This is a genomic window from Leptospira wolffii serovar Khorat str. Khorat-H2 (assembly GCF_000306115.2).
Lineage (GTDB): Bacteria > Spirochaetota > Leptospiria > Leptospirales > Leptospiraceae > Leptospira_B > Leptospira_B wolffii.
Genome location: NZ_AKWX02000012.1, coordinates 115,344 through 173,014, shown reverse-complemented (window position 1 = coordinate 173,014; position 57,671 = coordinate 115,344). Strand labels below are relative to the sequence as shown.

Annotated in this window: 49 protein-coding genes and 4 tRNA genes (2 of these 53 cut by a window edge); 19 read left to right on the top strand and 34 right to left on the bottom strand. The window is 46.1% G+C overall.

Annotated elements, in window-relative coordinates; genetic code table 11:
- The 4 genes in view from LEP1GSC061_RS09875 to LEP1GSC061_RS09860 are tightly spaced (at most 46 nt apart) and all read right to left on the bottom strand, a layout consistent with a single transcriptional unit that may run on beyond the window.
- A protein-coding gene (locus tag LEP1GSC061_RS09875) for a PP2C family protein-serine/threonine phosphatase (RefSeq protein WP_016545426.1) crosses the window boundary here: on the bottom strand, window positions 1-1,078 show its 5' portion. Its footprint begins 74 nt before the window's first position; the window shows 1,078 of its 1,152 coding nt (coding positions 1-1,078); it begins with the start codon at window positions 1,076-1,078; its stop codon lies off the left edge, out of view.
- Window positions 1,079-1,121: 43 nt separating this feature from the next.
- Complete coding sequence (ccsA, locus tag LEP1GSC061_RS09870; RefSeq protein WP_016545333.1) at window positions 1,122-1,805, bottom strand: cytochrome c biogenesis protein CcsA; 684 nt, start codon at window positions 1,803-1,805, stop codon at window positions 1,122-1,124.
- Window positions 1,806-1,851: 46 nt separating this feature from the next.
- Window positions 1,852-2,520 (bottom strand): heme exporter protein CcmB, encoded by a 669-nt coding sequence (locus tag LEP1GSC061_RS09865; RefSeq protein WP_016545257.1) that lies wholly within the window; start codon window positions 2,518-2,520, stop codon window positions 1,852-1,854.
- Window positions 2,517-3,140, bottom strand: coding sequence for an ABC transporter ATP-binding protein (locus tag LEP1GSC061_RS09860; protein ID WP_052006524.1), 624 nt, complete (start codon window positions 3,138-3,140; stop codon window positions 2,517-2,519). Before LEP1GSC061_RS09860 ends, LEP1GSC061_RS09865 begins: the two co-directional genes overlap by 4 nt.
- Between LEP1GSC061_RS09860 and LEP1GSC061_RS09855 the strand changes: the two genes are divergently transcribed.
- Together LEP1GSC061_RS09855 and LEP1GSC061_RS09850 are read left to right on the top strand one after the other, a co-directional pair.
- On the top strand, window positions 3,140-4,180 hold the full coding sequence (locus LEP1GSC061_RS09855) for a tetratricopeptide repeat protein (RefSeq protein ID WP_016545431.1): 1,041 nt from the start codon (window positions 3,140-3,142) through the stop codon (window positions 4,178-4,180). The two genes, LEP1GSC061_RS09860 and LEP1GSC061_RS09855, sit on opposite strands and share 1 nt — an antisense overlap.
- Window positions 4,181-4,246: 66 nt before the next feature.
- A complete protein-coding gene (locus tag LEP1GSC061_RS09850; RefSeq protein ID WP_016545337.1) occupies window positions 4,247-4,870 on the top strand; it encodes a hypothetical protein in 624 nt (207 codons plus the stop codon).
- Window positions 4,871-4,945: 75 nt separating this feature from the next.
- On the opposite strand, the gene LEP1GSC061_RS09845 is transcribed toward LEP1GSC061_RS09850, so the two are convergent.
- Window positions 4,946-7,270: a M48 family metallopeptidase gene (locus LEP1GSC061_RS09845; RefSeq protein ID WP_016545210.1), complete on the bottom strand. Its 2,325-nt coding sequence runs from the start codon at window positions 7,268-7,270 to the stop codon at window positions 4,946-4,948.
- Window positions 7,271-7,373: 103 nt separating this feature from the next.
- On the bottom strand, window positions 7,374-8,060 hold the full coding sequence (locus LEP1GSC061_RS09840) for an ATP-binding cassette domain-containing protein (RefSeq protein WP_016545203.1): 687 nt from the start codon (window positions 8,058-8,060) through the stop codon (window positions 7,374-7,376).
- A 52-nt stretch (window positions 8,061-8,112) separates the two neighbouring features.
- Between LEP1GSC061_RS09840 and LEP1GSC061_RS09835 the strand changes: the two genes are divergently transcribed.
- From LEP1GSC061_RS09835 to LEP1GSC061_RS09825, 3 genes are all read left to right on the top strand, one after another.
- Window positions 8,113-9,009, top strand: coding sequence for a hydroxymethylglutaryl-CoA lyase (locus LEP1GSC061_RS09835; RefSeq protein ID WP_040508403.1), 897 nt, complete (start codon window positions 8,113-8,115; stop codon window positions 9,007-9,009).
- A 19-nt stretch (window positions 9,010-9,028) separates the two neighbouring features.
- Window positions 9,029-9,946: a TIGR02757 family protein gene (locus LEP1GSC061_RS09830; protein ID WP_016545196.1), complete on the top strand. Its 918-nt coding sequence runs from the start codon at window positions 9,029-9,031 to the stop codon at window positions 9,944-9,946.
- A 120-nt stretch (window positions 9,947-10,066) separates the two neighbouring features.
- Window positions 10,067-10,846 (top strand): enoyl-CoA hydratase/isomerase family protein, encoded by a 780-nt coding sequence (locus LEP1GSC061_RS09825; protein WP_016545244.1) that lies wholly within the window; start codon window positions 10,067-10,069, stop codon window positions 10,844-10,846.
- 18 nt (window positions 10,847-10,864) lie between these two features.
- Here LEP1GSC061_RS09825 and LEP1GSC061_RS09820 read toward each other — a convergent pair.
- The 4 genes from LEP1GSC061_RS09820 to LEP1GSC061_RS09805 form a co-directional block, all read right to left on the bottom strand.
- A tRNA-Glu gene (locus LEP1GSC061_RS09820) sits at window positions 10,865-10,939 on the bottom strand.
- 22 nt (window positions 10,940-10,961) lie between these two features.
- Window positions 10,962-11,034 (bottom strand) — tRNA-Lys (locus tag LEP1GSC061_RS09815).
- 119 nt (window positions 11,035-11,153) lie between these two features.
- Window positions 11,154-12,428 carry an adenylosuccinate synthase gene (locus LEP1GSC061_RS09810; RefSeq protein WP_016545301.1) on the bottom strand — a complete coding sequence of 425 codons (1,275 nt, stop codon included), beginning with the start codon at window positions 12,426-12,428 and terminating at the stop codon, window positions 11,154-11,156.
- Window positions 12,429-12,531: 103 nt separating this feature from the next.
- Entirely contained in the window at window positions 12,532-13,545 is a 1,014-nt protein-coding gene (locus LEP1GSC061_RS09805) for an ATP phosphoribosyltransferase regulatory subunit (protein ID WP_016545178.1), read from the bottom strand.
- Between the two features lie 196 nt (window positions 13,546-13,741).
- Between LEP1GSC061_RS09805 and LEP1GSC061_RS09800 the strand changes: the two genes are divergently transcribed.
- On the top strand, window positions 13,742-15,754 hold the full coding sequence (locus LEP1GSC061_RS09800) for a 1-acyl-sn-glycerol-3-phosphate acyltransferase (RefSeq protein ID WP_016545427.1): 2,013 nt from the start codon (window positions 13,742-13,744) through the stop codon (window positions 15,752-15,754).
- Window positions 15,755-15,805: 51 nt separating this feature from the next.
- Complete coding sequence (locus tag LEP1GSC061_RS09795) at window positions 15,806-16,384, top strand: hypothetical protein (RefSeq protein ID WP_016545186.1); 579 nt, start codon at window positions 15,806-15,808, stop codon at window positions 16,382-16,384.
- A gap of 49 nt (window positions 16,385-16,433) precedes the next feature.
- Here LEP1GSC061_RS09795 and LEP1GSC061_RS09790 read toward each other — a convergent pair whose 3' ends face one another.
- Both LEP1GSC061_RS09790 and LEP1GSC061_RS09785 read right to left on the bottom strand, forming a co-directional pair.
- Complete coding sequence (locus tag LEP1GSC061_RS09790) at window positions 16,434-17,111, bottom strand: TetR/AcrR family transcriptional regulator (protein ID WP_040508400.1); 678 nt, start codon at window positions 17,109-17,111, stop codon at window positions 16,434-16,436.
- 150 nt (window positions 17,112-17,261) lie between these two features.
- Window positions 17,262-18,866 carry a xylulokinase gene (locus LEP1GSC061_RS09785; RefSeq protein WP_016545304.1) on the bottom strand — a complete coding sequence of 535 codons (1,605 nt, stop codon included), beginning with the start codon at window positions 18,864-18,866 and terminating at the stop codon, window positions 17,262-17,264.
- A gap of 283 nt (window positions 18,867-19,149) precedes the next feature.
- Here LEP1GSC061_RS09785 and LEP1GSC061_RS09780 point away from each other — a divergent pair, with 283 nt between their 5' ends.
- On the top strand, window positions 19,150-20,442 hold the full coding sequence (locus tag LEP1GSC061_RS09780) for a WG repeat-containing protein (RefSeq protein WP_156844534.1): 1,293 nt from the start codon (window positions 19,150-19,152) through the stop codon (window positions 20,440-20,442).
- Window positions 20,443-20,495: 53 nt separating this feature from the next.
- Here LEP1GSC061_RS09780 and LEP1GSC061_RS09775 read toward each other — a convergent pair whose 3' ends face one another.
- The 3 genes from LEP1GSC061_RS09775 to LEP1GSC061_RS09755 form a co-directional block, all read right to left on the bottom strand.
- On the bottom strand, window positions 20,496-20,840 hold the full coding sequence (locus LEP1GSC061_RS09775) for a hypothetical protein (RefSeq protein ID WP_040508398.1): 345 nt from the start codon (window positions 20,838-20,840) through the stop codon (window positions 20,496-20,498).
- 694 nt (window positions 20,841-21,534) lie between these two features.
- On the bottom strand, window positions 21,535-22,737 hold the full coding sequence (locus LEP1GSC061_RS09760; protein WP_269571855.1) for a SpvB/TcaC N-terminal domain-containing protein: 1,203 nt from the start codon (window positions 22,735-22,737) through the stop codon (window positions 21,535-21,537).
- Between the two features lie 615 nt (window positions 22,738-23,352).
- Complete coding sequence (locus LEP1GSC061_RS09755; protein WP_016545294.1) at window positions 23,353-24,453, bottom strand: L-dopachrome tautomerase-related protein; 1,101 nt, start codon at window positions 24,451-24,453, stop codon at window positions 23,353-23,355.
- 455 nt (window positions 24,454-24,908) lie between these two features.
- Here LEP1GSC061_RS09755 and LEP1GSC061_RS09750 point away from each other — a divergent pair, with 455 nt between their 5' ends.
- Complete coding sequence (locus LEP1GSC061_RS09750) at window positions 24,909-26,165, top strand: MFS transporter (RefSeq protein ID WP_016545206.1); 1,257 nt, start codon at window positions 24,909-24,911, stop codon at window positions 26,163-26,165.
- 33 nt (window positions 26,166-26,198) lie between these two features.
- On the opposite strand, the gene LEP1GSC061_RS22010 is transcribed toward LEP1GSC061_RS09750, so the two are convergent.
- The 3 genes from LEP1GSC061_RS22010 to LEP1GSC061_RS09740 all read right to left on the bottom strand — a co-directional run bounded on the left by LEP1GSC061_RS22010 (window position 26,199) and on the right by LEP1GSC061_RS09740 (window position 28,397).
- Window positions 26,199-26,324 (bottom strand): hypothetical protein, encoded by a 126-nt coding sequence (locus LEP1GSC061_RS22010; RefSeq protein WP_016545162.1) that lies wholly within the window; start codon window positions 26,322-26,324, stop codon window positions 26,199-26,201.
- Window positions 26,325-26,593: 269 nt separating this feature from the next.
- Window positions 26,594-27,856: a beta propeller repeat protein gene (locus tag LEP1GSC061_RS09745; protein ID WP_016545351.1), complete on the bottom strand. Its 1,263-nt coding sequence runs from the start codon at window positions 27,854-27,856 to the stop codon at window positions 26,594-26,596.
- Between the two features lie 100 nt (window positions 27,857-27,956).
- A complete protein-coding gene (locus LEP1GSC061_RS09740) occupies window positions 27,957-28,397 on the bottom strand; it encodes a hypothetical protein (protein WP_016545420.1) in 441 nt (146 codons plus the stop codon).
- Window positions 28,398-28,550: 153 nt separating this feature from the next.
- On the opposite strand from LEP1GSC061_RS09740, the gene LEP1GSC061_RS09735 reads away from it, so the two are divergent.
- Window positions 28,551-29,165, top strand: coding sequence for a flagellar assembly protein FlaA (locus LEP1GSC061_RS09735; protein ID WP_375517518.1), 615 nt, complete (start codon window positions 28,551-28,553; stop codon window positions 29,163-29,165).
- 5 nt (window positions 29,166-29,170) lie between these two features.
- On the opposite strand, the gene LEP1GSC061_RS09730 is transcribed toward LEP1GSC061_RS09735, so the two are convergent.
- Window positions 29,171-30,256 carry an NAD(P)-dependent oxidoreductase gene (locus LEP1GSC061_RS09730; RefSeq protein ID WP_016545375.1) on the bottom strand — a complete coding sequence of 362 codons (1,086 nt, stop codon included), beginning with the start codon at window positions 30,254-30,256 and terminating at the stop codon, window positions 29,171-29,173.
- Between the two features lie 57 nt (window positions 30,257-30,313).
- On the opposite strand from LEP1GSC061_RS09730, the gene LEP1GSC061_RS09725 reads away from it, so the two are divergent.
- Genes LEP1GSC061_RS09725 through LEP1GSC061_RS09715 form a run of 3 tightly spaced genes read left to right on the top strand, consistent with a single transcriptional unit; the run spans window position 30,314 to window position 33,930 of the window.
- Window positions 30,314-31,375, top strand: a complete 1,062-nt coding sequence (locus LEP1GSC061_RS09725) for a lipase secretion chaperone (protein WP_016545248.1) — start codon at window positions 30,314-30,316, stop codon at window positions 31,373-31,375.
- Window positions 31,372-33,144: an apolipoprotein N-acyltransferase gene (locus LEP1GSC061_RS09720; RefSeq protein ID WP_016545345.1), complete on the top strand. Its 1,773-nt coding sequence runs from the start codon at window positions 31,372-31,374 to the stop codon at window positions 33,142-33,144. The genes LEP1GSC061_RS09725 and LEP1GSC061_RS09720 overlap by 4 nt, the downstream gene beginning before the upstream one ends.
- Window positions 33,145-33,159: 15 nt before the next feature.
- The gene (locus LEP1GSC061_RS09715; RefSeq protein WP_016545415.1) at window positions 33,160-33,930 is read left to right on the top strand and encodes a ribonuclease H-like domain-containing protein; all 771 of its coding nucleotides are present in this window, start codon (window positions 33,160-33,162) and stop codon (window positions 33,928-33,930) included.
- Here LEP1GSC061_RS09715 and LEP1GSC061_RS09710 read toward each other — a convergent pair whose 3' ends face one another.
- Both LEP1GSC061_RS09710 and LEP1GSC061_RS09705 read right to left on the bottom strand, forming a co-directional pair.
- Window positions 33,931-34,962 (bottom strand): MBL fold metallo-hydrolase, encoded by a 1,032-nt coding sequence (locus LEP1GSC061_RS09710; RefSeq protein ID WP_016545155.1) that lies wholly within the window; start codon window positions 34,960-34,962, stop codon window positions 33,931-33,933.
- 64 nt (window positions 34,963-35,026) lie between these two features.
- Window positions 35,027-36,169, bottom strand: coding sequence for an LBF_2804 family protein (locus LEP1GSC061_RS09705; RefSeq protein ID WP_016545371.1), 1,143 nt, complete (start codon window positions 36,167-36,169; stop codon window positions 35,027-35,029).
- A 151-nt stretch (window positions 36,170-36,320) separates the two neighbouring features.
- On the opposite strand from LEP1GSC061_RS09705, the gene LEP1GSC061_RS09700 reads away from it, so the two are divergent.
- Window positions 36,321-37,064, top strand: a complete 744-nt coding sequence (locus tag LEP1GSC061_RS09700) for an LIC10920 family plasminogen-binding lipoprotein (protein WP_016545187.1) — start codon at window positions 36,321-36,323, stop codon at window positions 37,062-37,064.
- An 86-nt stretch (window positions 37,065-37,150) separates the two neighbouring features.
- Here LEP1GSC061_RS09700 and LEP1GSC061_RS09695 read toward each other — a convergent pair whose 3' ends face one another.
- The 4 genes from LEP1GSC061_RS09695 to LEP1GSC061_RS09680 all read right to left on the bottom strand — a co-directional run bounded on the left by LEP1GSC061_RS09695 (window position 37,151) and on the right by LEP1GSC061_RS09680 (window position 40,490).
- Window positions 37,151-38,110, bottom strand: coding sequence for a polyprenyl synthetase family protein (locus LEP1GSC061_RS09695; RefSeq protein ID WP_016545391.1), 960 nt, complete (start codon window positions 38,108-38,110; stop codon window positions 37,151-37,153).
- A gap of 93 nt (window positions 38,111-38,203) precedes the next feature.
- Window positions 38,204-39,103, bottom strand: coding sequence for a transglutaminase family protein (locus tag LEP1GSC061_RS09690; RefSeq protein ID WP_016545166.1), 900 nt, complete (start codon window positions 39,101-39,103; stop codon window positions 38,204-38,206).
- 154 nt (window positions 39,104-39,257) lie between these two features.
- On the bottom strand, window positions 39,258-40,082 hold the full coding sequence (locus LEP1GSC061_RS09685) for a transketolase (RefSeq protein ID WP_016545185.1): 825 nt from the start codon (window positions 40,080-40,082) through the stop codon (window positions 39,258-39,260).
- 21 nt (window positions 40,083-40,103) lie between these two features.
- Window positions 40,104-40,490: a hypothetical protein gene (locus LEP1GSC061_RS09680; protein WP_016545274.1), complete on the bottom strand. Its 387-nt coding sequence runs from the start codon at window positions 40,488-40,490 to the stop codon at window positions 40,104-40,106.
- Window positions 40,491-40,579: 89 nt separating this feature from the next.
- On the opposite strand from LEP1GSC061_RS09680, the gene LEP1GSC061_RS09675 reads away from it, so the two are divergent.
- The 3 genes from LEP1GSC061_RS09675 (at window position 40,580) to LEP1GSC061_RS09665 (ending at window position 42,075) form a co-directional block, all read left to right on the top strand.
- Window positions 40,580-40,652: transfer RNA gene (locus tag LEP1GSC061_RS09675), tRNA-Thr, on the top strand.
- A gap of 61 nt (window positions 40,653-40,713) precedes the next feature.
- Window positions 40,714-40,795, top strand: a tRNA-Tyr gene (locus LEP1GSC061_RS09670).
- Between the two features lie 863 nt (window positions 40,796-41,658).
- Window positions 41,659-42,075, top strand: a complete 417-nt coding sequence (locus tag LEP1GSC061_RS09665; protein ID WP_016545309.1) for an SRPBCC family protein — start codon at window positions 41,659-41,661, stop codon at window positions 42,073-42,075.
- Between the two features lie 381 nt (window positions 42,076-42,456).
- Here LEP1GSC061_RS09665 and LEP1GSC061_RS09660 read toward each other — a convergent pair whose 3' ends face one another.
- From LEP1GSC061_RS09660 to LEP1GSC061_RS09645, 4 genes are read right to left on the bottom strand one after another with little or no spacing between them, the layout of a single operon-like run.
- The gene (locus tag LEP1GSC061_RS09660; RefSeq protein ID WP_016545204.1) at window positions 42,457-43,593 is read right to left on the bottom strand and encodes an SH3 domain-containing protein; all 1,137 of its coding nucleotides are present in this window, start codon (window positions 43,591-43,593) and stop codon (window positions 42,457-42,459) included.
- 10 nt (window positions 43,594-43,603) lie between these two features.
- Window positions 43,604-45,193: a hypothetical protein gene (locus LEP1GSC061_RS09655; RefSeq protein WP_016545247.1), complete on the bottom strand. Its 1,590-nt coding sequence runs from the start codon at window positions 45,191-45,193 to the stop codon at window positions 43,604-43,606.
- A complete protein-coding gene (locus LEP1GSC061_RS09650) occupies window positions 45,183-47,846 on the bottom strand; it encodes a transglycosylase domain-containing protein (RefSeq protein ID WP_016545259.1) in 2,664 nt (887 codons plus the stop codon). Before LEP1GSC061_RS09650 ends, LEP1GSC061_RS09655 begins: the two co-directional genes overlap by 11 nt.
- A gap of 48 nt (window positions 47,847-47,894) precedes the next feature.
- Window positions 47,895-48,758 (bottom strand): ChaN family lipoprotein, encoded by an 864-nt coding sequence (locus LEP1GSC061_RS09645; protein WP_016545163.1) that lies wholly within the window; start codon window positions 48,756-48,758, stop codon window positions 47,895-47,897.
- A gap of 132 nt (window positions 48,759-48,890) precedes the next feature.
- Between LEP1GSC061_RS09645 and LEP1GSC061_RS09640 the strand changes: the two genes are divergently transcribed.
- A complete protein-coding gene (locus LEP1GSC061_RS09640) occupies window positions 48,891-49,595 on the top strand; it encodes a dienelactone hydrolase family protein (protein WP_016545147.1) in 705 nt (234 codons plus the stop codon).
- A gap of 69 nt (window positions 49,596-49,664) precedes the next feature.
- Here LEP1GSC061_RS09640 and LEP1GSC061_RS09635 read toward each other — a convergent pair whose 3' ends face one another.
- From LEP1GSC061_RS09635 to LEP1GSC061_RS09625, 3 genes are all read right to left on the bottom strand, one after another.
- Window positions 49,665-50,207 carry a glutathione peroxidase gene (locus LEP1GSC061_RS09635; protein ID WP_040508393.1) on the bottom strand — a complete coding sequence of 181 codons (543 nt, stop codon included), beginning with the start codon at window positions 50,205-50,207 and terminating at the stop codon, window positions 49,665-49,667.
- Between the two features lie 111 nt (window positions 50,208-50,318).
- A complete protein-coding gene (locus LEP1GSC061_RS09630; RefSeq protein ID WP_232218404.1) occupies window positions 50,319-52,511 on the bottom strand; it encodes a neutral/alkaline non-lysosomal ceramidase N-terminal domain-containing protein in 2,193 nt (730 codons plus the stop codon).
- A 337-nt stretch (window positions 52,512-52,848) separates the two neighbouring features.
- Window positions 52,849-53,280 (bottom strand): YiiD C-terminal domain-containing protein, encoded by a 432-nt coding sequence (locus LEP1GSC061_RS09625; protein ID WP_040508392.1) that lies wholly within the window; start codon window positions 53,278-53,280, stop codon window positions 52,849-52,851.
- Between the two features lie 246 nt (window positions 53,281-53,526).
- Between LEP1GSC061_RS09625 and LEP1GSC061_RS09620 the strand changes: the two genes are divergently transcribed.
- Window positions 53,527-54,858, top strand: a complete 1,332-nt coding sequence (locus tag LEP1GSC061_RS09620) for a hypothetical protein (protein WP_016545161.1) — start codon at window positions 53,527-53,529, stop codon at window positions 54,856-54,858.
- Between the two features lie 4 nt (window positions 54,859-54,862).
- Here LEP1GSC061_RS09620 and LEP1GSC061_RS09615 read toward each other — a convergent pair whose 3' ends face one another.
- Window positions 54,863-57,184, bottom strand: a complete 2,322-nt coding sequence (locus LEP1GSC061_RS09615) for a sigma-54-dependent Fis family transcriptional regulator (protein ID WP_040508388.1) — start codon at window positions 57,182-57,184, stop codon at window positions 54,863-54,865.
- Window positions 57,185-57,285: 101 nt separating this feature from the next.
- A protein-coding gene (locus LEP1GSC061_RS09610) for a DUF3089 domain-containing protein (protein ID WP_040508473.1) crosses the window boundary here: on the bottom strand, window positions 57,286-57,671 show its end. Its footprint extends 664 nt past the window's final position; only the last 386 of its 1,050 coding nucleotides appear in the window; the start codon falls outside the window, past its right edge — the gene reads right to left on this strand; its stop codon occupies window positions 57,286-57,288.

The following is a 57,671-nucleotide window of genomic DNA, read 5'->3' as shown; positions in this document are numbered from 1 at the left end:
AGGAAAAATTCAGTATATCGTCCGCATGGAACTCCACCGCTTCTTTCAGGATCTTTTTCAGACTTTCTTCGCCCAAAATATTATAGCTCTCGTCCGTTATTTCAGTCGCGCCGTCCGTGTAAAGCAATAGGGAAGCACCCGGATTAAACTCTACGCTCCTGAATTCGTCCTCGGTTCCGAGTTCTATCGGAATGATAAGAGGTCCCATGCCGGGCAACTCCTCCACGATCCCGTCCTTGTAAATCAAGGGAGGAGGATGGCCTCCGTTTGCGTATTCGAATTTACGATTCTTATCCAAGATTCCGTAGAAGAATGTGATGGAAAAATCCTCGGGAAGAATCTTCTCCAATTGTTGACGGAGAGTCCTGACCTTTTCCGCAAGAGTATTACTTCTTCCTAAATTGGAAACCTGCATCTTCACCATCGCAGAGAGAAGCGCCGCGGAAGGTCCGTGACCGGAACAGTCGGCGATAAAAACGTGGAGTTTGTCCTCCTCCACCCAGGCATCTATGAAATCCCCTCCGATCTGCATCAAAGGATGGAAAATGGAGCCGACCTTGATACCGTTCCAGTCCAAATGTTTTTCGGGAACGAGTTCCTGCTGTACCCTTCTCGCCATGACGAGTTCTTTCTCGTATTTCTTCTTTTGTTGGAAGATTTCGTCCTGAAGATTTTTGATGCGGATAAAGGCTCGTATCTTTGCCACCAATTCTTTGGGCTGAAAAGGCTTATGAAGAAAATCGTCGCCTCCGTTGGAAATGGCCTCGTCAAAACCTAATTCCCGATTATACGCGGTGATAAAAAGTATAGGCAGAAGTTTGAATCGATCGATCTCCCTCAACTCTTTGCAAAAGGAAAATCCGTCCTGGCCGGGCATGCTCACGTCCAGAAGAAGCACATCCACGTGATTGGTGGCGAGGAGGGTACGGGCGTCGTCCGTATTCATCGCGGTCAATACGTTGAAACCCATAGGCTTTAAGGTATGAACCAGAAGCTTCAGGTTGATATCGGAGTCGTCCACGGCCAGAATCGAATAATCCGAATAATTCAAAAGACTTTCCTGCTTTTCTCTATCCACCGGTTCTATCCATTTTTATAATATTCCAAAAATCGGAAGATTTCTAGTCGAACAATTCCTCTCGAATCGCCTTTATCTTATCCAATCTATAAACGAGGCGATACAGAATCAGAAAAAGAAGATGATAAGCCAAGACTCCCGCCCAAAAGGAGATCCTCATGTCGGGGTCCATACCCTTCTTGCCCAAAACGGAAGAAGGATGGTTGCCCGGATTTTCCACCCAACGAATGGCTCCCCAGGTAAGGATCGCGTTCACGGTGCAGAACAAACTCAAGAAAGCGGAGAAGATGTACTTCTTATTCTGATCCAAAACCAGAAACCGTAGTAAGAAATAAGCAACAAGGCTCAGGACCAAAACGAAAAAGGAATTCAAACGAGCGTCCGTCGTATCCCAGGGAGTCCCCCAAGCCAGATAGGCCCATATAGGCCCGGAGAAGAGCACCCCGATCGCGAATAGAAGGGAGATCTTGTTTGCGGAAAGAGAAAGAGTATCCCAGAAACGATCCTTGGTGATCAGATATCCGATCGCACATACCGCGGAAATGCCGGGACCGTACAACGCGACCCAGGCCACAGGCACATGAAAATAGAAAATCCTATGGGAAATCCCCTGCTCCAAGATCACATTCGGATAGTATAGTCCGAGAAGAACGGCAAAAGGAAAAAAGAGCAGAAATACGAAACCTAGAACCCAATCCCAGGCTGCCGCTAACATAGGAATCTTCATACACTAGGAAGTCTGTCCGTATCGCTTCCATGGATCAAGAAAAATCCTAATCGTCGGAAGTCATTTCCACGAGAAGGGCTCCCATGGATCCGTAAAAAAAGGCGAACGCCAAAAGTAATCCGAAAGATCCGACCAAGGAAGAGAAAGGTTGGCTCGCAAATTTTCTCTCCGCCTCCATCCCGTACAGAAAAATCGGAATGGATAACGGGACGAGTAAAAGAGGAAGTAGGATCTCCTTCAATCGGGAAGACAGACTGATATGAGAAAGACAGACTCCCAAAAAGGAAATGCAAAGTAGCCCGGGCAGAAAGAACACCAAATGTTTTTCGAATGCGACCCATTCGAAAGGGAAAGCCTTGAAAAATAAGGCGAACAATCCCAGAAGATAAAACGCGGTTCCGGACAATGCCAAAAAAACGAGAATCGATTTGGAAAGAAAAAGGATCCAAGGAGAAACGAAGAGCCTACTGGCGGTTCCTCCTCCGGATTCCCTCTCTTCCCAGGTGAATTGACCGACTAATACGAAAGAGGCGACGAACAAAATGGACCATTTCAGTCCGACGAGCGCCACCATGTCCATGTTTCCGTTTCTTTCCAGCGCATAATGGAATAGAAACACCATTGCGGATACGATTACGATGAGAGAAAGAATCCCGTTACTCGCCCGACCGAGCAGCCGCAGTTCTTTTTTGACTAAGGCCAGAAATTCCTTCATTTGGAATTCTCTCCCAACTCCAAGACCCGAGTAGGCGCCTGGATGGAAAAAGAAGGATCGTGGGTGACCATGACTAAAGCGGAGTCCCGAACTACGGATTCGAGTACCTTCTTGGCATTTTCCTCGCCTTCGGTATCCAGGGCGGTCAAGGGTTCGTCCAAAAGATACAAATCCACGTTAGGCAAAAGAGCCCGAACGAGCGCGGCTTTTTGTTTCATTCCTCGGGAGAAGGAGGAGACCGGATCCTTTCTCCTTTGCCAGAGTCTGAAATCCTTGAGCCAGGAATTTACCTGATCTTCGGATCTGCAATTCCCTGCAATCCCTCGGAAATATTCCAGATTTTCTTCCAGACTTAATGTGGTATACAATCCTAGCTCATGGCCTAGATAGGAAACGCGAGGAGAAGAATTCTCCGGAAACCGGATCTTGTCCTTGTATCTATCATGATGCAGGATTGCCTTAAGCAAGGTGGTCTTTCCGGAACCGTTGAGTCCCCTCACAAGCAGAACTTCTCCCGGAAAAACGGCAAAGGAGACGTTCTTCAAAACGGACTTTCGTCCGATACTATAGGATAGGCCGGAGCATTCCAAAACGGGGATCGATGTTTGTAACTGGACCAATGAGGACAATCTCTTCCGTAAAAGTCTATTTACAAGGCTTTAATTTACGCCGTATTCCCTTCTTCCTACTGCTTTTTATCTCCGTTTCCCTAAAGGCTCAGTTTAAGATCGGAGACCGAGAATACGCGGGAATCCTCTGGGGAGAAAATGAATTCTTATCTCCCGAGTTCTACCAAGACGGAAGCCTGGCTCGGACCGAGCAGGATTTCATTATCGCCGCCGGAAGGCACTGGAAAGGGGCCCCCCCACCCTCGAAAGGAAGTTTCGAGTTCGAAGGCAAGCAGATCGGAAATTGCGGGATCTTTAATAACGACGCGGTAGGATTACTGCAAACCGCCGATCCCAAAAAAAGGAACCAGGCGATTTCCATGTTGGAGGCCGGCATTCGGTACGACCCTTCCTTCTTCGCATTTCGTTATAATCTAGGAAGAGCGTTTCATATTGAGAAGAAATACCAAAAGGCCGCACTGCAATTCGAATACGCTGCCGCAGAGGTTCCTCAATATTACAGGACGTATATCCATCTGGGAGTACTATACGAACTACTGAACGAACAGATTCAAGCCGTGGCCTATTACAAAAAGGCGGTGGAAAGAAACCAGTTCCAGACAGAGGCGCTCGTTCTATTAGCGGAGCATTATATTCGCACGGATCTGAAGAATAGGGCACAGATTTATATTAAAAAAGCCTTGTCCATAGACGAGAATAGTCCAGATGCAAAGTTAGGCCTAGCCAGGTTGGAAATCATGAGCGGCCGGGATTATTACGCTTACAAGATCCTTCGGAACACGGACCTTTTCGACGACCAAGGCAAAAAGAGAGCGTACAATAAAAAATTCCATTTCTTCTTCGCGGAGACGGCGAGTAAGATCGGCGATTATGTCACGGCTGCAAAAGAATATGAGGAACTATTGAAATTCCCGAACGACCCCTTCTTCTCCGAATTCTCGATTAAAATCATAGAGAGAAGAAGGGACCTGGCCAAGAGATTCGCGGAGATCAAGGCTGCCGACGAAGAAGCGGAGAAGGAACAGCAATAATAGCCGGATCCGAAAAAGACTTGGCAAACCAAGGGAAAACCCCCATTCTTGAGGGCGGAGGATCCAATGAAAAACCAAACCAGGCTTTTCGCTTTGGCGACCCTCTTCTTCTTCGTCCCGCTTTTGGCCCAACAAAAACAAAAGGTCAACGAGTCGGACGTGTTTCAGGACGAAACGAGCGAGTATACCAAGTCTCTGAAAAAAATCATCGTCGGTCTCGAAGCGACCATCAACGAGAGATTGAAAGACTTGGAGCGCAAACACGATATTCTCGTGGTCCTGATGCCGAAGTACGAGAAACGCCAAACCATCGTCACGGAAGACATCCCTTTCCAAGTACAGGACGGTTATGAGAGTAACTTACTCAAATACATCACCTTCCAGTTCAACGGAGGAAAGGTTTCGGATATCACTCTAGCTTCGGAGAGTCGTAGGATTTACTACGAAGTGATGTTCGAGAACAAAAAAATCGTCTTCAAACCCGCCGATTTAAAAACGAGCGAAGTCACTCACGAGGTATTCGAAAAAACCGAAGTCACCAGATTGAGCGAAATGTCCCTCGAAAACCAGATCAAGGCCTTGAGATTGCTGGAAGCCAGCTTACGTTCGTCCATTTATCGGATCGACGTTCTCCTCGCTTTGTATAAGGACAAAAAAGACCGCAAGAACCTGTATCATATCGAGTTCTAAATCCGGTTTTCGGATTCGAGTCTTTTCGAGGCCCCGTCGCGCAAAATAGCGCTTCGGGGTTTTTTATTGGGAAGATTACAAAATCAAAATCCAATAAATGGTAGAATATAAGATTCCGCCGATGATTGCGGAAGAAATGGAAAATCGAAGAATTCCCGGAACGAGCCCGTCTGCGGTTTGAAATCTATCCCATAGACCGAGTCGTTTCTGCAATTGTCTTTCTTTGCCCGGAGTTATCTTAGGATAATCCTTAACGACAAAAGATCGACCAGAAGCCGGTTCCGGCTTGGACTTCTTGTCGAGAGTCCAATTTAAAATCTTGGCCTCGGTCAGAAGCAACTCTTCCAATGCGGAAAAACGCAATTGGGATAGGGAATTATAAGTGGCGTCTATCCAAGAATCCACAACTTTCAACCATTCGTTCATATTGTCCCGCGTAGGAGGAACGAATTCGAATTTTCCGAGCCCTGCAGTCCAGGAATCCACACCCAATCGTTTTAATAGTTCGTTATCCAATTCTATTCTTTCCGCATGTCTATAAACGATTTCTAAAGCGTTAAAGAGTTCGGTACCCGCGGCCACCAATCGGTCCAATTCCCTCGAACTAACGTTCCTATCCGCAGTCACGACCGCGTATACATTGTTCAAAAATCCGCGAGCATCCTGCACGTCGGCACGAGAATGATCCGCGTAGTGTAGGACTTCCAACAGACCTGAGAGATATTCCGGCCATCCTTTACCGATTTCTTTCGCGGCTTGTAAATGAGCGGAACGACATAGTCTGTCGTGTTCAAACACAGTCTGCAGGACCCTCTCGTATTCTTGGCGAACCGTTTCGATTGCTTTCGGTAATTCTCTCTTCTTGAGTTCCGTTCCCCGGAATCGAATGATCCCATCCGGCGGGACAAGAAATCCATCCCTCAATGCGGAAAGCAGATCCAATTCTCTTTCCAGATTCCTGAATTTCTCGAGATCTTCGGATAAGGTGGGAGGATACAACTCTCCCAAGGTCTTGGAAATAGATTCGATCTTATGCTCGAAGAAATCTTCCGGTTTCTCGGCGTATCGAACGAAGGAACGTCCCAAATAAGCCCCTCGATAGCGGCTATCCAAGTATTCCTGTTTGTATTCTTCGTCCAATTTTCCGATCGTCTGATCGTCGGTATTTACTTCTTCCGGGAAATTAGAAAGAAGCTGCTTCACAAATTTCCGTTTGAGACCTTCCGGATCGTCGAAAACCACCCAGCTTTCCCTATCGTCGAGCGCTGCGGGGATATATACCTTTTTTGCGTTATTCTCCCTTTCATGATTATAAGGGTGAGTCGCCCACATCTTTGGAGGCTGAGCAATTTCCGTGGTGAACACCCTATGCTCGCTCGGATTGGTTTCGGGAAGAACGGCGACTTTACAATAACCGGGATCATTCAATATTCGACCCATATGATCGATCGTACGCAAATGTACGTTGAATATGTTAGCGGTAACCTTATTTTCCTGAGCTTGCCTATAAAAGAAATTTTGAGCGCTATCCCAAGTGGAATCGGCTGCCTGCAATTTATGCAAAGCATGGACCAACGCGTCGCTTCCGGTTACGGAAACCGCGACTAAATCCGCTTGGAACTCCATCTCCCGCGATAGGGCATGCTGAGCCATAAGTACCAGATTAAAAATGGATTCCAGAGTGGCTCGCAAGGACCATACCGCCAGACGTAATATCCAAAATACCCAAGCAAGTCTGAGATCCGTGTAGGACCAACTCTTTAGGAAATCATCCAAAGCGTCCCTTTTAGCGATGATATGAGCGGCTATCTGTTGCGCGATATAAACCCAGTTTCCGACCGCCATACTTCTTTGTGCGAAATGACCGAACTCATGTGCGAGTACCGCTTTGAGTTCGCTGATCGTCAAAACGTTCACGAGACCCAGGCCTATCTCCAGATTCTTTTTGGAAGGAAAGAAGAAATTCAGAATGGATAAATCGTAGAAAACGCAGGCATTGACTCTGGAAGAAAGAAACACTCTATGAGGTCTCGGCGCTCCCGTTTCATCCGCCAATCGATAAAGGAACTTAAATAGTTTCGGTTCGCTCTCTTTCGTTACCTCGTATTCTTGGGAAATCTCTCCCTTCTTAACGAAGAATAAGGCCTTAATCATGAAAAAGGCAATCATACCGGAAGCCAAGGCCGAAACGAAAGTGAATAGATTGGAATTCGGAGACTCTAATCCGGCCGATACTAAGTAAATCGTGGCCCCGGTAAACCAAGCAGCGGTAAGAATATAGATAATCGCGAATCCGATCAGACCCGTAACGGCGAACCAAAGATTTCTTTTATGATTTTTGGTAGGAAGAGTCAGATCCTTCGGGACATGGAGCGGGTTTTCAGGGTATGCAAAATCCATAAGCAAATTCGTTTCCTTCCGTTCGATACGGCCGAGCTATATCAATAAAGTCCGAATTTTTCCGTTCCCGACAAGGAAATCGCTATTTTTTCGAATAGAATAGCTAAAATCGCGAGCCCGAAGGTATCCGGTTCCATTCTTCCATCTCCAGGATCCGGGAGCAGAATTTTCTAGCGGATTTCACATTATGAGTCACCCAGAGAATGGTGACTCCTTCCGATTGTTGGTATTCCTTCAAGGCGGAGAGCACTTGGAAATTCAGGAGAGGATCCAATGCGGAAGTCGCTTCGTCCAATAACAAAAGTTTAGGGCGACAGATCAAGGCACGTAGTAGTGCCAGCCTCTGCAATTCTCCTCCGGAGAAAAGAGAAGGCAAACGCTTCAGATCCTTATCCTGCAAGCCCAGGATAGGAATCCATTTCTCCAATAGAGATTCGTAATATTCTTCCTCTCCGAAAAGAAGAAGCGGTTCCCTTAAGCTCTTTTCAAGAGTCCAGATGGGATTGAAGCCTAGGATCGGATCCTGGAATACCGGCTGCACCCATCTGGGAGGAATCTCCTTCTTATTTTTTCCGAAGAGAAGAATTCTCCCCTTTTTGGTCCAGGAAGAAGGAAAAGGTAAGTCTAAAATGAAACGGAGGACTGTGGATTTTCCGGATCCGCTTCGCCCCAGGATTCCCAGGAATTCTCCGGCAAAGACGGTGAGATTCAGATCGGATAGATAGATTCTTTCGGGGGAGAATAAGGAAAGCTTCTCCAAGACCAATACAGGTTCTTCTTGCCCGACCATCGATACCGGTTTAATGCTTGCCCGGAATTCTTACAACCAATCCCCTAAAAACATGGCTTTGAAAATCACGGAAGTAGGTCCTAGAGACGGACTCCAAAACGAGAAACTCGCTATTCCCACCCAGGACAAACTCGTCTTTATCCAAAAATTGGTACAGGCCGGCCTAAAGAATATAGAAGCTACTTCCTTCGTAAAGAAGGAAGCCATTCCGCAATTAGGCGACGCCAAGGAGCTCTCTGCCGGTCTGAACTTCCATAGCGGTACCAATTTCAGCGCCCTCACTCCGAATTTAAAGGGTTACCAGGCGGCGATAGAAGCGGGATTTCGAGAAGTGGCCGTTTTTACCGCAGCTTCGGAATCGTTCGTGAAAAAGAACATCAATCGTACCATCCGAGAATCCATAGAAGGATTTTCGGAAATTTTCAAAGAAGCCCGCAAGGATGGAGTCCTAGTTCGAGGCTATGTGTCCACCGTAATCGACTGTCCCTACGAAGGAAAAATCGCCCCCGAAAAAGTATTAGAAGTTTCTAAAATACTTTTGGACCAAGGTGCTTATGAGATATCTCTGGGAGAGACGATCGGAACCGCGGTCCCTTCCGAAGTGGAAACCCTCTTGAATCTACTACTCCGTGAAATTCCCGCAGAAAAACTAGCCGGACATTTTCACGATACATATGGAATGGCGATCTCCAACGTTCAAAAATCCTACGAAATGGGAATACGTTCCTTCGACTCTTCTTCCGGAGGTCTGGGGGGATGCCCTTATGCCAAAGGAGCTTCGGGAAACTTGGCCACCGAAGATCTAGTGTATTATTTCCATAAATCCGGGATACAAACGGGCATAGATCTCTCCAAACTCATGGAAGCGTCCTCGTTTATGGAGGGTTTATTGCAAAGAAAACTCTCCTCCAGATCCTATATAGCGCTTAGAGCGAAAGCGACCTCCTAATCGTCCGAGAAAAAAGGAAATGAGGAAATCCGAATCTTCCCGGAGCGTCGAGTCCTTTCAAAAAAGTTTCGATCGATTGTACGATAAATATACCCGTCCCGACTTTTTGGATTCGGACCCTCTTTTTCTCTGCTATCTGTACGATTCTCCCGAAGACAGGGAATTCGTAGGCCTACTATCGGCGCTATTCGCCTACGGAAACGTCTCGGCCATCCGAGGTTTTCTCTCCAGATTGCTCGCCCCCATGGGAAAGCACCCTAAGAGATATTTGCTTACTAAAGGAACGGATATTTGGAGAGGCAAACTCGGACCCTATCGTTTTCAAAAGGAGAAGGACATCCTACTTTTTCTGGAAGCATTAAGATTCGCTTATGGAGAATCCAATCGTAAGGGAAACAAACTGTTGGAGCATTGGTTTTCTCCCTTGGATCCGAAGGAATCTGGTTTGGAAAAAAGAATCCTGGGCTTCCAGTCCAGACTCTCCGAAGTTCTGCGAAATTTGGATCCGAATTGGAAGACCTACGGTCTCGGATTTCTGATCGGAATCGGAAACGAAAAATCGGCACACAAAAGATATTGCATGTTCCTACGTTGGATGGTTCGCACAGAAGCTCCCGATCTGGGGCTCTACAAAAACATACTACCGGAAGAACTGATTTTTCCATTGGACACTCATATCAACCGATTGGCGGAAATCTTGGGAGCCACGAATAGAAAGACTTCGGATTATAAAAAGGCCAAAGAAGTCACGGATTTCTTTCGAAACTATTACCCTCGGGATCCTCTCCGCATGGATTTCGCATTATGCAGACTGGGTATTTTAAGAAAATGTAAATCCTCTTACGTGAGGGAACTTTGCGAGACCTGCGAGCTTAACACCGTATGTTCGGTTTATTCTTCCAAACGTCGCTCTAAGCCGACCGAAAAAATCGGATAAGATCTTCCGAAATACTAAATGTCCGGAAGAATCGGAAATTGCTTGAAGGATCTCCCGATCCTACTTTGATTGCAGGCGATAAGAAACCTTCTTATCTCATTTCATTTGGAAGTAAAACTAATGGCTCTGCAATACATAGAAATCGAAGAAAAAGATTCTCTGGCTTGGATCTGGTTGAATCGAGGACCTGCGAACGAAATGACCTCCGAACTTATGGAGGAATTGATCGAAGCGCATCGTATTCTTGCGGCTAAGAAAAGCGTAAGAGCAGTACTTATAGGTTCGCGTTTCGAGAAATTCTTCTCTAACGGACTCGATCCCAAATACATGCTGGATAGAAGCCCCGAAGACAGGATCAAAGTATTCTCCACTTTATTCGATATGATGCGCGTCATTTATTCTTTCCCCAAACCCGAGGCCTGCGTTATCAACGGACATGCCATGGCTGGAGGAGCGGTGCTAGGCATTCTCACCGATTTTAGATTCATGGGAATGGGGAAATCCAGATATTGTTTCTCGGAAGTTTTGGTCGGACTCACCATCCCTCCTATGCTTCTACGAATCATAGAATCGGTCGTAGGAAGACCCAATCTGAGAGAAGTCGCCATGCAAGGTAAGGCGTTTAAACCGGAAGAAGCGGCGTCTATCGGTTTAGTGGATTCTTTTTTTCCCGTCGAGGATTTGAACCGTAAGGCGGAAGCGCATATGCTTTCGTATTTGGATCTCCCCCAAGCCAGCGTGGAATCCATCAAATTAGGAATCCGAAAGAATCTAATCGACGAGATGAAGGCTCCTACGGACGAACTCATCCAAGAATTCAAACCGTTCGTGACCGGAAATTTCGACGAAGGACTGAAAGCCGTTTTGGAACGCAGGAGACCGATTTTTAAGAACGATTGAAAGTAAGATGGGAAGAAGTGGTACCGCCACGGAGAATTGAACTCCGGTTACCAGGATGAAAACCTGGTGTCCTAACCACTAGACGATGGCGGCGTTTTATTTTGCTAAATTAGTTTGAGTCGTTTGGGACTCGAACCCAAGACCCTCTCATTAAAAGTGAGATGCTCTACCGACTGAGCTAACGACTCGAACCGTAAGAACACGATATTTTTCGAACCTCCCCGGTCAAACGAATTTCAGAGAGTTTTTCGCCCTTTCCGCAAAGAATATTTCGAAAAACTATCCGAAGGGGGTTAGGCTTCCGAACTTAGAATCCGGAAGCGATCGTATCCTTTCTATCCGGTCCGGTAGAGATCAAATCGATTCTTACTCCGATCAATTTTTCTAAGGCTCGGATATAATCCTTACAAGCCGAGGGAAGCTTATCGAATTCGCCGATTCCGGTGATATCCGTTTTCCATCCGGGAAATTCTTCGTAGATAACTTTGACTTGCTCCAATCCTTGAGAAGGGAAGCAATCCAGTTTTTTACCATTTCTTTCGTATGCGACCGCTACTGGGATCTTGTCGTAAGCGGAAAGAACGTCTATTTTAGTCAGCGCTATGGAAGTGAGTCCGTTGATTCTAACCGCGTGACGAAGCACTTCCGTATCGAACCAACCGCAACGTCTAGGACGACCGGTGGTGGCTCCGTATTCCGCGCCTAGGGTCCGGAGTCTCTCTCCTTCTTCTCCCATTAATTCGGTGGGGAATGGGCCTTCTCCCACTCTGGTAGTGTAGGCCTTGGTGATTCCGATCACATTCTTCAAATGATGGAAAGCGATTCCCGACCCGATAAAGGCTCCTCCCGTAGTGGGATTGGAACTGGTCACATACGGATAGGTTCCGAAATCCACGTCCAGTCCGGTTCCTTGGGCACCTTCCAGTAGGATTTTCTTTCCCGCTTTGAGTTGGGATTCGAGATAATAAGGGGTATTGATTATATTCTTACGAATCTTGGAAACGAAATTCTTAATATTGTCGAGGATCTCCTTGGTGGATATCTCCTCTCCGTCGTAAAGTTTTACGAGTTCCCGATTCTTTTCGTCTACCAGATGCTTGAGTCTGGTTTCGAAATCGTTCTCCAGAAGGTCTCCCACACGAAGCCCAATACGCATCATCTTGTCCGCGTAACAGATACCGATTCCTTTCTTGGTGGTCCCAATCTTACGATCAGGAGCGCAAGAATTCTCCCTAGCGGAATCGATGAGCCCGTGAAAAGGAAAGAGAAGATGGCAGGCGTCGCTGATAAGAAGTTTTTCATAAACCGGAAAACCCTCCGCTTGGAGTTTATCACATTCTTCTATGAAGAATGTCGGGTCCAAGACCACTCCGTTTCCGATGACGCAAATCGTCTGGTCGTAGATGACTCCGGAAGGAACTAAATGGAATACGTATTTTTTTCCGTGGACCACTACGGTGTGTCCGGCGTTGGCTCCGCCTTGGTATCGGACAATGATATCCGTGTCTTTGGAGAGGTAATCGATTACCTTGGCTTTCCCTTCGTCCCCCCATTGGGTTCCGACGACTAATGTTGCGGGCATAGGATGGTTTCCTTAGTTTCTATCTTTGGTATGATATCGTTTATAGGGTGAATTCGCTTTTTGCCTTTCCGGCTTCCATGGGAGAATTCTAAGAAGAATCTTCTCATCCGGCATCTAAATCCGTTTTTAAGACTGTCTCTAGGACGTCTACATTGATCGCAAATCCACAGGCGTCTTTTTGCAAGCCGGAGAATCTCTCGTAGAGATGGTCGTAAGCTCCTCCGGTCAGAACCGGTTCGGAATTTCCGGAAACATATCCTTGGAAAACGAAGCCAGTATAATACTCCAGATCCGGAATCAGAGTGTAATCCGCGCAGAATTCCACCGAATTCCTTTTGGGGAGAGAATTCAAAATCTCTCCCGTCTCCCGTAAAACGGTCCGGAAAGAATCCGAGAGTCCAAGACTTGCGAATCTGGATCCCAAATCCTCGTCGGAGGAAAAACCTAAGCAAAGGGCTTCCAAAACGGGGAAGATTTCCAGACCATTACGGCTTTCTAAAAATCTTCGAATCTCGGGTAGATTCTTTCTGTATAAGAGAAAAGATAGTTGGCGCTTCTCCGCTTGGGAGAGACCTAAGGACTCCATAAGAGAATGGAACAAGTTCACATTTCCCAATACGATTGTAAGAGTAGAATCCAAAGACAAAGAGGAGAATATTTCGGAGACCTCACCTAAGATTCCAAGGATCGCCTTCGTTCCGGAGCCGCCTAGATTCTCCGCGCCCAATTGTAGGATCTCTTTTCTGGTTCCGCTCTTCCTACCGTAGTCTCGGAAAATTTTTCCCTGATAAAAAATACGTTGGTTTTCTTTGCGGTGCGCAAAACCGGCCATACCTTTGACCGCTTGCACGGTTAAATCGGCGCTAGGCGAGATCTCGTTTCCGTCGGAATCTCTGAATCGATAGAGAGAACCTGAGTCCTCGTTGGCAACGGTAAGTAAAAAGGAGGAAGAATAATCGAAGGAAGGTAGAAATACTTCCGAATATCCGAATTTTCGAAAATCCCCGCTAAGGGAGTCGAGAAGCTTCCGCCTTTCCGAACTTTCATTCGGACCGAGAAAATGAAAACCGTCCGGAATCCATTTCTTCTCGCTAAACTCGGGAGGATTATGTGACATCTGTTGTTTTCGAAAGCCCCAAAGAACAGTTCGTTTTGGCTAGGGTAGAATTCAAACCGTTTTTCCCAAAAAATAGAATGACAATAAGCCTTCCAAGGATAGAAAGTATTCTCCGGAAATCGCATAATTCGAACCTTTTCGTTCGATCCCTATCCATTCGGAACTAACACCGCTAGATCTAAAACAGAGACGTACCATGGCAGAAAAAGAACAATCCGTCGGAAGATGGCAGAAGGAATTCTTCGAAAATATCCACTTATTCAAAAGATCGGGAATGTCCGAAGACGAAGCCAAAAAGATACTCCAGAAATTTCTTTACCTTTGTTCCGTGACCCCCATGCCTCCTGTGATGGATGTGTTCAAGGATCCGGGTTCCTTGGAGAGAGTGGGAGTCTATACTCCCCCCGAAAAAAAAGCCAGGGAATTCATGATCGAATTCCTATCTCCCATCATGAAATTCTTCACGGTGGAGGGGATCGAAAATCTGGCCGCGGTAAAGCCGTTGATCGGCAAATACCCGGTGACTCTGATCTCCAATCACCTAAGCCACCTGGATGCGCCCGCTATTTTTCATCTTCTCTACCACGCTTCTCCCGAAGGAAGAGAAGTCGCCGAGCAATTGGTATTCATCGCAGGACGACTCGCCTACGAACCTGACTTTACCAGACTCGGGTTGTACATGTTCGGAACCCTTTTAGTCTGCTCCAAGAGAGACATGGCGGATAACCCGAGCCTCTCCGATCTTATGACCAAGATCAACATGAGAGCCTTCCGCCATTCCCAAAAGCTGCAGCACGAAGGTAAGATCGCCGCCATATTTCCGGAAGGAACCCGTTCCAGAGACGGAAGACTCATGCCGTTCGTAGACACTGTATACCATTACGTAGCCAATAAGGTGATTCTGCCCATCTCTCTGGAAAAAACGGATAAGATTCTTCCGACATCCAGCCTTCTTTTCAATCAGGTGGCAGGTAAGCTCACAATCGGTAAACCTGTGTTAGTCGGAGAGCTGACCAAAAAGGAAATGGCAAGTTTCCCTAAGAATGTAGAACAACTTCCTTTTCCGGAACAAGGGGATAAGAAGCAATTCCTAATAGATAACCTGGCCCTACTCGTAGGACAAAATCTGAACAAACACCAACACGGAATCTATCGAAATCTCTACAGCGCGGACGCCAGGGATCAGAACAAACTCATCAAGGTTCCTAAAGAACCTAAAGAGAAGGTGATCGTTATCGGAAACAGCAGCATGGGAATCGCAGTCGCGACAGTGATCGCCAATAAGGATGTGGTCGTTCAAGTATACCATCCGGATAAGGAATACACCTCCCAGAGCAACGCGGAACATAGGGACATTAAAACCTATTCCCTTTACAAACTGCCTCCCAACCTAACATTCACATCCGATCCCGAAGACCTTAAGAATGCCACACTGTTCATCCAAGGAACCAATCCTTGGGAATTACATACCGTATATCCGGACTTACAACCTTATTTGGCCAAGAATAAGGCACCATTCTTTAATATTATAAAAGGCTTTACTAGTGCGGGACTCATCCTGGACGATCTGCAACACGGGCTGGGTCTGGAGGACGATCGTATAGGAGTCGTTTCGGGAGCTTCTTATCCGGACCAGATCATGGAAAGAAAGATCTCCGGATTCGAAATCGCCGCCGTAAATGAAAGCCTTATACCTCGCATTCAAAAGCTTCTGACCACCGGTTATATTTTCCCTCGTCCCGCGATCATTCCTACGGACGTAAAAGGAGTGCAACTAGGAGGAGCTCTCAAAACGATTTACGCTCTCGTAATGGGAATCGTTGAAGGATATTTCGAGCAGACTCTCGGCGGAAATGTGGACAATTCCCTTTTCCATCTTTCCAATCGCTTCTTTAACGAAATGGTGAGAGTGGGAGTGCAGATGGGAGGAAAGCCGGAGACGTTCCAAGGGCTTTCCGGACTGACCGACTTCATGCTCTCCTGTTTCGGAACGGACGCCAAGGACAGAAAAACGGGTTACGATATCGCAAACGGTCATCCTTCCGAAAAGATGTCCAACGGATTCTATGGTTTGAAAGTTATGCCGAATCTGATGAAGATAGATCCGAACGAGGTTCCGATTTTATATGCGGCTTACGAAGTAGTCATCAACAAGAAGGACGTTCGCAAGGTCGCGGAAGGAATGGAAGAAAGACTGTCAAGGGTTTGATATAAGGCGGTCTTAAGGATCGCTTTCGGAATCGAGACACAAGTATGAATCATGAAATACGGACTCGTTTTTCTTTGCCTGATATTCCTTTCCTGCGAAACGTTCGACCGACTCCCTCTTAGGAAAGTGCAGAATGGTAAGAAGGAATTTTTAGAAGGCTGGTCCACTTGTCCTAAGACCAAGGAGAACGAAACCGCTCCGAGCAATTGCAAAGCGAGCTTATTCGCAAATACGATCTTTATCAAAGCGACCGTTCCCACCCCCTCCAAAGGAGAAAGTTGTCTGGAACAATGCAGGACTCTCAAGGGCGAGAACGGGATTTCTAAAATCGCAGTGGAGAGTCTGCCTGCTAATACTAGTGTCTCCGCCTCGGACTTCACCTATCCCAGAGTTCCAAGCGCCTGTATTCTCCAGAAGAGCCCTGCTCCACAGGTATACCGAGCCGGAACGGTCCGACTCCCCTCCTCCTTTACTAGGAGAAAGGAAAGAACGGAGCATTGCTCCTGTAATCTATTCATAGAATACGAAAAAGGAGAGTCGGAGTTCGCCTCGATTTTTAGGGACTGCTTGGACCTAGAAAAAATCTCCCGGAAAGAGCAGGAAAACTTTTACTATAAGTATCGGTATTAAACGATCGTGAGAACTTCTCCGGAGAATATCCGGAGAAGTTTCCAGAAAATCATCTGTGCCCGTTTACAAAAATATCGATCAAACCTTCGGCCAAAGCCTCTATTTCGCCGGATCTTTCTCGGAGCAAACGAAAGGTCTTTTCCACGGCGATTTCCACTTCTTCCTTAGGCACTCCGAAAGTGGATAATCCTAACTCGATAACGGTGGACATCATCCGAATCCGATCGATCTGCCCGGAATAAACCATTTCCTCCAGCAAACTTTGGAACACTCCCCGAAAGGCCAGAGTACGGATCAGATAATCCTGATGATCGAAATCTATATTATATTTTTCGAACAAAACCTGGCTGCGCTTGGCGCCCCTGTTTCCGATCATTTCGGTGACGCCCTGGGTCCGATAAGCGGCCAAATAGGTCTCCGCAATGGACAATTTCTTTTGGCAGAGATAGAATTGTATCCCCACCTCCATAGCGAACACCAAGGGAGGATCCATCTCGCCTACGATACGTTCGGCGATTTCTCCCGCCTCCGTGAACACTTCTCCGGCTATCGCCAGGAGGATCTCTTCCTTATTTTTAAAGAAATGGTAGAGACTACCCGTGGTAATATCCGCTTCGTCTATGATCCTTCTTATGGTAGCCTTTTCGTATCCTTCGTTCACGAATAATCTTCGGGATACTTCCAAGATCCTTGCTCGCACTCGATTCGACTGTTCTTCTCTCTTCATCAACCAAACACCTTTCCGCCGAGCCTGGAGGGACTTTTTCTATGTGAATCTTTTCCTTTCGTAAATTCCATTTTGGATTTCCTTACGGAAATGAGGAACCTGCGATAAGAAAGACTCCCTTATGGGCTATAACAGCGGTTATATTTTCCTTTATGACATATTCAGCTTCGCAAAATGACTCTTATTCGTTTCATATAAGCGCTTGAAGACGGAGAAGTTCCGATCGTAGACCTTCTTATTGGCCGGATTCGGTATCCATCTTTCTTTTATCGGGATCCATTTTTTGATTTCTTCGAAGGAATGAATCTTACCTAAACCTAAAGCGGTAATCGCCGCGGCGCCGCTAGCTCCTGCATTCTGTGGATGATCTATCGTTTCTATCGTTCTTCCGGTAATATCCGCAAGTATCTGGCAAATGATAGGAGAGCGAGCCACTCCTCCTACGAATCGTATGGTGGAGGAAGCGGGAACCTTTGCCTGGGACAATTCCAGGATCCAACGCTTATGAAAAGATATACCTTCTATCACCGCGCGGATCAGTTTTCGCTTTCCGGTATCCAAACCTATGTTGAAGAAGATTCCCTTTGCATAAGGATCCTCGAAGGGACATCTGTTCCCGTGCAACCAGGGTGTGAAGATGACTCCGTCGCTACCCGCGGGTGTATCTTTTATGGATTCGAACAAATACGCGAATAAGCTATCGTAAACCGCTTCGGAGCCTTCCGTTACATTCTTCTTTTCTAAATAGACTCCGATCTCGTCCAGAGCCAAGTGATCCTTAACCCATTGCAGACATTTTCCGGAAGTCTCCTGCTCTCCGAAATAATTGTACATTCCGGGTCTCGCTCCCACGATGGAAGCGATGCGAGCGTTGATATCCACGGTTCTTTTTTTGGTAACGGTGGAGACCCAACCGGAAGTACCGGCGTAAATATGAGTGTCTCCTTCTTCTACGGCTCCGGCTCCGATTCCGATGAGGGATGCGTCTCCTCCCCCTCCGAAAACTGCGGTGCCTTCTCTAAGACCCAGATCCTCGGCGGCTTCTTTCGCAAGTCCTCCGATCAGGTCCGTGGATTGAACTAGTTCGGGAAGATGTTCGATGCGCACACCGAACATTCTGCAGAGCCCCTTATGCCAACGGCTTTTGCCCGGACGAGAATCATATAAAAAGGTCGCAAACGCGGAATCCAGAGTCATAGTAGGACGACCCGTGCATTTCGTAGTGAGATAATCCTTCACATCCAACCATTTATAAACCCGGGAGAATTTCTCGGGTTCCTTGGATTCCACCCATTTATATTTCCATAATGGATCTTTAACGCTGCCGGCGACCGCACCTGTGATTTGCAAGGAGCGAAGTAGTTTGAATGCGTTTAGACCTTCGATCTTGATCCCGTACTCTATTCCTTTTTTCATCTCTTCGCGGGCTCTTTGGTCCATATAACTCATGGCAGGACGAATCGGTTTCAGGTCTTTGTCTACGAGAACGAGACCTTGCATTTGGGAACAAAAAGAAATACCGCGTATATCGGAAGGATTTAGTCCGCTACTCCTGAGAACGACCTGTGTGGTGTCCCGCATCGCATTCCACCAAATCTGGGGGTCCTGCTCTACGCCCCCTCCTTCTACCAAGGTCAAACCGTATTCCTGGGATTCGGATTCTACTAAAGTGAGCTTATCGCCTATCTCGAAAAGGCAGGTCTTGGTTCCGGTCGTTCCGATATCGTAAGCCAAAACGTATACCAGGGATTTCATGGATTCTCTTACCTCCGAATTTGGCTCCCGGATCCTAATCCCCGGATGAGTGAGCGCTCACTCATCCGAAAATGAGAATGGGAGGGGAAAAGGGCAATCATTTTTCCGGAGTAACTGGAAAACGTTCTATCCCTCGTCCCGGCACAAATTAAGGAAAGGAAAGGATTTCGTCCTTCTCTTTCCTACAGAAACTGCGAAAAAGCGCAAAATTCTGCCAAAGAGAGACGATTTTCTAACCGCTCGGAACGGGTCCATCTATACATACTGGAGATTGAAAATCTTTATGAAGCGACTACGAATCTACTTATTACTATCCCTTACTCTTTCTTGCGGAGAACAGGACGGGATCCAAAAAGTTCCTTCCGAGAATCGGCAAATTCGTGAGCAAAAGTTTTTCTTAATCGATAAAAAGCTAGTAGATCGGAATTGCAGAGAACCTCTCCCGGGCAAGCAAATCGATAATATCGGTCTCTTCTTGGATGGATTCGCCTTCGTAAATGTAAACGGCAAATACGGTTATATCGACGAAGAGGGCAATCTGATCGCGGAAATTAAATACGATCATGCTGCGGATTTTTTGAACGGTCAAGCTCCCGTGGTTTGGAAAGGACAAGATCTATTTCTAGACAAAATCGGCAAGGTGGTCGGTAAAAGACCGCCGTTCGAAAGTTTAGGACCGACAGCGGAAGGATGGACCAGTTTCACTTATCGGGACCACTGGGGATTCTTCGATTCCGCCAATCGAGTAGTAATTCCTATACAATTCGACACTCCTCCTCATACGGATTCTTATAGATATAAATTCAACGAAGGATTCGCTCCCGTATACTTAAATTATAAATATGGAATGATCGACAAAAAGGGAAAATATCTATTAGAACCGATTTACGAGGAGGTAACCGATTTCAACGAGGGACTCGCGGGATTCAAGACGCAGAAAGGATGGGGATTTATCGACGCTAACGGTAAAGTAGTTATCCCGAATCGTTTTAATAATTTGCATAGAGGCTATCTTAACGATCGACCTAAGCCGTTCCAAAACGGTAGGATCTTTGTTTGGGATACCATAAACGGGAAGAATGAAGGCTACTTTATAGATAAAACCGGAAAACGCTTGGACCTACCTCAATATCTGCGAGAGCCCTTCTCCGACGGTCTTTCCATTTTAAACAAGGACAACAAATATAAAGAATACGGATTCATAAACGAGAAGGGAGATATAGTGGTTCCGCCCATTTATGAGAAAGTATATCCTTTTAGAAACGGACGCGCCGCGGTCGTAAAATCCAAGAAGGTAGGATTCGTTTCCACCACCGGAGAACTGGTGATTCCGATGGATTTCGATTATTCCGAACCCTATTTGGATTCCAACCCGAGTCCTTTAAACTCATTTGAAAATCGGCGCGCAGTCGTTAGAAAGAAAGATAAATTCGGAGTCATCGATCCGAAAGGGAACTTCGTGATCCCCGCGGAATTCAATCGGATCTACCTCCGCAAAGACGGTTCTATATTCACCTGGAAGGGAGAACACCGGAATCTTTATGATAGAAACGGTTTTCTTCCCGATTGCAAGTAACCGAAAAAAAAAGGATACGAAGCAAAGCACGACTTCGTATCCTTTTTGGGACATCATTCCGGATGGAGAGTTGGAATGTAATAATTCATTTCCTTATGGCAATCTTGCAATTTTTCTTGGTATTTCAAACATTCCAATATTTCAAAATTCAATCGAAGTCCGGCTTGCTCTTTCTCAGCGGGGGAGAGGTTGGGATTCGAATAGTATCCGTAAGCAAATGCAGCAAAATTACAACTACCTGCAAGTGTGCTTTTTTCCTTTAAATCATAGACACAGGCTGTCCTTTCGTTAGTCGGAGCGATAAAGCAACTTGGCAGAAAAGCAAAAATCATAAAAATCAAAGCAATTCTACAACTTCCCTGCTTATACTCACTTTGCATAATGTCGATCACTCGCATTGGCCGAGAAGCCTATCATTCCGGATGCAACGTAGGAATATAATAGTTAATCTCCTTTTTACATTCCTTTAACTTCTGGTGGTATTCCAGACATTTTAAGATATGAAAATTGGCAAACTGTATCGAAATTTCTTTTTGCTCTGGGGTCATACTCTCGTTCTGATACAAATCAAGAGCAATCGATTGGCAGCTATCATCGCTCGCCTCAAAAACGTCCCTTTTCTCTTTCAAATCATAGATACAGGCAGTTCTCTCATTTGTAGGAGCGATAAAGCAACTTGGCAAAAAAATAAAAATCAAAGCAATTCTACAACTCCCCTGCCTATACTCACTTTGCATAATGTCTATCACTCGCATTGACCGAGAAGCCTATCATTCCGGATGGAGAGTTGGAATATAATAGTTAATCTCTCTCTTACATTCCTTTAGCTTCTGATGATACTCCAGACATTTAGCCAAATGAAAGTTCAAGAGTAAAAATCCCCTTTCTTGAACCTCAAAATCAGGGGAATGCGTTGCCTGTAAATCCAAAGCTATTAAATTACAACTATCGTCAGATGCACCAAATGGCCCAACCTGTTCTTTCAAATTATAGACACAGGCCGTTCGTTCGTTTGTAGGAGCGATAAAGCAACTTAGCAAAAAAATAAAAATCATAAAAATCAAAGCAATTCTACAACTCCCCTGCCTATACTCACTTTGCATAATGTCTATCACTCGCGTCGATCCCGGACGCACAGTACATAGGACCACCCCAGTTATTATAATCTAAGCAGACGGAAACTAGATTTTCAAAAAAGTGCGGGTTGCCTCCCCAGCAAGGTGCATATGCGGCACAAAGGCAAGCGGCCGGGCCCGTATTACAGCTATCTCTTTCCGGAATCGGCATATGCATCGCATATTGCAAATAGTCGGCCAAACGCGCCTCAGTCGCAGAAGCTTGCGTAGGAAACGGATTCATAAAAAGTAAATTCGCATACAGCAATAATCCGCTTGGAACAAATAGATTTAAAGAAGAAAGAGTGGTATTGAGATTCGAGTCCTCAAGCGAATCCAATCCGAACGAATCGCTACCATATTGGAATGTTAAATCATCATATTCTACGGAATCAAATGCGTTATCTTCCGAACGACTGACGGAGGTTAGAGTGGATCTCCCGGAAACATTTCCGTTTGAATAATTGAGCCTATACTCCCTTGTTAAAGAATTATCCGTATAAACCCGAATTTTAGACAGACGACTTACGACTTTTACTAAACCTCCGCTCCAATATTCCGGAACCGTATCGTCGCGATTCTCATAAACGAATTCGATCACTCGATTCTGGTAACTGATCCGATCGGGATAATAATCACCGTTCGAAGAATCTTTCCTATAATTTACGTCGTATCCGTTTCCAAACGGATCTCGCACCCGACTGACTGCCCAGGTTCTTATGGAACCGTTCCGACCTATAGATTCGATCCGAGAATCGTCGGTAGACCCGAACGTATATTGAATTCCATCTTTATCTATCGCAGTCCAAGAGCAAGGTCCGTCTCCACATATCCCATTTGGAATATATCGCACCCAGGATTCCTTTCTTGCATGATACTCTCTTCGATTTCCCGATACGTCTACAAGCTGCCCCGACAAGGAAGATACAAAATCATCCGTACCGTCGTAATTTACGCCGAAACTCGGATCTCTATGAATCGAGTATAATCCGGAAAGCTCCCAGCCGACTCCCAGGATTCCATTGCTCCCACCGGAAGTATAAGAAAACGATAAATTTGGAACGATACCTTTCGTGCCTGGGGGCAAAATGAATTCCAAGTTAGTCGATAAGGAACCGTTTGGCGCAGCAGCAAGCTTCGGCAGTTTTTGAGGAACAACCTCCCCCGAAAGCCTTAACATCAAAGTACGAAATGAAAAACCTGAAATAAGGGGAAAAGAAACGGAGAAAAGCAAAAATACCCCTAACCTTTTCCAAAATTTACGCTTTAACGAACCATTTACGCATCGCACTTTTTTCATTTCCAACCCCCGCCTCAGAGCCTACAAAACTCCTTAGAAATTTCATTCCACGGTTAGGCTCCAAATTTGCGGCAAAAAACATGTAACGTCAATTTAATTTAAATTTAAAATATTCAAATAACTCATTAAATTCGAATGACGTTTATCAATATATTATAAAAAATAGGATTAAATATACATAATTCATATAAATTCGGAAAATGAATTCCCATTCCGCATAAGAACCTTCTAATCTTGATAATGGTCCATCTGCGTTATATGAAACCGAATCTCAATTCAAAAAAGAAAGGCCGCCTTTTGCATTGCCAGCAGCTCTGTGGCCGGAAAGAATCGTATCCATTTTCACTCCCAAAGAGGTAGCCCAGTGAATACTATCTTTTTATGTCTTTTTAGCCTGAGACGAAAAAAAAGGATACGAAGCAAAGCACGACTTCGTATCCTTTTTGCATTCTTAGTTTTTCCTGATTTAGGAAAGCTTAGATCTTAAAAATCCTATTATCTTCCTACGATCCCCGAAGCCTCGGGATGGAATCTATAAATATAATACGGCCCGCGACTTAAGATCGTGGCATCCGTCTGTAGGAAGACCTCGTTCAAGGCACTGCAAGTCAGGTACATGTACCCGTCGGGAGCATACGAAAATCCGTCCGGCCAGCGGAACGAAGGATCCTTGAACAGAGTCGTAAGAGCCTTCGTATTCGGATCTATAAGATTCACGGCAGAATGCTCCGCATCGGTCACATAGATATTTCCACTCAAATCCAAACTGATCCCGTCGCTCATCGTCTTTAAGGAGTATTGTTCCACCTTCTCCGCGAGTTGAGCCGCGGTCAGAGATTTGTTTCTAAGATCGGCCGTCTTGGCCCTGTACAATTCTCCCGAAGTAAAAGGAGCGAAATATAGCCATTCCAAATTCTGATCCAAGGCGATGGAATCCGCATTAAAGATGATAGGAACTCCGGCCACCTCGAAAGAAGATCCGTTCACCACGATTTCGTTCCTTTCTCCCGTAACGGAAACATGTCCTTTCAAGAGTCTTCTCGCTTTCTTCGTGGCTATATCGTATACGACCAAGCCTGGATCCGGAATAATAGGACTAGTATCCGTAATATAAATCGTCTCCGTCACGGTATCCACTTGCATATCGTTAAATAAAGAATCCTTGGGAGCGATATCGCTCGGGAAGCTATACTCGTGAATCACCGCCCCTGTGGCTATATCGAAGGCATAGATCTTAGGCCCGGAACCGATTCCTAAATTTCCGTAATCCAGAGTCCAAAGTCTGGATTTATCATCCGCACGGACTGAGAGGACTGTATTAAAATTCTTCTGAAAGGCTTGGTTCGGAAAAGCTATCGCATGTCCGTTCTTGAGCTCGGCAACCTTTATAGGAGGCGAACCCTGAGGAAAGAACGAAAAGAAAATCCTTCCATCCGAGGACGCGCTGATATTTCCGGGAGGCCTATCCAACTGTATCACCTTTTCTAAGGCTGAACCGGGATACTTGGGCAAAGTGGTTCTATCTTCCAAATTGGTCGTTTCGCAATTTTGGATCAACAAGATGAACGCTAAGGGTACGATCCATTTTTCTAACATACTCTTCTCTCCGCTGTTTACCCAATGGTATTGCAAACGTAGGATTTTTTCGTCCGGCTTCCTTAAATCCTACGTCCGGATTTGACAAAACGGTCTAACGATGTTTTTTCCGGGGAACCTTTATCGTGAAGATGAAATTTCAAAATCGCCTCCTTGGAGAAGAATGAACTCTCGTATAAGTAAGCTTTCCCTATGCTTAAAAACGTGAAATTATCCTCCACTTATATGAGCCTTACATTTCGGAGAAGAATTTATGAATATAATATAAGGTTTGTTATAATTAACTCCCGCGAAAGATAAGAGTTCCTATTCGAAAAATATAATTTGCTTGGAAGCAAACACACAGCGGCCTATACTGTCAAAGTCACTTCCGTATCTTTCAGGAACTGTGTCGGATCGGAAATTCGGTTATGCGAAATCCAATTCTTTTCATTTAAATAGAAAACGGGGCATTTATGCGCGAAAACCAGGTAAAAGTATACGGCTATAGATGGGTGATCCTTGGTCTATACGCATTGATAACGGCGATTATCCAAATACAATGGCTAACCTTAGCCTCTGTCGCCAGAGACGCGAAGTTATTCTACGGAGTGAGCGGCTTCCAAATCGATCTTCTTTCCATGATCTTTTTAGCGGTTTTCGTTCTCATCGCGATTCCTGCATCCTACGTAATCGATACCTACGGCATCCGGATCGGCGTAGGTATCGGAGCCGTCTTAACTGGCGGTTTCGGTTTTCTAAAAGGACTATACGCTTCCGATTTCAATATCGTATTATTATCCCAGATCGGTTTAGCGATAGCGCAACCGTTCATTCTGAACGCGGTCACCAAGGTGAGCGTGCAATGGTTTCCTATTATGGAAAGGGCTACGGCAGTCGCATTGGGTACCTTAGCTCAATTCGTAGGGATCATCATCGTTATGATCCTCACTCCTAGATTGATCGGAGATACCAATCCGGATCCGAGCAAAATTCCCGGTATTTTACTACAGTACGGTATCGTATCTTTGGCTGGTGCCGTGATATTTTTAGCGTTCTTTCGCGAAAAACCTCCCACTTCTCCGAGTACTCACGGAGAGGATTCCAAAATCAAGGTTTTCGAAGGCTTAAAGCATATTCTCAACCAAAAGGATATGCAAAAGGCATTGCTTCTATTTCTAATCGGATTAGGAATCTTTAATGCAATCAGCACCTGCATCGATCAAATCTGCGAGCAAAAGGGATTGAATATGACCCAATCCGGAGATATAGCGGGAATGATGCTTATGTCCGGTATTATCGGAGGGATCTTCGTACCTCTGATTTCCGACAAAGTCGGTAAAAGACAACCTTTCCTATTGGCCGCCATGGCGGGTTTTTTACCGGGAATCCTATTGCTTGCGTTCGCCCAGGATTACGCTCTTGTATTAACGGGCGCGTTTCTGATCGGATTCTTCCTACTCGGAATCGGAGCTCCGATCGGATTCCAATACTGCGCCGAAATCACATCTCCCGCTCCGGAATCCTCATCCCAAGGCTTATTGCTACTGATCGGTCAGGTCTCCGGAATCGCTTTCATCGTAGGAATGGACACTCTTGGTATGGGACTTTTTCTCAAGATCTTCATCGGATTAGGAGTAGTGAATCTTCTAATCTCCTTCCTATTAAAGGAATCTCCGATGATGGATTATGGAGCGGAAAAGGTTCAGGAAAATTCCCTGACTAGAAAATAATACCCCTTCCTTTCGATCTTCCGGTCCGGAGTTTTATCTCTGGATCGGGAAATACGCGATCATTAAAAAGAAGGCCAGGCAGATCAAAATCGCCAATGCCGGTCTTATGATTCGATAGACTTTCCAAAGCTTCAGTCTGTTGCCTTTTCTGATCTTCATAACTGCTCTTAATAGATAACAGTTAGAAAGACGAAGAGGGACATGGGACTCCGTTTTTTTTATCTCAGCTATGTCCGGTTTATCCCCTTAGGGAGCGCTTCTTGATCCAGAGTCCGTATAAAATTCCTACGAAAAATCCGGAAACGATGACCGTAATTAAGATCGGATCCATAAGGCTAGAATCTCCGGTCGCTTTTAAGAGGCAAGTATCCTCTACGATCCGGTCCTAAATAAAAATGAGGTTTAGAGTGCCCCTCTAAACGAATCGATTATTTATGCTTACTGACTACGGAAGTGATTTCCAGGCTCACTCCTGCGGCCTTCACATATTTCCAATCGGAGGAAGAACTAGGCGCTATATTCGTAGTTCCTATGGACCCTCCGTCTCCTACGACTACCATCCGATTCAGCTTGGAACTGTAGGTCGCGTCTATCCAATCATTATAACCCGCGGAGCCTCCGCATAGATCCAAAGTACTCACCATAGACCAACTGGCGCCTTGGTCATTGGAATAGGACCATCTGCAATTGTTTCCGAAAGCGTATACATGATCGCCGAAATCCACGAAACCGTGCGGATAATTATTCGCTCCCAATCCTATGCTTGTGGAAGCGGGCCATTTTCCGTTCGATCCTAATTTTGATACGATCGCATCTCCATTGCTCAATAGATTTCCGAATACGTAAAACGCTCCGGAACGAGCGGGATACAAATGAAAACCGTATAGATCGTACACTCCTGCAGGAGGAGGAGCATAAGATAAGCTTTCCAAAGAATGTCCCGTACCGTTCGGAAAACTGGTCATCGGACTTCCTGCTGCGGGAGGATTCGCAGGATCGTATTCCAGAGCCATTTCGTATTCTCCGTATTCCGAAGGACAATAGAACTTATCATTATAGAAGGTTACGTAACAACTTCCGTAAAAGGAACCGTAACCGAATGTGGGTAAATTTTCGAAGGTAGTCCAATTCACTCCGTCGGTGCTTTGAATAATATAAAGACGATCCACGGCCCCGGAATATTGTCCTAATTTGGTTCCCGCAGCGATGAACTTATTTACTCCTCCGACTTTTCCGTAACTTACGGAACGCAATGGCAAGGTAGGAGAAATGGTCGCATATCCCGAGTCGACCGGTGCAGTCACTTGGGTCCAGGTTTCTCCGTCTTTACTCGTCCAAATGCCAGCATTATTAGCTCGAGTAACATAACTATAGATTAATGTTCCAACGGCAACCCATGTACCGTTCCCGTAGGCTACGGAGTAAAGACTCCCGCCCGAACAACCCGGAAACACGGCGGATCCGCCCCGAGCGCTCCAATTTTCTCCGTCGTTACTAGTCCAAACGGTGCAACCCATTCCGACTGCCAAAAATTCCGGTCCGGGGGTGTCGTCATTTTGAGAAGCATAATTGGAGCCGATCAGGTCCAAGGAAAGCCCGGTAAGCGATTTGGAGGCGTCTAAGGAGACCTCTTTCGCTTGGTTGCAAAAGAGGGTTAGCAATAGATTCGATAGTACGATATATCTTTTCATTCTCTTCCCTTCTATACCACAAATATCAGGAAATTTTTTTCGAGTAAAATCGGGCCGTGGGAAGAATTTTGAGCGGAAATATCTAAAGAAAAATGACCCCTCAAATCTCCAATTTATAGTCTGGCTCCAAGATTCTCGGGCAATGACTGAAGATCGTCCCTAGGTAATGCCTTGCCAAGGAATGAAACATCCACTCTCCGGCTGCCCTTCTCACATCCCAAGAATCGGCGCTCGCAAAGCCCCTTTCCTCGAAGAAAGAATCCAGGCTCCAATCCTCCTCTCCCGGAATCACCTGGACCTTTAACATTGCGTAAAAGCTATCCGTAGAAGGATCGAATCGAAAAACTAGGGATCGCCCGCCCAAAGGATTGCGGATCGTGAATGTGGCCCAATTTCCCTTAGGACCGGATTCTTCCGATTTGAGTTCGTACAGCTCGTAATGCAGTTCCTTTTCGTCGCCGAAGAATTCCCGGAAGGCGGTTCGAAACGCCTCCGCAAATTCCAATTTTGTAGGAAGAGAAGAATCGTCCGACAAATCCATTTGCTTAGGATAAAACTCCCGGTCCCTCTCAGCAAGAGAATTTAATTCGCCTCCTTAGCTCTAAATCGAACGGAAAGTATCATGCTCTACTAGATTCCTTCCGAAATCTTTAATGTGAAGACGGCAGGTAAATCTTCCCTAATCGCAATTAGGATCGTCGCATTCTTCTTATTCGTATTATCTCCTTCTATCTTTGCAAAGGATCTATCCGGAATTTATAAAGAAGTAATAGTGCAGGATTTCGAAACCGATTCCTTCGGAGAGGAGAATATAAAGGCCAAATTAGGTCCGGAACTCAATCCCGAAGTGAGAATATCCACCGTCTTTCGTACTCCCGAAAGAGACTCCGAAAAATCCTTATATGTGGAAGTAAGCGCGGAGAGAAATCAGTCTTTCCAAATTCTATTCAAGAAACCCTGGACCTCTCAGGAGTTCGTTAAGGAATTTTCCTTTCATATGTATGCGAACGAAGGAGGAGGTTCTCTTTTTCTTTTGGTCAGAGATTCGACTTTGGACATGAAGAAATTGCTTCTCACTCATTTCAATTTTTCCGGCTGGAAGAAAGTTTCCTTAGATATCTCGCGGAAAGTTCGGCAGGATGACCTAGTCACCCACAAGAATTCGGAGCTGGTCTTTCTGGGATTTTTATACGTGGCGCCCTTCGAGATGAAAAGAGGAGCGAGAGAAGTCTTCGTGATCGACGATATCTTAGCTAAGGTTAGACCGAAATATCTGCTTTTTCCGGGAGAAAAGACTCTGGTAAAATAGAGGTCTTATTCTTCCGAATCGAATAGTCCCATATCCAACCTTACCGGATAAGTATTTCTTCTCCTCTCGAAATAATCCCAATCCCCTTTTCTCCAGGCATCCCTTAAATCGGAATCCTCTTTTCTTAAGAAGGTAGAAGTTCGGATCGGAGCCTCCGATTTCAGAAAATCGCCGAGAGGAGGTAGAGGACCGTCCTCGTAAAGGATGCTGAGTTTCTTGGCCAAGCGATAAGTGCCCAGCAAACGGCCCAATTGGCTATATCCGGCTATATGAGGAGTGAAAATCGTATCGGCTAAATCGATCATTGTTTCCGCATCCGAACCCGTAGGAGGCTCCGGACGGAATACGTCCAACACTCGCAATAGATCCTTTCTTTCCAGAATTCTTTGCCAGGCTTCCTTACTCCAGATTTCTCCTCTACTTGTATTTAAAACGAGGGTTCCGGGACGAAGTCTATCCGCATGTAGGAGGTCCAACATCTCGTATGTCGGATAAGGTCCTTCCTTGGTAAGCGGCACATGAAAACTTACGATCTCGGAATCCAAGGCTTCCTCGAAAGGAACGGATTTTTCCTTTATAAAGGGATCGTTATATACGAACGGAATCCCTCGGTTCGACAAGATGCTTGCAAAAGCCTTTCCTGTATTTCCGAAACCGATAAGACCTATTTTCTTTTTCTTAGCTTCCTCCTGATCTAAGAATTCCGACAAAGCCGCCCAGCAATATTCCGCCACCGACCCTGCGTTACAGCCCGGAGAATTCAGGAACACTTTCCCTTCTCTCTTTAAATCCGAGAAATTCACATGATCCACACCGGAGCTTACCGTAGCGAATACTCTTACGCTAGGAAATTTACGGATCGTATCCCGGTCTATCTTCAGTCTGGTATTTGCTACCAAAATTTCCGGACTCGAACTTACGGTTTCTTCCGGAAATTTAGCCGGATATTCTCTCGTTTCCAATTTCCGAAAATGAGAGAATATCTCGGATCCCCCCGTAGTACCTTGAGGATAAAATAATAGAGGGCGAGCCATTGGAATCATTCTTAACAAACAGGAAAGGGAGGCTATTGTTTTTTGACTTAAAAACATCTTGCCTTCCCGGAGCGAAAAGATAGCGTCAACGCTTCCAACCGGTAAATATCACAAATGTTAGAGCGTATCAAAGAAATCCCTACCAAAGTCTGGCTTTTTTCCATCGGCCTCCTTGTCCTCGTATCCCTCGTGGTCTTTCTTCTCTGGGAACCCGGCTCGAGCGGAAAAGATTTCGGATTCGACGGAGACGATTCCTTAGGCTTCACCGTCACACAAAACGAAGTGGGAGAATGGGTCATCCATCCGGAGATCATTGCCACATCTAGAGAATTGTATAAGGACGGAGAATGGCTAACCTACGAAGAGATTCTAAAATACGCCGCCTCGGGAGAATTGGATTTGGTCTCCTCCTTGTGGGAACTCCGACGCAAGTGTCCTAAAGATTATAGTCCCGAGCAATGCAACGATTTAGTTAAGGCCTTCCTCCACGAACAATACCCCGGCCCGGACGGTGAAAGGCTTCTGGGACTTTTCCGTCGTTATCTGGATTATGAAACCGTATTAAGAGAATTCGAACAACCTAGGGGAAAAGATCCGGAAGAAATCTACGAGATGATCAAGAAGAAGAGAAGAGAACTCTTTTCGGAGCAGGACGCCAAATTGATCTTCGGATTGGAAGAAGCCGAAAAAGAATACCAATTCGGATACAACCAATTCTTAAGCGAAACCAAGAATCTTTCCGGCGATCAAAAACTGGCAAGATACGAGGAATACAGAAAGGGAGTATACGGAAATTATTATAATACGATCAACAAAAGGGAGCCCAAGTTCAACAAATACGAAACGGAGATGTTCTTTAAGGAAAGCGATCTGAACAAATTATCCGCTTCCGATAGGGATCCTAAGGTCCGAGCCATACGGGAGAAATACTTCGGTAAGGACGGTGCGGATCGTATCGAAAAAGTATATAAGGAAATCGAGGCAACCAAGGCCAAAGAAGCGGAGACGGACAGAGAAGAGCAGGCCTGGTTAAAAGCGAATCCCAACGCCAAAGCCGACGAAAAAGAAAAGGCCCTTTCTGCGATACGCACTCGTATCCTCGGCGCGGAAGAAGGCGAACAATACGGCCGTAGAAAAGCCTTAGAAGAAGACCAAAAACGTCTACAGGGAAAATGATTCGTTTTTCAAGAAGCCCGATCCGACCCATAGTATTTATACTCGGAATCGCTTTCGGGATTCTTTTCGCAATGGAGCCTTTCGCCTTTTTCCCGGCGGGAGGTCTGGCCGCTTTCTGCGGATTTCTGCTATTTCGAGAATTAAGAAAATGGAATATCAGATCCGCGCTTTATTGGCTTGTTGCGCTCTCCCAAACCGTAAATTTGGTCGTATTCTTCTGGATTCCATCCTCCATATCCGCGATATCGGGAGCCAACTGGGCGGTTTCCTGGACTTTATTTCTGGTATACGGACTATTCTCCCATGCGAAGCTCTACGCTTCCTATCTCGGATGGTATATTAGTCTTAATGTATATTCCAAATACGGAAAGTCGGAGGAGGAGACTTCGGCCCTAGGCTGGCTTCTTTTTCCTATTTGGTCCGTTCTAGGAGATTTGGCCGTTCCCCAACTATTCCCTTGGTTTTGGGGGAATATGGCGGAAGGCAATCTTTCCTTTTCCCAGATTTCATCCTACGTAGGTATCTATGGAACCGGATTCTTTCTTTTGGTCGGAGGATCCTCTCTCGCTCTCATCCTGGAAAAAAGAATCAGCAGAACGGGTCGGATCGGAATCCTAGTCTTCGGAATCGCTTGGACCTTAGGCGGGTTTAGACTCTATTTGGCACCTTCCTTTTCCGTCCCGGCGGAAACTCCTAAATTGGAGGAAAACGTTCTCAAACTCTCAGCCTCTCTCATCCAACCCAATAGCTCTCCGGGCAAAAGAGAGCTGGCCGAAAATCCTGAGTTCATGGGACAGACGATCAGCACCAATCTGGAACTGGGACTTAGATCTTCCTTGGAGACTTCTCCTCCTCCGGATATACTTTTCTTTCCGGAATCGGCCGTTCCATTTCACGGTACGGATCCCACGGACGCATCCGTTTCAGGAAGTTCCTATTCTCCCACTTTCCACGGAACGGTATTGTATCTGGCTTATAAGACCGGCGCGGATATTCTTTACAACGAGCTGAATCAATCCCCCGAAGGATTGAAAAATCAAGTTACTCTAATTTCCTCCAACACGGGAGAATCGACTCGCTATGAGAAGAGAAGGCTTTTGGCCTTCGGAGAATATCTCCCCTTCGAGTCTATCTTTCCTTCCTTAAGAAGCCTATTTAGGGAGACCTCCCGTTACGTCACCGGGGGCACTCCTAAACCGTTAACGGGAGAAAGATATCTTAAAAGAAAACGTTTTCCTTCTCCGCCCACGGAAGAGGAAATTTCCCTGATACAGGATCCTGAAAACTTCAGTAAAAGCTTTATAGACGGAGGATCGGACGACAAAGTAGTTTACCAGGCCCTACCCTTGATCTGTTATGAGGCGATGTTCCCGGGATTAGTAAGAGAGTCTATAGAAAACGCGTCTAACGATACCTTCACCTTTTTGACCAATCCTACGAATGACGCGTGGTTTGCCTCCGGAGTCGAGGCTTGGCAACATGGTGGAGCGGTGAGATTCAGAGCGATAGAATTCGGGCTGACCTTCGTGCGCCCCGCAGTAAGCGGAATTTCATTCGCGGTGGATTCCTACGGACGTATCCTGAATACTCCGACCAATTACGGGGAAAAAGCGACCGAATCGTTCCTTCTTCCTGCTACGAGGCTGGACAAGAAAGGAAATACTTTTTTCTCCCGCTGGGGAAATATTCCATTTTTCTTATATTCTGCACTTATAACGGCGCTGTTTCCATTTTTCGCTTCCCGATTCGTTCGCGAAACCCGAAAATAAGGAAGGAAGAACGGCTTGTTAGAGCATACTTTCTGTCATCTACCCGGTATCGACGTCTTAGAGGAAATCAGACTCTGGGATAGAGGTATACTTCAATGGGACGATTTTCGAGAGGAACTAAAAGAGAAGGTAAAGGATCCGGGAGATATGCATTCCAGACTCTTACTAGATTCTTTGGATTTTTCCCGTAAGGAGTTGGACCGAAAGAACTGGGATTATTTCTTCTTTGCCCTCCCGAACCAACAAAAATGGAGACTATTTCCGATTATAAGGGAGAATCTTCTCTATCTGGATATCGAGACTTCCGGATTAGGGGGCGACGATTTCGTAACAGTAGTAGGGATCTACGACGGCAAGGAATTCCGAAACTTTCTAAGGGGTCGGGACATGGACGATTTTCCGGAAAGCGTGCAATCTTCCCACGTATTCGTGACCTATAACGGGGCGGCCTTCGACGTTCCGTTCTTAGAAAGGGAATTCGGACGTAAATTCAAAAATCGTCATATAGATCTGATGTATATTCTTCGCAGCTTAGGGCTAAAGGGCGGGTTGAAAGGTTGCGAAAAGGCCTTGGGAATCAAGCGAGATCTACCTTTCGAAGTCAACGGTGCGGACGCGGTCCGATTCTGGTGGCAGTACGTGCAATACGACGATCAGGATGCGTTGGACATTCTTCTCAAGTATAACCGGGAGGATGTGATCCATCTGGAGCTATTGTTTATCAAGGCCTATAATCTGAAAATCAAGGAAACCAGATTTTTCGGAGAAATCGTACCCGAAAATTGATCAACTCTCGGAATTTTCCTGGATCCATCTGTAAGTCTCGTAAGGAGGTTCCGTTTCCAGAATCTCCACCCAACCCTTGTCTATGAACTTGCGGACCATGGAATGAAGAATAGCCATTGCAGTATTATAATATCCTGAATTAGCCACTTTTTCTCCCATCGCCTCCAAAGTTAGAGTGGAAAGATCGTATTCCTTTTCCTTCAGTCTACGTATGATACCCCGTTCCAAAATTTGGAGAGTCTTGTGCAGGAGCTTAATCGCCTTTTGGGGAGATTCGGGTTCGGGCCCGTGAGCGGGCAAAAGCCTGCGTATATTCATTTTAGAAATTCTTTCCAGGGACTTGTAGTAGTCCTCCAAGTTCCCGTCTATCTCCGCGTAAATCGAAGATATATTCTGCAGAACCAAATCTCCCGTGAAGAATACGTTCTCCTCCAAGATATAAGGAGTCAGGTGCCAAAGATTATGCCCTGGAGTATGTAAAAACCCTATATCCCGACCTCCAGCATGAATCACGTCCCCCTCCACCAATTCCACGTCGAATTTCAGAACAGGCTGGATTCTAGAACCCCTACTTAAAGTATTTCTTAAGTTGATATTGCCTTCTTCAATTCTTGCGAGTTCCTTTTTTCTGTCCTCGGAAAGACGGTGGCCTTTGTATACGAGACGTCGCGTGGCTCGATTGAAGGTTTCTATATATTCCAGATAGTTTCCGATTTCCGTCGCCATTCCTTTCATTGCGTACAATTTGGCGTCAGAGTAATAACGAATCGTGAGCATCGCGCTCATATGATCCAAATGATTGTGGGTGTAAAAGATATGCTTGATCTTACTTAGGCAGAGTCCTATTTTTTTCAGGGCCTTTTGTAACATTCCCAGATTGGCAAGGTATCCGGAATCGATCAAAGTAGGCTCGCCTTCCGGAAGAATATAGATATTATTGGGAGCGTAAAAAGGTTGGGGAATTTCGGTCTTAAAGATTCCGTCTCCGATTTCCACGACGTCGGGAATCGAATCATACCGATATACCTTCATACATCCTCCCTCGTCTCCGATTCCTTACCGAACAAGATTCGGAATCTCCGGAACGATCTTGCCTCTAGGAAAACAATCGGCACCTTTCCCGGCAAGCTTCTAAATTTCCGTTTCGGATATGCGCGGAAAGTACTCGGATGGAATCCAATCTCTCCTGAGCCGAATCTCCCAGAACCCGTTTAATATGTTTAGCCTCGAAGGAGGATAATTTTCCGTCGAAAGAACAGGCGACGGAAAGTAATCTAAGGCACGCTTCCTTTTCCGGTTCGGATAATTTGGAGACCAAACCTCCGAAGGTCTCCAGATCGTCGAAGCTATGCTCCAAGGCCTCCATCCCGAATCCTTTATACAGTTTGATCAGCATGTATTCCAAATTCGGATGGAATCTCTGGGTAAAAACGACTGAGTTTCCGATCGCGGCGATAAAAGCGATTTTAGCGTCCTCGCTCAAGGTGTTCTTTCTTTCCAAAATCTGATCCGCAATTTCCTTGGCGATCACTCTGGAGAGCAAACGTATCCTGAGTTCTATAAGAATCAAATAAAGCACTACTCCGTCCCAAATAGCGGTGATGGGCGCCGCGATATAATCCGCATAGACCCGAAGAGAATTTCTAGCTAAAATTTTTCGTAATACGATTTTAGCGATCAGATTAGATAATAATACTTTCGCCTTATAAAAAAAGGTTCGGATAAGAAGACTTCTTTTGTCCGTGAGTCTAAGAGGATCGATATCTAAGAGTCTTAAATCGGGATCTGGAATTTCCAAGGCCATCCTAGAGAGAAGATTTGCGTTCCCCGTGACGAGATCCGGATCCTTTTCCAATTCCATACCGGAGAGCCGGAACAATCGAAAGGCCGCCCAAAGTCCTAGTTTGTATAATAGATAAAATTCGAGAATAGTACCTATGGCCAAAGCGGAACCTGCGTAGCTCCATTTTTCAATGAACTCGGAAGAAAGAAATTCGGGAGACTCCGGGAAAAGCTTCTCCACTAGAATGATCAGATAGGTGGTCCAGAAACCTACCTGAAGTCCCAAGAAAGTGACCCATCGAATGATCCAGGTACTTCGCGGAAAGAAATCGGCAGAGATCTTCTCATCCACCTTTGCTTTCCCCTGCTTACGGACATAATCTTCGAGGATACGAATCCCCCATTTTTCCAGAAAGCCGGGCTTATACTCTAAATTCACGTTTCGGTCCCGATTCATAAGGAAGAACGATCAGAATTCCCGATTTATCGGGAGTCAAGAGCAATGGAACTTTTAGGCAGGAAATCCGGGTCTTATTCGCTCGGATTCGGTTTTTCCATCGCCGAATTTCATTCTTGACCACGACTTTCCGAAGATAGATATTAGAATTATGGCAATTTCCAGAACGATTCGTTCCCGTTTTTTTAGATTTTTTTTAGGGGTAAGCCTGACCCTAACCCTCGTTTCCTGCAATCATAATGATGTCAATAAGGTAGACCTGACGGTTACAGGTACGGACGGCTCCACTTTCCCGATCAATGGAGAGATCGATAAGAGTAAGACCTCCAATTGCGGAACTGCGACCCCTTATTCCGGTAGTTCTACTTCAGGAACTACTACGACCACGACTACTACCGGTTCTTCTACGAATTTATTCACCGTAAACTCCCGATTGTATTTCATTACCGGAGCCTTCGTAACCATAAAATTCTTATACGATGCGACCCAAAACCAAGGATCCATAGATGCGCAGCAAGGATTCTCTTATTCCGGACTCCCTGCAATGCAAATCCCGGCGGTAGTGGCAAACTACGGAAAGATCTTTTGGGGAGGAAGCGGAGTACCTATAGATACGGGAACATCCAGCACCCAGGCTCTTTCCTATTTAACTGTTACCGTAGATTTAGTGGGAAACCAGGTCACTAGCGGTTCCGCAGGATTGGCGTTGACCCAGTGTTATACTACCAACTTCATCAATTGTACGTCGGCGACTTCTTCCAGTATGTGTTATACGCAAGACGGAGTGAATTGCTATAATACAAATACTGCGACCGGTCCTACTGTTTCGATCAAGGGCGATATCAATTGCACCAGTAACTCGATTCCTTCCGGTTCCACGACTACTTCGCAGTAACCCTTTGATACATTTTTCGCTTCGCGAAAAACACTCACGGCAGGCCCTTTTAGCGGACGGCGATAGAGGGTCGCGTGCGATGTATTTTAGACTTCCGTAAGTTTACGGAATTGCTCTTGGACAAGATTTCCTTCGTTGGATTCCGGATAACTCTTTAGAAAACCCAATAGTTCGTCCACATCCGAGACGAATTCTTCATTCAGGCTTTTACGAATATTATACCGATTCAATAGGGAAAGAATAACCAGATCGTCCCCGGAATTTCTTTCTTCTTTGGCAAAAAGGGAATGCGCGAGTTTCTTATCGTTTTTATCCGCAACGGATAATAATCTTAGAATCGGATAGGTATAAAGACCGTTCCTAAAATCCTTTAGGGGAATTTTTCCCGTTTGGTCTCCCGCTTGGAAATAATCGATGGCATCGTCCTGTTTTTGGAACAGGAATCCCAAACGGATCCCGAACTCGTGCAACTTTTTTCTGGTCTTTTTGGGGGCTTCGATTAGAATTCCGGCGGCCTCGGACACAGCACCGAACAAGGAAGCGGTTTTTCCGTATACGACCTTATTATAGATATCTAAAGTGATTTTGGGATTCTTCTCCCATTCCATTTGTATGAGTTCGCTCACGGATAAATCCTTTATGACGGTAGTAAAGGAATCCATCAGATCCGGAGAACCTAACCCGTTCAAATGGTCGATTCCGCAGGCGAGTAAATAATCCCCGGCAAGAATAGCGGTCTTGTTTCCGAATTTGGAGGCCACACTGGGAATCCCCCTCCTGGTCTGAGCCTCGTCGACCACATCGTCATGAAGAAGACTTGCGGCATGAATCAGTTCCGCAATGGCTCCCACGTCGGCGTATTTTTCGCCCTTATAACCGAGGATGCGGCAAAGACAGTAATGAAGAATCGGACGGATTCTTTTTCCGCCGGATCGAATCGTATAGTCTTTAATTTCGGCGAGAATACGAAGATCCTCGTCTATGATTTCCTTTAGTTTCTTATCGAACTTACGGATTAGGAGATCCTTCAATCCTTTGGTTTTCACGCGGTTTTCCTGTTTCGACAGTATTTAGGAGGGATTTTACCGCTCAAGCAGGAAAGGAAAAGGAAAGGGCGGTTTCGCAGGATAACGGAGAATTCAGGGCTTCCACTTATTGTCCAAGGCCAGTAGGTGACGGGAGAGAATTTTTTCCATGTCTCGGTCCTCCCTCTTGCGGTAGATATGGATCAGGTTACGGAACATTCTCTTGAGAATGGTCAAGCTGCTGGCATGAGTGAAATACCTGTCATGCGCTTGAAAACCGTTGGCTTTTAAGAAACGAATGCAGGTGGATCGGTCCAGCATGACACCGCCGTGATAGGAGTCGATATACGTCTGAAATTCGGAGGATTCGAAATGAAGAAGGAAGTGCAGAGGCATATTGACTCCGTAGAGAGGGAGTCTTAGCCTATGGGCGACCAGTAGATAGATCACGGAAAGTGAGATGGGAATTCCCCTCTTTGTCTCGAAAACTTTATGAAGATAAGAATTGTTCGGGTCTTCGTACTGATCGTGGTTTCCGCCGAACCCTTCTTCCTGGGAAAGCACTCTGGTAAGAAAATGCACCTTGACCTCGTCCGAGGCGAGGTCCTCGTTTAAATCCACAAGTTCCTCCACTCGGAGAGCGATCTTATCCAGATAGGTCCTGAATTCGGGATAAGAAAGTTCCGGATCGATGACGGAAGAAAGTAGGAACACTCCCTCCTCCAAATCGTCGTAATGATTCGGATGTCCCTTTTCTGCTAAGAGAGAATAACGGGAACTGATTCTTTCGGTATGGATACTCTCGCTTACGGATCTGGCAAAAACCCTGAGAGTGGGATCCTTTAACTCGTCGGCAACTTCGCGGATACGAACCTGCCAAGGTATCATGCTAGCGATTTCCTTGATGATTCTGGATTTTTCCTCTAAGGAGGAGAATTCGAGTTGGTAGAACTTGTCCTCGATCTTATCGGGAGGGAAAGGAAGAGTGCCGGAGGAAGAATCCGAGGGGCGCATAGCAATAACGTCCAACCGGGAAAACGAAAGTCAATTCGGAACTTGAGAATTTCTGCAAAAAAGGATGTGCAGAATAAATTAACTATGTCTTCCCTACTTCGAGACGCTTCACATGTTTCTCGTGCATGCGTCCCTCCGTAGTTGGATTATATCTTTAAAAGATTACTTGTTCGAGTTCCTCGAGAGCTTTCTTCTCTTGCTCCGCATTCGGAGGAGTCCCGTGCCAAGCGGGAGAATTTTCCATGAAAGAGACTCCCTTTCCTAAAACGGTTTCAAAAAGAATAATGGTAGGAGAACCGGAATGCGACTTAGCTTTTTCGAAGGCCGCAATGATCGCATCCACGTCATGACCGTTAGCTTCGATCACGTTCCAACCGAATGCTGCGAACTTCTTGTTCAGAGGTTCGAGATTCATCACGTCCTTGGTGAATCCGTCGATTTGGATTCCGTTTTTATCCATGAAGGCGATAAGATTGTCTGTCTTATAATGAGCGGCCGATTGAGCTGCTTCCCAGGTCATGCCTTCTCCACATTCTCCGTCGGAAATACAAGCGTATACCTTGAAATTCTTCTTGGAGAGTCTCGCGCCTAGAGCAATTCCGACGGAAACGGAAAGTCCCTGTCCCAAAGACCCGGAAGAACTCTCCACTCCTTTGAGATAACGAGTGGATGGATGTCCTTGGAGCTTGGAGTTGATATTACGGAAGGTAAGAAGTTCGGATTCCGGGAAAAAGCCCGCCTGAGCCATAGCGGCATAACGAACCGCGCAAACGTGACCGTTGGAAAGAATCAGACGATCCCGATCTTCCCAATCCGGATCGGAGGGCTTATGATTCAGGACTTTCTTGTATAGAACCGCGTAGATATCCGCGAGTCCCAGAGGACCGCCGGGGTGACCCGACTTAGCGGCGGTAACCATTTTGATTACGTTCTTACGGATATTATTGGCGAATACTTTGATTTCCTTGGTTTCTTCCATGTCGGTCATCGACTCCGAAAATTAATGTCCCGAACGGAACAGAAAAAGCCCCGAGAGGTACACGAGAGTATATAATGGTAGAAAAATAAAATGAAGCTTCCTATGGAATTCTTTTTTTCCCATCCATCCGGACCAACCCATCAATAACATCATCAAGAGAGTCAGGGCCGCGATCGCCCGATGAATGTCCACATATTCCCTAGGGACAGTGGCGACAAGTCCCGCCTGCTCCATCCCTCCACCCAGATATTTCAAGCCAAGAAGATAAACCGCCGTTACCAGATTGAATAGGATTCCGAATCCGTTTAAGATTCGGTGCAAGCGGTTATTGCGAAACCGAAACCAATATCCCAAATAGAACAATAGGATAGAGCAAGTCATTCCGGTATTGATGAGAAACAAGGACATCTGTCCAGTGGACCCGAAGCCTCGGATGGAGAAAATCCTTTTTAAAATCGATTGACCCGGCGAGTCGGAATCCGAAACTGTCTTAGAATGCTGCCTTAGCTCAATTGGTAGAGCAGCTGATTTGTAATCAGCCGGTTGTGGGTTCGATTCCTATAGGCAGCTCATTCCTTTCGCGAATAAGATTGACCGACCCACCCTGCCAAAAATAATGGCATTCAATAACGGGTAGGTACTCAAGCGGTCAACGAGGGCAGACTGTAAATCTGCTGGCCAAGCCTTCGAAGGTTCGAATCCTTCCCTGCCCAATAGAGATTCTCCTTTCCATAAAATAAAATCCTAAACAATCAAAAACATCCGGAAGGATTCGAAGCTTGTGAGCGAAAGCGTTTGCAGCGATCCATAGAGAGCGTAAGCAAACGCGTGCCGAGTCCATGGATGGACGAAGGCGCGAACAAGACGCCGTGGAGCCAAGTCGAACACGAGGTGAGACTGCGTAACGGCGAATCCTTCCCTGCCCAATAGAGATTCTCCTTTCCATAAAATAAAATCCCAAACAATCAAAACATCCGGAAGGATTCGAAGCTTGTGAGCGAAAGCGTTTGTAGCGATCCATAGAGAGCGTAAGCAAACGCGTGCCGAGTCCATGGATGGACGAAGGCGCGAACAAGACGCCGTGGAGCCAAGTCGAACACGAGGTGAGACTGCGTAACGGCGAATCCTTCCCTGCCCAATAGAGATTCTCCTTTCCATAAAATAAAATCCCAAACAATCAAAACATCCGGAAGGATTCGAAGCTTGTGAGCGAAAGCGTTGCAGCGGACCTTTTGAGCGACCCATAGAGAGCGAAAAACCCGAAGGGTGCCTGAGTATCGCGAAGGCAAATATCAAATGGACAAACTGCACTGCAATCAATTCGATTAGAGAGCGAGAAGACGACCGGGCGGGGGCGATCTTGACTCACAGACGGTGGAATAAAATTTCCTTTCGCAGACAAATCAAAAGCTATTCTCATAACCCGAACATTCGCTTCCCGGCAATCCTGAACAGTTTGAATCCAAAGAGCCATCCCCAATTCTCAACGATCCGCCATTCCATTTTTCCAAAATGATAGATTCCGATAAGTAAAAATGCTTTCCGCACGGGAGTAAGATCCGTTACATTCTTCAGAATGAATTCCGAGAAAATCACAATTCAAGCTACGATTGCTGCAGAGATCAAAAAGGTTTGGGACTACTACACCAATCCTTCTCATATTGTTAACTGGAATTTTGCCACCGACGATTGGCATTGTCCTTGGGCCAAGAACGATATGAGACCGGGCGGCAAGTATAGCGCAAGAATGGAGGCCAAAGACGGAAGTTTTGGATTCGAGTTTGGAGCAATCTATGATTCAATCGCCGATCACAAAAACTTCACATACACGATGGGAGATGAAAGACAGGTAACTGTCACCTTTGAGGATAAGGGCGATAAAACCCATGTAACGGTTACCTTCGATCCGGAAAACCAGAATCCTATCGAGATGCAAAGAGGGGGCTGGCAGGCCATACTGGATAACTTCGCGAAATATACCGAAGCGAACTGAGAGATCAATTCGGACTTCCGAAGAAGACTACTGCGAATGCTTATCATCCCACCCTTATATTCATAATCAATGATCCATAGCCTTCGCTCAATATGGATTTCACGTAAATGGAATAAAAATTCCGCTGAACTAGTGAATACATGTTGCAGGATCGAAACTTTTCTGTTAAAGCAAATCCCGGCTTCTTCCCGCAAGCCCTCCTCCCCTATTCCCGATGATGGGCGGGGGCGCGCTTAATCGAAAGACGGAGGAACCGAATTTCCGTTCACTGAAGAATTGGAAAGATTTTTCACAAACTTACATGCACCATTCCGAAAGAGAGGCCATGCAGTAAGTCCGAAACCAATAAGCGAAAATCACATTCTATTTTCCGAATGTATCTTAATCGCAACTCAACTTCACCAGCCTGGGAGCATCCACGACTTTACTCCATTCTATCGTGTCCGATTCCGGATCATACCGAAATGCCTCGGCGATCTCTGGTATAAAAATGATATCGATCTTTTTATCGTAGTAATCCTTACGATTGCGAAGAATATGCAGTGTATCAAAAGATCGAGGAGAATTTTTCGAATCCTCATCCTTCGCAAAATTCTTTTTGCAAAGATTTAATTCCACCTCTGGAAACCTATCGTTCGATCCTTTCCATCTAAACTTTAGATCATTTGAAACTACGGATGTCGGAATATTCTTCACATATTCCCTTGGCTGACCATTCAGAATATATCGTAACTTTAAAGGGCCCAACGATATTAATTGGATCTTATATTCAGGAGGACTCGAGCCTTCGTCATAGTCGGTAAACATCATCCCGTCCATCTCAAAGCCTCGTTTTGTTTGCTTTAGGTTATCGAATCCGTGTATCTCCGACCTCGCATCTTCGAACTGATTGGCCAGTCCTTCCCCTGGACTACAAATATATAGTTCCTCTTCCGCATTATACCAAAAACCGGCAAATTTCTTTAACTGGAAACAAGGCTGGGATTCCTCGTCCAACTTTGCCCAATGTTCTTGAGTGGTCAGATTCAAAGTATGGACCCAACCTTCTTTCGGTTCTCGGCCGCTCGGATTCTCAACCTTGATCCATCTTTCTTTTCTATCAAGCTCCCGTAATATAGTTCCGGCAGCAAGCTCATCGTCCGCTTCTTGGGCCTTATCCGAAGAACCTTCTTTATCGTATAATCTTAAAGATTTAACGAGGCGCCATTCCCTGGATTTTTTTCCGAAATAGTCCTCTACGGACTTGGCATTGGCGCCGAATATCCAACCTTCGCTTCCATCCTTAGTCAAAACCCGGAACCATTGAAATTTACCGGACCGAGTCGAAACCAAATCACCCTTCTCTTGAATAACGACTTTTTCCCCGGTCGCTAATTTCTCATTCCCCTTGGAAGAAAAGTCCGGTCGGAACCGAAGCGTTGATTCTCCGGTTAAAACCAATTCTCCGGTTTCTTGAGAACGACATCCTCCGAATAGTAGTACCGAGAAGAATAGAACGTAAACCGATCGTTTTCCCACGAATTTCTCCCTAATTGCGACTCCAGATCACGAAAGAGGGCTTCACCGACATTACGTAATATTGGTCCTTACCTGTCCTAATTTCCACGTATGCACGATTTAGAACTTTACGATATACGATAAAATCCAAATTCCAAGGCCCAAGGATACCGAAAGGTCCGACGGTTTTAATCGCAGGAGTCGATTCTGAAGTAGGAACTTCTTTCCAAAAGAATTTCACCGAAAGGGGAAGGTAAGCCGGATCCGCAAAAACGAAATTTCCTTCCTCATCCTCGTCTCCAGCCACGGATAATAATGTTTCGAGACTGCCCGGAGAAATTTCCTTACAAAATTGAGGCTGGATGGAAGGAGGCCCGAAAAAAGGTCTACGAAACACTTTGCATAAATATTTAGCACGATCGGGAACGATCAGATCCGCTTCCCTATCTCTCGCATCCCAGAAAGGAAGTTTGTTCCTAAATTCGTTCGGCAAAAGTTTGGCAAGCATCTCTGCGGATTCCGAATCGTCGTCGGAGTCTTCGTCCTTCTCGTTTGCCTTGGATCCGATCTGCTTCAAGAATACTTCGTAACCTACCTTGCCTCCCCCTTCTTGGGCGTAGGCGAATACGGGATCCGGATTTTCCTTCAGAAGAATTTTTATCGCAGGTAAATAAGTTTGGATCCAGTCCCAATCGCTTTCCTGGCAGATTTTCTTGAAAAGAATCTCGGACTCGTCTCCGGAATAGAAAGAGTCTCCGTAAGAAAGGCAGGCTTCCTTCTTTCTGTCCATAAGAAGAAGGTTCTTCGCGCTCTCCCATTTTCCCCGTTTAGGAGAGGAATAATTCCCGCTCATAAGAAAGTATCTCGTACTTGCCTCTAACTTTCCTTGCTGCCTTAAGAATTTTGCATATAAGAATAAGATATCCGATTTGGATTCGTTACTTAAATCCTTAAAACGACCCGAAAGAAAAATTCTTCTATAAGGAGTTCCTTTGCCGGATTGCAAAGCGGAACCGACCCATAAAGGAAGAGCCGAATCTCTGGATAGAATTTCCTTATCAAATAAAAATACAAAAATATTATCCCATCCCTCGTAATCTCTGTTCTTCATTTTCAAAGAATAGCAGAGTCGAATTAAAGCCTGGTTCTCTTTTTTAGAAAGACTCTTATAAGGCTCCGGTGGAACGGGCTGGATCAATTCTCCGGTCTCGGGATGAACCGTAGGCTCCGGTGGGATCCAAGCGAGAGTTTCTTTGGAACAGGAATTCACGACTCCGATCAACGCGAAAGGACTGACTCCCAGTCCTTGGGTCAAAGTCTGAACCAGGGAGGACCATTCTCCTTTTTTATTCTTCAAAGTTCCGGCCCTGCTCTGGAACTGGAACGCCGGCATATATTTATTAAATTTTTCGTATAGAAAGTAAAGACGAGTGGAAGCGGTCTTTCTCACATCGTTAGCGCCCGCGGTTCGAACCACATCTTCGTACAAAGGAATCGCAAATATGGGCGCCTCTTTTTCCAAAGCATATGCGTCCTCGTAGGAAACCGCATAAAAGGTCTTGGGCAGCGCGATCAGAAGAAGAATTAGGAACGACCTCCATGCCTTTTTGTTAAAAGACATTCTTAATGATCTCCTGTTTTGCATCCGACTTATGGGTCAAAGGACAAATCTCGGAAGGAACATAAGAAGGATGAAATATTTCGTTCGTCTTCTTCGGGCAATCCGGACCGGGCAACTTTCCGGATTCCGGACAAATCGCCACAGTAACGGCCCTTTGGGAGAATTGGTATTTTCTTCTCTCTTCCTTATCTCCCGATTCCGCGGAATCGAATAATTTCGCGATCGTTCCCCATAAAGGAGCAGCGATAGTTCCGCCTAACGCAGATTGCCCCATTCCGAAACTCGGAGAGTCGTATCCCAACCACACCGCCATGGAGATTCCGGGTCTCACTCCCACGAACCAAGCGTCCCTATATTCGTTGGTAGTCCCGGTTTTACCCGCCACTTCTCCTTTATAGCCGGTATTTCTAACTCCGGCATGGTTCGCACTTCCGTGCAATAAGTCCACCATGATCTCCGCAGTCGGAGGGGAGATCGCTTTCCGAATCTGAGGCCATTTCAAGTTAAATTCGTCCTGGTCCTTTCTTTGGAAAACCACGTTACCCGATCTATCGACCACCTTCTCGATCAGATGCGGCCTCACGATATTTCCATCGTTCGCAAAAGCGGAATAGGCGGAGGCCATCTCCAAAGGAGAAAGTTCCAAGGAACCCAAGGCCAAAGACAAATCCCTACGAAAACGATTTTTTAGAACCTTCTCCTCCGGAAAGAAAAAGCGTTCGAAAGTTTCCGAGATCTCGCCTAATCCGAGTTTTTCGGCGATCTGAACCGCGGCTGTATTTTTGGATTTTGCCAAAGCTACCCGAAGAGAAATATCCCCGTCATATTGATTTCCTATATTCTCCGGCATCCAATTGGACACGGAATTTCTATAGATCAAAGGAGCATCCAAAATACGTGTCGCCGGATTCGCCATCCCGGAATCGATGGCCTCAGCGTAAAGAATGGGCTTGATCGTGGATCCGGTCTGTCTATACATCCCGGTGGCTCGGGAGAATTGGTTATCCGATTTGAATTCCGTCCCTCCGTGCATCAGCAAGATGTCTCCGGTCTGAGGATCCACGGCTACCACGGCCGCCTGCAATCCGCTGTCTCCGTTTGTAGAAGCGAATCTATCCGTATCTATGAATAATTCCAATGCGGGAGAAATATCCGCGACCAAATTCCGGAAGGGATTGGCTTCGGAATCCTTCCCCGGGTCGGTGAGCCTATTTCGTCTAACTTGTCCGGATTTGGTGATCCTTTCCACATGCGCTTTGACGATCTTCTGCAACTCCGCCTGCACCGGCTGGGAAATCGTAGTGTAAACGGAAAATCCTCCGCTCTCGTAGATATTCGTATCAGGATACAGCGTCTGCAGGAACTTTCGTACATGTTCGGTCACATAAGGAGAATCGTCCTTACGGTTTCCGTAAACAGTCTCTCCGGGAGAACGAGTATTGAACGCCTGGTATAATTCCCTCATGGAAGGCCTTAAGTCTTCCTTAAGGGCGCCGTCATTCTCCAAAGATTTTAGGATAGCTTCCACTCTTCCCAGAGAAAGATCCGGGTTTTTTAAGGGAGAAAAACGATTCGGAGCGGAAGCAAGGGAGGCGAGAACGATCATTTCGGAAACATTCAGATCCTTCGGTTTCTTTCCAAAATAGAAATCGGATGCGCTTGCAAACCCGAAAGCTCCGTGTCCTAAATAAACATTATTCATATAATGTAATAGAATCTGCTCTTTGTTCAAAGAAGACTCCAAGGCGTAAGCAAGTTGAGCTTCCTTGAGTTTACGACCGAGGCTTTTTTCCCGATCGTTCAATAGGATCCTTGCCAACTGCTGGGTAATGGTGGACGCGCCTTGCTTGAATCTAAAACTAGTGACGTTTACGAAGAAGGCACGCAATACGGAGGAATAATGGATCCCGCCGTGGGAGAAAAAGCTCCTATCCTCCACGAGAAGGACCATCTTCTTCAGATTTTCCGGATAGGCGTCCCATTCCAGATTACTTGTCTTCTTACCGAATATCTCAGAAACTTTCTTGCCGTCCCTATCGTAAATTACGGTAGGCTGATGAATATAAAAAATATTTAATAAACCCTGGATTTCTCCTTCTCTCTGTATGACCCCCATCCAGAAGAAAATCAGAAAAGCGAGAGCGAAAGGAACCGGTAAAACTATTAGCCAAAAGTTAAGTCGAAATCGAGGAAAACTGAATTTCTTTCCTCTTTCCACGAGCCTTTCCGCAAGGGTCTTGATCGGACGATGGAATTCCGTCGGGGAGCCGTACTCGACCCCCGTTTTCACTCTTTGAAACCAAGGCCTCTCCTCGCCGGACTCGGGAGAAAGCTTCTTTTTCCAGGAAGAAATTAAGCCGCTGATTTTCTCCCCGAAGCTTTCCTCTTTCTCTTTAGAAGGCTTCTTGTTTTCCGAATTTTGGAACTCAGGATTGCGGGAAAAAATGGGAGGATCCGCCTTAGGAAAAGGTCGATCCGTTACTGGTTCGGGAGCCTTCGGCTGTAGTTGGACTAAGGCCTTGTTTCCGCATCGGTAGCAGGTGAGTTTGAATACGGTACCTGTAGGAACTCCTTCAGGCAGACGGGAGACTGTTCCGCAAGAAAGGCATTCGAACCTAGGATCAGTAAGATTGCGTACCTTAGTTTCCAACATCCCTAGTAAATTTCGGAGGAAATGTCTCCTCCTACAAGCAAGAAAGTGTTACGGAAGAGGTTTTCTTTCGCTAAGAATCACGAAATCTCCGAGAGCCCAATCCTTATCGGTTAGATTCTCCCCCTCGAAACCGGGAAAAATACTTAGAACTAAAACCTTCAATCCGTATTGGCGGAGTCTATGCGTCAAACCAAGCCCGGAATCCGTATGAAATCTCCCGTTTACCTGGAAGACCTTTCTCCCGTTCGCATAGAAAGCGTTTGCGATCGCATCCGACATGCTTGCGTCCCATACATACTGGGAATCCAAAAACTTTTCCGGATCGAAATTCATCCCGACCGAATGACCGCTCATCGCGGATAATACCAATTCCTCGTATTCCTTCTGTCTATGCATCTTGTAAAGATAGCGAGGAGGCAAATATGGAGAACGAATCTTATACAAAGCACCTATCCCCTTGGAGGATACCAGATTCACGTATTTTTTCGGAGCGTTTGCCGCTAGAATCGGGATCCGGTTTTCTTTGGCGAACATTACCAAAGGATGATAATCCGTTTGGTAGTTCGGCCAGAATTTCCCAGAATTCAGAAACCCTTTCTCCGTGATCTCGTCCCGAGCGAACTCGTCCACGGATCTTTGTTGGTCCCGTTCCAACATTTCGAGAGAAAGTGAAATCGGATACTTCGCAGAGAGTCTTTTTAAGGCTTCCAATTTCCATGCATGACCTTTAGAGTCGTTATGCTCCTCTCCGAACACGATTACGTCCGCATCCTTGACTCTTTCTTCGATCGAAGCCCAGGAAGTACGAGTCTTGGTCTTAGTATCGTAGATTTCAGGAGACGATATAGGAGCTTCTTCCGCAAAAACCAAGGAGGGAAGAACAAGCACGAGAAGAATCTTACGAAAGTACATGTTACGAGCATGGATCCTACCCGAAAAAAGAAAAGAATTAATCCCTTCCTATTCTTGGAAAGGACTCGACAAATCGGGAAATCAAATTGTATTTCTTAGGCGAAAGCCTTTAGACCGCATTAGGAAATTTGTATGTCGATTCGAACCGAGACCGTCCAGATCCAAACTCCTCACGGGACCATGCCGATATACGCGGCCTATCCGGAAAATTCTCCCGGCCCGGGTCTACTCCTCCTACAAGAAGCCTTCGGAGTGAACGATCATATCAAGGATGTTGCTTCACGATTTGCGAAAGAAGGATACTCCGTAGCGGCTCCCGAATTGTATTACAGAACGGCTCCTCCCGGTTTTTCCGGTCCCTACGAGGATTTTACTTCTTTGCGTCCTCATTTCAGCGTGCTGACTCCGGAAAATTTGGAATCGGATCTAAAAGTTTCGTACGAATGGCTCTCCTCCAACCCGAACGTGATTTCCGAAAGAATTGGGAGCATCGGATATTGTTTGGGGGGATGGGCTTCCTTCGTGGCAAATGCGGTGATCCCCGTCAGAGCCGCTGTCTCTTTTTACGGAAGCGCGATAGCTCCTACTGCGGAAAAATATTCTCCTCTCCAAAAATCCCCGCTTCTTCTCGTTTGGGGAGGAAAAGACAGGAGCGTAAAAGCGGAGCATCGGCGATCGGTTGCGGATTTATTAAAGTCTTCGGAGAAGAATTTTACGGAAATTCTCTTCTCGAACGCGCAACACGGATTCTTCTGCGATGCACGAGCCGCATACGACGCTCCTTCTGCCAGGCAAGCCTGGAGCCTTACATTAGCTTTTTTGAAAGAATACGTTTAGTCCCCGATATACCTGCGCATCGCGAGGCACTCGGGGAACCGATTCGGATCGAAAGCGTAGGATAAGGATTTACTTCAGATTCTTCTCGATCGCGTCCATGACCTCTTGGCTATCCGGCTCCACGGAGGAACGATAACGAGCGAGTATCTTCCCGGAAGGAGAGATCAGGAACTTTTCGAAATTCCATTTCACTTCTCCCGGATCAGGAGAAGTCGAGGTAAGATATGTATACAAAGGATGCTGGTCGTCTCCTTTTACGGAGATTTTGGACATCATATCGAAAGTAGCGCCCTTCTTTAACCGACAGAATTGCTCTATCTCCTCGTTAGAGCCCGGCTCCTGGGATAAAAAATTATTCGCTGGGAATCCGATCACTACGAAGCCCTTGGCCTTATACTTACCGTATACTTTTTCCAAATTCTCGTACTGATAAGTGTATCCGCATTTGGAAGCCACATTAACCACCAAAAGAGTTTTACCCTTATACTTGGAAAGAACCACATCCTTTCCCTTGATGTCTTTTACGGTGAAATCGTAAATACTCTTGGCCTCACCGAAGACGGAAGCGAAGGAAAAGAAAAGCAAAAATAATAAAATCGATTTAGGGACCATGATAGGGAAATCATACGGGAAAGAGGGCATTCGGTCCACCCGTTTTAAGCCCTCTTTTAAGATAAGAGTCCGTCCGACTTCCAAAATCGGACGGATCGATCTTTTTCAATCTTATTGTAGGACAAACTCCCGGGAAGTTCCCGTGAATTTTTTGTAAGTCCAGAAGAACCCCCAGAACTGCTTCGCCAAGCCGTTGTATACGACCCTATACGTTCCCGGTTGTTGATTTCTCACAAGCCAGGTAATCGTAACTTCCGATGTGGCGGAAAGATCTCCTCCCGTTCTCGCCCAATCGTAGGCCGTATAAGGATTATTATCCGTGGCGATCGTAGTCCATGAACTTCCGTTTTTCTTCTGTACTTCGAGATAGGTATAAGAATTCGGATCGTAGTAGGAGGACAGGGATCCGTCCAACTTCTTATCCTGTACCACTCGCGGATGAGCTCCTTGGAATTTGGTAACCACAGTATCCTTAGTTTTGCTGTAGGAAGTGTTGACATCGGTCAGCACCTTCCCGAAATCTCCTCCGTCGTTCACGATCCCATTCTGTGACAACCAGGTCTGGATGAACTGTTGGTTGGATAAATCGGGAGGATTCGGACCGGGAGTAGTAGCTCTTCCCGCTACGATATCCTGAGCGATCCGATCGAATTCCTGTTGGAGTGCCGCACTCGCCCAAGGTCCGTATACTGTAAATCCCCCCTCGAAATTCTGAGCGGAGTATTCTTCCCTGGTCGCAAGGTACTGGGCATAAGCGTTCGCCATTGCCGCCATGACTATATTGGTATAGCCTGCGCTTGCGAGAGTCGCACTAACCCTCGCTTTCACCCTTCTTCCGGCATTAGTCGTTACCTCGAAAGGAGAAGCGAAGATCGCCGTGTTTCCGATCGTAATCACTTGCAAAGGAAGCACCACTGGAACGAAAGGAACCTGAGGATTCGGAAACCAGAAACTGTCCACCTCTCCGACGGGAAGAAGCGTGAATTTTTCCTTATCACAAGCTTCGTATTTCGTCGAGCCCAGAGCCAATTGTGCCAGAGGCCAAAGATATCCCAGGATTTGGGCCGCCCCGCTCAGATTCGTTAAGCTATAATTCTTTTTGACCCAGGCCCCATTTTCGAAGACATAATCGTTTCTGATATCTCCTTCCTTAGCGAAATCCACGGGAGCGCCTTCTTCGTCCCCCGCAAGGAACCCGCCTCCGATGGTGGCTACGCAAGTCGTCGCTCCGGAGACCGTATCCCAGGGCATGGTAAAGGATCCTATATAATTCGGATTGACCGCCACCTTGTTATTCCAAGTCACATGACTGTGTCTATATCCCACGTCTCCCGTCAGAATCGAACTTGCAGAATTATATAATTCTAATGCTCGACCTCCTTGTAAAGTCCCGTGTACGATCGGATTTTCCAGCGGATCCAAGGACGGATCCAGATCGTTCGGTCTTAGAAAGGCTTTGGTAATATCGCTGGGATCCGGTTGATTGGGACTGGAATCTCCCATCGGTCCCTGAGGGAAGGCCGCCACGAAATTTCCGCCGATTGCGTTTTCCACCAGATACGCTGCGTATCCCTTGTTGTCTCCATGAGCTCTACGATTCGTGATTCCCAAGGAAGTACCGTGAACGGCGAACCAGTTTACGAGCCCGATCGGGGATCCGTCCGTTCCTTCGAAGCGCAGAAGGGACATGGTCTCCTCAATATTCTTGGAATAATTCGCTTTGTCCAGGTTCCATTCGTAAGCTGCAGAGGAACGGTTATGAGCCAAGCCCACAAGATTTCCGGAAGCGAATTTGATTCTGGCCTGCTTTCTTGCGTTATAGGCGGACTTAATCGCTTCGGCCGTTCCATTCACCACGATATTATAATGCACCTTATCGAATCCAACCACGCCGTTAAAAAGGTTGAAGAGGGTATACCAGGATATGTTCGAAGGAGCGGAATGTGTATGAGTGGCGAAAATCACCACGTTGTCGTTATTGAAAGCGGATCCGTATCCGTCGGCCTGCAACTTCCTGATGACTCCCATTTTTACGCCCTGATACATATGGATCATATCGTTGGTTACGATAGCGACCCTGGAACCTCCGGGTCTTTCGATCACAAACGCTCGGGAGAATAGCCTCATGGCCAGACCGGACATCTCGTCTCCCGGACTATTGTATCCGGTGCTCGACTGCACAAACGGTCCGGTTATATCCGCCTTTCCCGCGCCGACCAAGAATACGTCTGGAGGCGTAGAAGTGGGCAATGCCTGGCTACTGACAAGAGGTGCCGTCTCCGAATTCGCGGTTGCTCCGTTCACAAGCGCCAAGGCCTCTGCATTCGAACCGGCTTGATCATTACAACTCGCAACGGCAAAACATATCGTCGTCAGCGAAAATAAAACTTTGAATCGGAAACTATCCATCTCGTCCCCCTCGACTACCCCGAATGGGTTATCCGAAATTTTAGGAAGGTCAAACACAATTCCGAAATGTGTTCCAAACTCCGATCCCGTTCGAGAAAAACATTATAAGTTTTGAATTTATTTCGAACGGAGTTCTAAAGAGCGATTCCACTTATATAATGGGAATATAAGTGGAAGATATTCGATATAAGAATACGGGTATAAAACTCTGCCATTCTTGGAATAAATTCGGTTACTTCTTCGCGATGAACCAATCGAAACTAAAACTTGCTACATTCGCTTCCGTTTCATCGAAAAGTTCCACTCCCACGGTAAGCCCTGCTCTTCCTTTTTTTTCCAATTGAGCGAGGAATAATTTCCATTCTTCTTCGTCGATCACACCTCTGGAGATCACTCTACCCTGAGCCGGCTTCTTGTATTTCACTTCCGATTTGCGCACTACCGGAAGAATTTCGAAAGGCAAGGAGGAAATTTTGCTTAGCAAGAATTCTCCTCCGCTTCCTTCAGCCAATGCAAATAACGCTCCGGCGTGCCCCGAACCTAGATGGTTCTTATAGATCGGACGATCTTCCAAGACCAAGAGAGCGTCTTCTCCCTGCTTAGGCCTGGAAATCTGGAGATGCACGTTAAAAGGAATGGATAGAACGTCGAATTTATCTGTCATACCTCCCACATGCGAAATCTATTCCTTTGGTTTCAAATGAAAAAGCTTCGCTTCCAGGAATTCTTGTCCTGTTCGTTGGCAAAACGAACTTTTGGATGTCTCTCCTTCGACGCAAGATGGATAAGAAGAATATAGGGAACGACACCGGAAACCTTCTTTTATCACCCTAAAGAGACATTGACTTCGGTCCCGCTCGGGGAATATTCTCCCATTGGAAGAAAAACCCGCCTTTTCTCCGGATGCACCATGAACCTATTACAAAAAAGATATACGATCCAAACCTCCGTCCTAATTTTTCTATCGCTTTTCTTTCTTTCGGATTGCCTAATGATCCGATTAAACGACCCGCCTCGGATCGCAAAATCCTTCTATCCGATTTCGAGAAAACATCCTAAGGCGATTATTCTAATTGGATACCAGAATCGAGAAATCCAAAAAGCGAAGAGCTTCGAAGGCACCGAATCCAAGAACCCTCTCTTGTATCCTTACGCTACGGCGCTCGAAGAACAATTTTCGTACTTCCAATCTGTAAATGCGGAATCGTTGTCCGAAGATACGCGCAAAAACGCAGGATACGAATCCGTTCAAACCGTTTTTCTTATGGAAGGAATGGATATAAGCGCTCTTCCTCCTAAGGCAAAACTTACCTTCGACAGTAGCCTTTCTTATATCGAATCGGGGCCTCTTCGCCTTCCCTTGGAAAGATTCTTCAATTCTTCTCCGGAATTAGGAAGTCCGAACGCCTCCGACGTTCGCAGAGAATGCAAGGTTCTCCAAAAGGATTTCAGCTTCGACGAGATCCTGAATCTGAAATGTAGCGACTCCTCTATCGGTAGGGATATCCGGGACCTGTTGGATTCCTGGAAAAAATACGAAAAATTCAGGAAAGAACAAGAACAGTCTTTTCTTTCCCTTAAAGGCGATATCAAGAATTACGATATCATCATACTGGGGCTGCAAGAATACGGCGCGAGAACGGATAATTCCTCGCTCATACTCCCTTTTTCCGTCGCCTCCGCAGGGATCATTCCCTACACGCGGGACTATGCCAGATTCATAGTCACTTACATCTATGAATCCGATACGAAGGAAAGAATGCAAACCCATGCCGCGGATCTAAGACGGATACTTTCCCCACTTGTTCTTCCTTTACATCTTTTCGGAACCGGATTCAGTCCCCGCCAAAAGACTCTAAAAGACGGATTCCATCTATTGAATTCCTTTCTTTCCAAGGACGATTTCTATCTGCCGACTTTCGGTAATTCTTCCGACAAGACGCCTCTTTGGACCGAGACCGGAGAGATATTCTCCCTTTCCAACGGAAAAGTCCAGATCCGACATATTAAGAATAGGGTATTACGCCCGGGCTTAATCGTATATCCGAACCGGGACGAAAACAGAGGGATCAAAATATTAACTTCTTCTCATACGTATGTGGAAGGAATCCTGAACGGAAACGGAAAGCTGATCGCAGGCGAAAAGGTCTATCTCAAAAAGGCGGATCCTAAAGAAGGCCAAGAAGCGGAAGATACCGAAGAAGAGACGAATCGGAACCGTAACCTAAGAAAATTCTACTGATCGATTATTCCATACCGAGTTGGCGCATTTGATATTGGAGTTTTCCCCGGGAGATTTTCAGTAGCCTGGCCGCTTCCGATTTGTTTCCCTTGCATTGCTGGAGCGCCGTTTCTATGAGTCTTCTGGAATACATGGAAACTAAAGGTTCGAAGCCTGCCACATAAGACCCGTTCGAAACCGAAAGCTCCGAAACCGCCCTGGAATTCCTGGCCTCCGACATTTCCGCAGGTAGGTCGGAAATCCCGATCGTCTCTCCTTTTAAGTCGGCCAGGGTTCGAATGATACAATTTTCCAATTCTCGAATATTTCCGGACCAAGCGAAATCCAGAAAGAGATCCATAACGTCCTCGCCGATCGTCGGCTTAGGGATCTCCATCTGTTTGGCATAATGTTCCACGAATCGATTCGCCAAGAACGGAATATCGGACCGTCTTTCCCTAAGCGGAGGAATGCTTATCTCGAAAACGTTGATCCGATAATATAAGTCCTCTCTGAAAGTTCCCTTTGCGACCATCTCCCTAAGATTTCTATGAGTGGCGAATATGGTCCTACACTCGGCGCTTAATTCCGTTCTGCCCCCGACTTGCTTGTATTTTCTCTCCTGCAAAAGACGCAATATCTTGGGTTGGATCTCCAAAGGCATCTCTCCGACCTCGTCGAAAAATAGGGTTCCTCCTTTAGCTTCCGCTACGAGCCCCGCATAATCGGATTTCGCATCCGTAAAGGCCCCCCTTACGTGTCCGAAGATCTGGCTTTCCCAAAGATTAGAAGGAACGGCGGCGCAATTGATGGGAACGAACGGGGAATCTTGTCCTCTACCCAGTTCATGAAGCAATGCCGCGATGATTTCCTTTCCCGTTCCGGTCTCTCCCGTAACCAATACCGGTTGCTCCCTAGAGGCGATCCTCTCCACTCTATCCACTACCGCCTGCATGCTTCTACTCGCATATATTAAGGTTTTATTGGATAGAATCTTCTCCTGTGGGACAGCGTCGTAAATGGAATCCCTTTCCAGTATCGTCCTTTCCAGATTGGAAGTGTATTGTTGGAGTTCCTGCCTCGCTTCTCGGATGGAGCGGACCATCGCATTAAAGGCTTGGGTGAGAAGTCCGATCTCGTCCTTATTGCGGACGTCGATCTGCACGGCCAATTCTCCTCCTTCTACACGATCCAAGCCCAGTAAAAGATCGGATAAGGGACCGAGAATAGAGATCCTCATAAAGATTAGAAATCCTGCAACCAATACGAAAAGCCCTAGTAGAAGTCTCAAGGCCCAATCCCGGGCGTAGGAATGCACGAAACTCCTATAGGACTCGTAAGCGAATACCGCCTCCCGATTCCGATCCGCATTCTTGTAGATAAGTATCGGTTTTCCGGTCGGATCTATAGCGTAGATCCGTTCTCCTACCGCCAAAGACGGAGAATCGGGATGCATTATGATATTCCGATTCTCCTTTCCCTCGAATATCCGCACTCCCGCAGGAAGAATATTCCCTCTTTCGTATCCCGCCAAAAGGGAAATACTCGAGCTATCGTATTCGTTTTCTATGGCTCGACTTAAACCCTCTGACATAACCTGAGTTACCGAAAGAGCCATAGCGAGGATGATCGTGAGAATACGAACCGTGAGGGAAGTCTCATGTCCTCCATAACTCACGAAGAAAATATGAAAAACGAAAAATCCTGTGATCACGGAAAGTGCGAGCGCGTTAACGAAGACTTCCGCGCTTACCTGTCCGAGTCGGAATAGATTCAAATAAACGATAGGAACCAGAAAATTCAGGAAGAAAGATCCTAGTATCCCTACGAGTGCGATTCTCTTCTGCCCCTTATTTCTCAGAATCTGGATAATCGCGACCCCGAATATGCTTAACGCGAGAAGAAGGGAATAAACCGCTACTACTCTTCCGGGAAGGACCGAGGTAAGATCCCAATATTGTCCGTTGAATCGGAACGTTCGAACGGCATCTCTCGTCTCCCAAACGAACCAAACCGATATTAGGCAACTAATCCCGAGTAGAATTCGAAAAATCTTTCCGGAAAATTTAGGCACTAATTCGGAAGGAAATTTTAAGAAAAAACCTAAGAAGAAAACAGCCGCCACAACAGCCGCAGTCACCGTTATCCATCTATGCAAGGCTCCCGTAGATCCCAGTTCGACCGAAGCGTAAACGCAACCCAAATATAGAAATACCAAGCATACGAAAGAGAACATGAGCTCCCTTACTCCTGAGATTCTATTTCTAACTCCCAGACAATAAACGACTCCGAGCAAACATAAGAGGACTGCGATCAAAAACGAAAGGGTCAGAAACTGTAAGTACATGCAGGAAAAGAGGAGTTTAAAAGACCATTCTAGGAAAGAAGGTCAAGCAGCATTTCGCTTTCGAGAGCGGCAGTGCCTTGCCGCTCTCCCATATCCGAGAATCAAAGTCTTGCTTTCCCGCCAAAGTAGGAATCCAGTCTTTCTTTGATATTCTCCCTTATATCCAAGTAGAATAAACCGTAATCGGAGATATGATAATTCTTCTTATTCCCTCTTTTCGACTCGTAATCGGGATTGGAAGGAAGGTCCACCCAAAGCATTTCACCTTCGCATTTCGTTTTGACATAGTTTCGATCGATCTGTGAAAATCCGATACCTACCCCGCCCTTATGGGATTTTTTTTCGGTTTCGCCGCTACCGGGAGTCCAACTCACCGGACTTACGCAGACACCGCCCGCATATCTTTCCGGTGGAAGCGCAAAGTCGGTCAATTGAGAACCCCATTTTTTCGAATTCCAACTGATATAGCATCCCGTGTCCTTGGAGT

Coding starts and splice junctions, on each gene's coding strand:
- ccsA (WP_016545333.1), bottom strand. CDS start 1,805: ATGAAGATTCCTATGTTAGCGGCAGCCTGGGATTGGGTTCTAGGTTTC.
- LEP1GSC061_RS09865 (WP_016545257.1), bottom strand. CDS start 2,520: ATGAAGGAATTTCTGGCCTTAGTCAAAAAAGAACTGCGGCTGCTCGGT.
- LEP1GSC061_RS09855 (WP_016545431.1), top strand. CDS start 3,140: ATGAGGACAATCTCTTCCGTAAAAGTCTATTTACAAGGCTTTAATTTA.
- LEP1GSC061_RS09850 (WP_016545337.1), top strand. CDS start 4,247: ATGAAAAACCAAACCAGGCTTTTCGCTTTGGCGACCCTCTTCTTCTTC.
- LEP1GSC061_RS09845 (WP_016545210.1), bottom strand. CDS start 7,270: ATGGATTTTGCATACCCTGAAAACCCGCTCCATGTCCCGAAGGATCTG.
- LEP1GSC061_RS09840 (WP_016545203.1), bottom strand. CDS start 8,060: ATGGTCGGGCAAGAAGAACCTGTATTGGTCTTGGAGAAGCTTTCCTTA.
- LEP1GSC061_RS09835 (WP_040508403.1), top strand. CDS start 8,113: ATGGCTTTGAAAATCACGGAAGTAGGTCCTAGAGACGGACTCCAAAAC.
- LEP1GSC061_RS09830 (WP_016545196.1), top strand. CDS start 9,029: ATGAGGAAATCCGAATCTTCCCGGAGCGTCGAGTCCTTTCAAAAAAGT.
- LEP1GSC061_RS09825 (WP_016545244.1), top strand. CDS start 10,067: ATGGCTCTGCAATACATAGAAATCGAAGAAAAAGATTCTCTGGCTTGG.
- LEP1GSC061_RS09810 (WP_016545301.1), bottom strand. CDS start 12,428: ATGCCCGCAACATTAGTCGTCGGAACCCAATGGGGGGACGAAGGGAAA.
- LEP1GSC061_RS09805 (WP_016545178.1), bottom strand. CDS start 13,545: ATGTCACATAATCCTCCCGAGTTTAGCGAGAAGAAATGGATTCCGGAC.
- LEP1GSC061_RS09800 (WP_016545427.1), top strand. CDS start 13,742: ATGGCAGAAAAAGAACAATCCGTCGGAAGATGGCAGAAGGAATTCTTC.
- LEP1GSC061_RS09795 (WP_016545186.1), top strand. CDS start 15,806: ATGAAATACGGACTCGTTTTTCTTTGCCTGATATTCCTTTCCTGCGAA.
- LEP1GSC061_RS09790 (WP_040508400.1), bottom strand. CDS start 17,111: ATGAAGAGAGAAGAACAGTCGAATCGAGTGCGAGCAAGGATCTTGGAA.
- LEP1GSC061_RS09785 (WP_016545304.1), bottom strand. CDS start 18,866: ATGAAATCCCTGGTATACGTTTTGGCTTACGATATCGGAACGACCGGA.
- LEP1GSC061_RS09780 (WP_156844534.1), top strand. CDS start 19,150: ATGAAGCGACTACGAATCTACTTATTACTATCCCTTACTCTTTCTTGC.
- LEP1GSC061_RS09775 (WP_040508398.1), bottom strand. CDS start 20,840: ATGCGAGTGATCGACATTATGCAAAGTGAGTATAAGCAGGGAAGTTGT.
- LEP1GSC061_RS09760 (WP_269571855.1), bottom strand. CDS start 22,737: ATGTTAAGGCTTTCGGGGGAGGTTGTTCCTCAAAAACTGCCGAAGCTT.
- LEP1GSC061_RS09755 (WP_016545294.1), bottom strand. CDS start 24,453: ATGTTAGAAAAATGGATCGTACCCTTAGCGTTCATCTTGTTGATCCAA.
- LEP1GSC061_RS09750 (WP_016545206.1), top strand. CDS start 24,909: ATGCGCGAAAACCAGGTAAAAGTATACGGCTATAGATGGGTGATCCTT.
- LEP1GSC061_RS22010 (WP_016545162.1), bottom strand. CDS start 26,324: ATGAAGATCAGAAAAGGCAACAGACTGAAGCTTTGGAAAGTCTATCGA.
- LEP1GSC061_RS09745 (WP_016545351.1), bottom strand. CDS start 27,856: ATGAAAAGATATATCGTACTATCGAATCTATTGCTAACCCTCTTTTGC.
- LEP1GSC061_RS09740 (WP_016545420.1), bottom strand. CDS start 28,397: ATGGATTTGTCGGACGATTCTTCTCTTCCTACAAAATTGGAATTTGCG.
- LEP1GSC061_RS09730 (WP_016545375.1), bottom strand. CDS start 30,256: ATGTTTTTAAGTCAAAAAACAATAGCCTCCCTTTCCTGTTTGTTAAGA.
- LEP1GSC061_RS09725 (WP_016545248.1), top strand. CDS start 30,314: ATGTTAGAGCGTATCAAAGAAATCCCTACCAAAGTCTGGCTTTTTTCC.
- LEP1GSC061_RS09720 (WP_016545345.1), top strand. CDS start 31,372: ATGATTCGTTTTTCAAGAAGCCCGATCCGACCCATAGTATTTATACTC.
- LEP1GSC061_RS09710 (WP_016545155.1), bottom strand. CDS start 34,962: ATGAAGGTATATCGGTATGATTCGATTCCCGACGTCGTGGAAATCGGA.
- LEP1GSC061_RS09705 (WP_016545371.1), bottom strand. CDS start 36,169: ATGAATCGGGACCGAAACGTGAATTTAGAGTATAAGCCCGGCTTTCTG.
- LEP1GSC061_RS09700 (WP_016545187.1), top strand. CDS start 36,321: ATGGCAATTTCCAGAACGATTCGTTCCCGTTTTTTTAGATTTTTTTTA.
- LEP1GSC061_RS09690 (WP_016545166.1), bottom strand. CDS start 39,103: ATGCGCCCCTCGGATTCTTCCTCCGGCACTCTTCCTTTCCCTCCCGAT.
- LEP1GSC061_RS09685 (WP_016545185.1), bottom strand. CDS start 40,082: ATGGAAGAAACCAAGGAAATCAAAGTATTCGCCAATAATATCCGTAAG.
- LEP1GSC061_RS09680 (WP_016545274.1), bottom strand. CDS start 40,490: ATGTCCTTGTTTCTCATCAATACCGGAATGACTTGCTCTATCCTATTG.
- LEP1GSC061_RS09665 (WP_016545309.1), top strand. CDS start 41,659: ATGAATTCCGAGAAAATCACAATTCAAGCTACGATTGCTGCAGAGATC.
- LEP1GSC061_RS09655 (WP_016545247.1), bottom strand. CDS start 45,193: ATGTCTTTTAACAAAAAGGCATGGAGGTCGTTCCTAATTCTTCTTCTG.
- LEP1GSC061_RS09650 (WP_016545259.1), bottom strand. CDS start 47,846: ATGTTGGAAACTAAGGTACGCAATCTTACTGATCCTAGGTTCGAATGC.
- LEP1GSC061_RS09645 (WP_016545163.1), bottom strand. CDS start 48,758: ATGTACTTTCGTAAGATTCTTCTCGTGCTTGTTCTTCCCTCCTTGGTT.
- LEP1GSC061_RS09640 (WP_016545147.1), top strand. CDS start 48,891: ATGTCGATTCGAACCGAGACCGTCCAGATCCAAACTCCTCACGGGACC.
- LEP1GSC061_RS09635 (WP_040508393.1), bottom strand. CDS start 50,207: ATGGTCCCTAAATCGATTTTATTATTTTTGCTTTTCTTTTCCTTCGCT.
- LEP1GSC061_RS09625 (WP_040508392.1), bottom strand. CDS start 53,280: ATGACAGATAAATTCGACGTTCTATCCATTCCTTTTAACGTGCATCTC.
- LEP1GSC061_RS09620 (WP_016545161.1), top strand. CDS start 53,527: ATGAACCTATTACAAAAAAGATATACGATCCAAACCTCCGTCCTAATT.
- LEP1GSC061_RS09615 (WP_040508388.1), bottom strand. CDS start 57,184: ATGTACTTACAGTTTCTGACCCTTTCGTTTTTGATCGCAGTCCTCTTA.